Source organism: Bradyrhizobium nanningense, assembly GCF_004114535.1.
GTDB lineage: Bacteria > Pseudomonadota > Alphaproteobacteria > Rhizobiales > Xanthobacteraceae > Bradyrhizobium > Bradyrhizobium nanningense.
Genome location: NZ_LBJC01000033.1, coordinates 389,653 through 441,710, shown reverse-complemented (window position 1 = coordinate 441,710; position 52,058 = coordinate 389,653). Strand labels below are relative to the sequence as shown.

The 52,058-nt window shown below is 62.3% G+C and carries 71 protein-coding genes and 3 tRNA genes (2 of these 74 only partly in view); 28 read left to right on the top strand and 46 right to left on the bottom strand.

The window, feature by feature from the left end:
• Positions 1-3,482 carry the 5' portion of an alpha-2-macroglobulin family protein gene (locus XH84_RS31045; protein ID WP_128921848.1) on the bottom strand. 1,723 nt of this gene lie to the left of the window's left edge, so only the first 3,482 of its 5,205 coding nucleotides appear in the window; it begins with the start codon at positions 3,480-3,482; its stop codon lies off the left edge, out of view.
• 404 nt (positions 3,483-3,886) lie between these two features.
• Between XH84_RS31045 and XH84_RS31040 the strand changes: the two genes are divergently transcribed.
• The 3 genes from XH84_RS31040 to XH84_RS31030 all read left to right on the top strand — a co-directional run bounded on the left by XH84_RS31040 (position 3,887) and on the right by XH84_RS31030 (position 5,482).
• Positions 3,887-3,963 (top strand) — tRNA-Arg (locus XH84_RS31040).
• Positions 3,964-4,180: 217 nt separating this feature from the next.
• Positions 4,181-4,792, top strand: coding sequence for a DUF6680 family protein (locus tag XH84_RS31035; protein WP_128921849.1), 612 nt, complete (start codon positions 4,181-4,183; stop codon positions 4,790-4,792).
• A gap of 15 nt (positions 4,793-4,807) precedes the next feature.
• Positions 4,808-5,482: a DUF4145 domain-containing protein gene (locus XH84_RS31030; protein ID WP_128921850.1), complete on the top strand. Its 675-nt coding sequence runs from the start codon at positions 4,808-4,810 to the stop codon at positions 5,480-5,482.
• A gap of 50 nt (positions 5,483-5,532) precedes the next feature.
• Here the strand turns inward: XH84_RS31030 and XH84_RS31025 are convergent, their stop codons facing one another.
• The 6 genes from XH84_RS31025 to XH84_RS31000 all read right to left on the bottom strand — a co-directional run bounded on the left by XH84_RS31025 (position 5,533) and on the right by XH84_RS31000 (position 11,010).
• Positions 5,533-6,792, bottom strand: coding sequence for a DNA-packaging protein (locus tag XH84_RS31025; RefSeq protein WP_128921851.1), 1,260 nt, complete (start codon positions 6,790-6,792; stop codon positions 5,533-5,535).
• Positions 6,789-7,436 (bottom strand): hypothetical protein, encoded by a 648-nt coding sequence (locus XH84_RS31020; protein WP_128921852.1) that lies wholly within the window; start codon positions 7,434-7,436, stop codon positions 6,789-6,791. Before XH84_RS31020 ends, XH84_RS31025 begins: the two co-directional genes overlap by 4 nt.
• A gap of 212 nt (positions 7,437-7,648) precedes the next feature.
• On the bottom strand, positions 7,649-7,990 hold the full coding sequence (locus XH84_RS31015; protein ID WP_128921853.1) for a hypothetical protein: 342 nt from the start codon (positions 7,988-7,990) through the stop codon (positions 7,649-7,651).
• A 354-nt stretch (positions 7,991-8,344) separates the two neighbouring features.
• Positions 8,345-10,099 (bottom strand): AAA family ATPase, encoded by a 1,755-nt coding sequence (locus tag XH84_RS31010; protein WP_164936567.1) that lies wholly within the window; start codon positions 10,097-10,099, stop codon positions 8,345-8,347.
• Between the two features lie 135 nt (positions 10,100-10,234).
• Positions 10,235-10,435, bottom strand: coding sequence for a cold-shock protein (locus tag XH84_RS31005; RefSeq protein WP_128921855.1), 201 nt, complete (start codon positions 10,433-10,435; stop codon positions 10,235-10,237).
• Between the two features lie 26 nt (positions 10,436-10,461).
• Positions 10,462-11,010 (bottom strand): hypothetical protein, encoded by a 549-nt coding sequence (locus XH84_RS31000; RefSeq protein WP_128921856.1) that lies wholly within the window; start codon positions 11,008-11,010, stop codon positions 10,462-10,464.
• Positions 11,011-11,142: 132 nt separating this feature from the next.
• On the opposite strand from XH84_RS31000, the gene XH84_RS30995 reads away from it, so the two are divergent.
• The gene (locus XH84_RS30995; RefSeq protein WP_128921857.1) at positions 11,143-11,448 is read left to right on the top strand and encodes a hypothetical protein; all 306 of its coding nucleotides are present in this window, start codon (positions 11,143-11,145) and stop codon (positions 11,446-11,448) included.
• A 3-nt stretch (positions 11,449-11,451) separates the two neighbouring features.
• Here XH84_RS30995 and XH84_RS30990 read toward each other — a convergent pair whose 3' ends face one another.
• Positions 11,452-11,829 carry a hypothetical protein gene (locus XH84_RS30990; RefSeq protein WP_128921858.1) on the bottom strand — a complete coding sequence of 126 codons (378 nt, stop codon included), beginning with the start codon at positions 11,827-11,829 and terminating at the stop codon, positions 11,452-11,454.
• 56 nt (positions 11,830-11,885) lie between these two features.
• Here XH84_RS30990 and XH84_RS30985 point away from each other — a divergent pair, with 56 nt between their 5' ends.
• Entirely contained in the window at positions 11,886-12,380 is a 495-nt protein-coding gene (locus XH84_RS30985) for a hypothetical protein (protein ID WP_128921859.1), read from the top strand.
• A gap of 145 nt (positions 12,381-12,525) precedes the next feature.
• Positions 12,526-12,693, top strand: a complete 168-nt coding sequence (locus XH84_RS40135; protein ID WP_164936568.1) for a hypothetical protein — start codon at positions 12,526-12,528, stop codon at positions 12,691-12,693.
• On the opposite strand, the gene XH84_RS30980 is transcribed toward XH84_RS40135, so the two are convergent.
• The 11 genes from XH84_RS30980 to XH84_RS30935 form a co-directional block, all read right to left on the bottom strand.
• Positions 12,687-13,316, bottom strand: coding sequence for a hypothetical protein (locus XH84_RS30980; protein ID WP_128921860.1), 630 nt, complete (start codon positions 13,314-13,316; stop codon positions 12,687-12,689). The two genes, XH84_RS40135 and XH84_RS30980, sit on opposite strands and share 7 nt — an antisense overlap.
• Positions 13,313-13,438 (bottom strand): hypothetical protein, encoded by a 126-nt coding sequence (locus tag XH84_RS41495; RefSeq protein WP_283811980.1) that lies wholly within the window; start codon positions 13,436-13,438, stop codon positions 13,313-13,315. Before XH84_RS41495 ends, XH84_RS30980 begins: the two co-directional genes overlap by 4 nt.
• Before the next feature lie 183 nt (positions 13,439-13,621).
• Positions 13,622-14,746: a phage tail tape measure protein gene (locus tag XH84_RS30975; RefSeq protein ID WP_128921861.1), complete on the bottom strand. Its 1,125-nt coding sequence runs from the start codon at positions 14,744-14,746 to the stop codon at positions 13,622-13,624.
• Positions 14,695-15,450 carry a hypothetical protein gene (locus XH84_RS30970; protein ID WP_128921862.1) on the bottom strand — a complete coding sequence of 252 codons (756 nt, stop codon included), beginning with the start codon at positions 15,448-15,450 and terminating at the stop codon, positions 14,695-14,697. Before XH84_RS30970 ends, XH84_RS30975 begins: the two co-directional genes overlap by 52 nt.
• Entirely contained in the window at positions 15,447-15,674 is a 228-nt protein-coding gene (locus tag XH84_RS30965; RefSeq protein ID WP_128921863.1) for a hypothetical protein, read from the bottom strand. Before XH84_RS30965 ends, XH84_RS30970 begins: the two co-directional genes overlap by 4 nt.
• A gap of 11 nt (positions 15,675-15,685) precedes the next feature.
• Positions 15,686-16,486 carry a hypothetical protein gene (locus tag XH84_RS30960; RefSeq protein WP_128921864.1) on the bottom strand — a complete coding sequence of 267 codons (801 nt, stop codon included), beginning with the start codon at positions 16,484-16,486 and terminating at the stop codon, positions 15,686-15,688.
• A gap of 46 nt (positions 16,487-16,532) precedes the next feature.
• Positions 16,533-17,045: a hypothetical protein gene (locus tag XH84_RS30955; protein ID WP_128921865.1), complete on the bottom strand. Its 513-nt coding sequence runs from the start codon at positions 17,043-17,045 to the stop codon at positions 16,533-16,535.
• A gap of 9 nt (positions 17,046-17,054) precedes the next feature.
• The gene (locus XH84_RS30950) at positions 17,055-17,252 is read right to left on the bottom strand and encodes a hypothetical protein (RefSeq protein ID WP_128921866.1); all 198 of its coding nucleotides are present in this window, start codon (positions 17,250-17,252) and stop codon (positions 17,055-17,057) included.
• Between the two features lie 116 nt (positions 17,253-17,368).
• Positions 17,369-17,575, bottom strand: a complete 207-nt coding sequence (locus XH84_RS30945; protein WP_206734176.1) for a hypothetical protein — start codon at positions 17,573-17,575, stop codon at positions 17,369-17,371.
• A gap of 215 nt (positions 17,576-17,790) precedes the next feature.
• A complete protein-coding gene (locus XH84_RS30940) occupies positions 17,791-19,047 on the bottom strand; it encodes a tyrosine-type recombinase/integrase (protein ID WP_128921867.1) in 1,257 nt (418 codons plus the stop codon).
• Between the two features lie 6 nt (positions 19,048-19,053).
• On the bottom strand, positions 19,054-19,233 hold the full coding sequence (locus XH84_RS30935) for a hypothetical protein (protein ID WP_128921868.1): 180 nt from the start codon (positions 19,231-19,233) through the stop codon (positions 19,054-19,056).
• A gap of 79 nt (positions 19,234-19,312) precedes the next feature.
• Here XH84_RS30935 and XH84_RS30930 point away from each other — a divergent pair.
• The 3 genes from XH84_RS30930 to XH84_RS30920 all read left to right on the top strand — a co-directional run bounded on the left by XH84_RS30930 (position 19,313) and on the right by XH84_RS30920 (position 21,016).
• Positions 19,313-19,380 (top strand) — tRNA-Arg (locus XH84_RS30930).
• Positions 19,381-19,389: 9 nt separating this feature from the next.
• The gene (locus tag XH84_RS30925) at positions 19,390-20,352 is read left to right on the top strand and encodes a hypothetical protein (protein ID WP_128921869.1); all 963 of its coding nucleotides are present in this window, start codon (positions 19,390-19,392) and stop codon (positions 20,350-20,352) included.
• A 445-nt stretch (positions 20,353-20,797) separates the two neighbouring features.
• Positions 20,798-21,016, top strand: coding sequence for a hypothetical protein (locus XH84_RS30920; RefSeq protein WP_245471901.1), 219 nt, complete (start codon positions 20,798-20,800; stop codon positions 21,014-21,016).
• 210 nt (positions 21,017-21,226) lie between these two features.
• On the opposite strand, the gene XH84_RS30915 is transcribed toward XH84_RS30920, so the two are convergent.
• Complete coding sequence (locus XH84_RS30915; protein WP_128921871.1) at positions 21,227-22,501, bottom strand: PLP-dependent aminotransferase family protein; 1,275 nt, start codon at positions 22,499-22,501, stop codon at positions 21,227-21,229.
• A gap of 117 nt (positions 22,502-22,618) precedes the next feature.
• Between XH84_RS30915 and XH84_RS30910 the strand changes: the two genes are divergently transcribed.
• The gene (locus XH84_RS30910) at positions 22,619-22,846 is read left to right on the top strand and encodes a DUF2171 domain-containing protein (protein WP_128921872.1); all 228 of its coding nucleotides are present in this window, start codon (positions 22,619-22,621) and stop codon (positions 22,844-22,846) included.
• 149 nt (positions 22,847-22,995) lie between these two features.
• Here the strand turns inward: XH84_RS30910 and XH84_RS30905 are convergent, their stop codons facing one another.
• Positions 22,996-23,232, bottom strand: a complete 237-nt coding sequence (locus XH84_RS30905; protein WP_128921873.1) for a hypothetical protein — start codon at positions 23,230-23,232, stop codon at positions 22,996-22,998.
• Positions 23,233-23,925: 693 nt separating this feature from the next.
• Between XH84_RS30905 and XH84_RS40130 the strand changes: the two genes are divergently transcribed.
• Positions 23,926-24,087: a hypothetical protein gene (locus XH84_RS40130; protein ID WP_164936569.1), complete on the top strand. Its 162-nt coding sequence runs from the start codon at positions 23,926-23,928 to the stop codon at positions 24,085-24,087.
• A gap of 388 nt (positions 24,088-24,475) precedes the next feature.
• Here XH84_RS40130 and XH84_RS30895 read toward each other — a convergent pair whose 3' ends face one another.
• From XH84_RS30895 to XH84_RS30885, 3 genes are all read right to left on the bottom strand, one after another.
• The gene (locus XH84_RS30895; protein ID WP_128921875.1) at positions 24,476-25,255 is read right to left on the bottom strand and encodes a hypothetical protein; all 780 of its coding nucleotides are present in this window, start codon (positions 25,253-25,255) and stop codon (positions 24,476-24,478) included.
• A 197-nt stretch (positions 25,256-25,452) separates the two neighbouring features.
• Positions 25,453-25,659, bottom strand: a complete 207-nt coding sequence (locus XH84_RS30890) for a hypothetical protein (protein WP_128921876.1) — start codon at positions 25,657-25,659, stop codon at positions 25,453-25,455.
• Between the two features lie 81 nt (positions 25,660-25,740).
• On the bottom strand, positions 25,741-25,977 hold the full coding sequence (locus XH84_RS30885; protein WP_128921877.1) for a hypothetical protein: 237 nt from the start codon (positions 25,975-25,977) through the stop codon (positions 25,741-25,743).
• Between the two features lie 261 nt (positions 25,978-26,238).
• Here XH84_RS30885 and XH84_RS30880 point away from each other — a divergent pair, with 261 nt between their 5' ends.
• A complete protein-coding gene (locus XH84_RS30880; RefSeq protein WP_128921878.1) occupies positions 26,239-26,586 on the top strand; it encodes a DUF6481 family protein in 348 nt (115 codons plus the stop codon).
• 138 nt (positions 26,587-26,724) lie between these two features.
• Here XH84_RS30880 and XH84_RS30875 read toward each other — a convergent pair whose 3' ends face one another.
• Complete coding sequence (locus tag XH84_RS30875; protein WP_128921879.1) at positions 26,725-26,970, bottom strand: pentapeptide MXKDX repeat protein; 246 nt, start codon at positions 26,968-26,970, stop codon at positions 26,725-26,727.
• Positions 26,971-27,302: 332 nt separating this feature from the next.
• On the opposite strand from XH84_RS30875, the gene XH84_RS30870 reads away from it, so the two are divergent.
• The 3 genes from XH84_RS30870 to XH84_RS30860 are packed head-to-tail and all read left to right on the top strand — an operon-like array spanning position 27,303 to position 30,231.
• The gene (locus tag XH84_RS30870; protein ID WP_128921880.1) at positions 27,303-28,325 is read left to right on the top strand and encodes a TRAP transporter substrate-binding protein; all 1,023 of its coding nucleotides are present in this window, start codon (positions 27,303-27,305) and stop codon (positions 28,323-28,325) included.
• A complete protein-coding gene (locus tag XH84_RS30865; protein WP_128921881.1) occupies positions 28,322-28,876 on the top strand; it encodes a TRAP transporter small permease in 555 nt (184 codons plus the stop codon). Before XH84_RS30870 ends, XH84_RS30865 begins: the two co-directional genes overlap by 4 nt.
• Positions 28,873-30,231 carry a TRAP transporter large permease gene (locus XH84_RS30860; protein WP_128921882.1) on the top strand — a complete coding sequence of 453 codons (1,359 nt, stop codon included), beginning with the start codon at positions 28,873-28,875 and terminating at the stop codon, positions 30,229-30,231. The genes XH84_RS30865 and XH84_RS30860 overlap by 4 nt, the downstream gene beginning before the upstream one ends.
• A gap of 105 nt (positions 30,232-30,336) precedes the next feature.
• Here XH84_RS30860 and XH84_RS30855 read toward each other — a convergent pair whose 3' ends face one another.
• From XH84_RS30855 to XH84_RS30840, 4 genes are read right to left on the bottom strand one after another with little or no spacing between them, the layout of a single operon-like run.
• Complete coding sequence (locus XH84_RS30855) at positions 30,337-31,257, bottom strand: hydroxymethylglutaryl-CoA lyase (RefSeq protein ID WP_128921883.1); 921 nt, start codon at positions 31,255-31,257, stop codon at positions 30,337-30,339.
• A gap of 1 nt (position 31,258) precedes the next feature.
• Positions 31,259-33,262 carry an acetyl/propionyl/methylcrotonyl-CoA carboxylase subunit alpha gene (locus tag XH84_RS30850; protein WP_164936570.1) on the bottom strand — a complete coding sequence of 668 codons (2,004 nt, stop codon included), beginning with the start codon at positions 33,260-33,262 and terminating at the stop codon, positions 31,259-31,261.
• Between the two features lie 4 nt (positions 33,263-33,266).
• Complete coding sequence (locus tag XH84_RS30845) at positions 33,267-34,871, bottom strand: carboxyl transferase domain-containing protein (RefSeq protein ID WP_128948524.1); 1,605 nt, start codon at positions 34,869-34,871, stop codon at positions 33,267-33,269.
• Between the two features lie 24 nt (positions 34,872-34,895).
• Positions 34,896-36,068 (bottom strand): isovaleryl-CoA dehydrogenase, encoded by a 1,173-nt coding sequence (locus XH84_RS30840; RefSeq protein ID WP_164936571.1) that lies wholly within the window; start codon positions 36,066-36,068, stop codon positions 34,896-34,898.
• Between the two features lie 112 nt (positions 36,069-36,180).
• On the opposite strand from XH84_RS30840, the gene XH84_RS30835 reads away from it, so the two are divergent.
• Entirely contained in the window at positions 36,181-37,209 is a 1,029-nt protein-coding gene (locus XH84_RS30835) for an AraC family transcriptional regulator (RefSeq protein ID WP_128921886.1), read from the top strand.
• A 91-nt stretch (positions 37,210-37,300) separates the two neighbouring features.
• On the opposite strand, the gene XH84_RS30830 is transcribed toward XH84_RS30835, so the two are convergent.
• From XH84_RS30830 to XH84_RS30820, 3 genes are all read right to left on the bottom strand, one after another.
• Positions 37,301-37,594 (bottom strand): DUF3551 domain-containing protein, encoded by a 294-nt coding sequence (locus XH84_RS30830; protein ID WP_128921887.1) that lies wholly within the window; start codon positions 37,592-37,594, stop codon positions 37,301-37,303.
• Positions 37,595-37,858: 264 nt separating this feature from the next.
• Positions 37,859-38,350 (bottom strand): Lrp/AsnC family transcriptional regulator, encoded by a 492-nt coding sequence (locus XH84_RS30825; protein ID WP_128921888.1) that lies wholly within the window; start codon positions 38,348-38,350, stop codon positions 37,859-37,861.
• Positions 38,351-38,602: 252 nt separating this feature from the next.
• A complete protein-coding gene (locus XH84_RS30820; RefSeq protein ID WP_128921889.1) occupies positions 38,603-38,908 on the bottom strand; it encodes an ETC complex I subunit in 306 nt (101 codons plus the stop codon).
• Between the two features lie 249 nt (positions 38,909-39,157).
• Here XH84_RS30820 and XH84_RS30815 point away from each other — a divergent pair, with 249 nt between their 5' ends.
• Positions 39,158-40,333 carry an OpgC domain-containing protein gene (locus tag XH84_RS30815; protein ID WP_128921890.1) on the top strand — a complete coding sequence of 392 codons (1,176 nt, stop codon included), beginning with the start codon at positions 39,158-39,160 and terminating at the stop codon, positions 40,331-40,333.
• A 189-nt stretch (positions 40,334-40,522) separates the two neighbouring features.
• Complete coding sequence (locus XH84_RS30810) at positions 40,523-40,921, top strand: translational machinery protein (RefSeq protein WP_128921891.1); 399 nt, start codon at positions 40,523-40,525, stop codon at positions 40,919-40,921.
• An 82-nt stretch (positions 40,922-41,003) separates the two neighbouring features.
• On the opposite strand, the gene XH84_RS30805 is transcribed toward XH84_RS30810, so the two are convergent.
• Positions 41,004-41,198 (bottom strand): hypothetical protein, encoded by a 195-nt coding sequence (locus XH84_RS30805; protein WP_128921892.1) that lies wholly within the window; start codon positions 41,196-41,198, stop codon positions 41,004-41,006.
• Between the two features lie 339 nt (positions 41,199-41,537).
• On the opposite strand from XH84_RS30805, the gene XH84_RS40125 reads away from it, so the two are divergent.
• On the top strand, positions 41,538-41,696 hold the full coding sequence (locus tag XH84_RS40125; RefSeq protein WP_164936572.1) for a hypothetical protein: 159 nt from the start codon (positions 41,538-41,540) through the stop codon (positions 41,694-41,696).
• Positions 41,697-41,867: 171 nt separating this feature from the next.
• Here the strand turns inward: XH84_RS40125 and XH84_RS41040 are convergent, their stop codons facing one another.
• The 5 genes from XH84_RS41040 to XH84_RS30780 all read right to left on the bottom strand — a co-directional run bounded on the left by XH84_RS41040 (position 41,868) and on the right by XH84_RS30780 (position 44,925).
• Positions 41,868-42,242, bottom strand: a complete 375-nt coding sequence (locus XH84_RS41040) for a hypothetical protein (protein ID WP_128921893.1) — start codon at positions 42,240-42,242, stop codon at positions 41,868-41,870.
• 235 nt (positions 42,243-42,477) lie between these two features.
• Positions 42,478-42,554, bottom strand: a tRNA-Pro gene (locus XH84_RS30795).
• Between the two features lie 74 nt (positions 42,555-42,628).
• Complete coding sequence (locus XH84_RS30790; protein ID WP_128921894.1) at positions 42,629-43,114, bottom strand: DUF192 domain-containing protein; 486 nt, start codon at positions 43,112-43,114, stop codon at positions 42,629-42,631.
• Between the two features lie 189 nt (positions 43,115-43,303).
• A complete protein-coding gene (locus XH84_RS30785; protein WP_164936573.1) occupies positions 43,304-43,966 on the bottom strand; it encodes a cold-shock protein in 663 nt (220 codons plus the stop codon).
• Positions 43,967-44,163: 197 nt separating this feature from the next.
• Positions 44,164-44,925, bottom strand: a complete 762-nt coding sequence (locus XH84_RS30780; protein ID WP_164937402.1) for an SIR2 family NAD-dependent protein deacylase — start codon at positions 44,923-44,925, stop codon at positions 44,164-44,166.
• A 241-nt stretch (positions 44,926-45,166) separates the two neighbouring features.
• On the opposite strand from XH84_RS30780, the gene XH84_RS40120 reads away from it, so the two are divergent.
• The gene (locus XH84_RS40120; RefSeq protein ID WP_164936575.1) at positions 45,167-45,331 is read left to right on the top strand and encodes a hypothetical protein; all 165 of its coding nucleotides are present in this window, start codon (positions 45,167-45,169) and stop codon (positions 45,329-45,331) included.
• Positions 45,332-45,398: 67 nt separating this feature from the next.
• On the opposite strand, the gene XH84_RS30775 is transcribed toward XH84_RS40120, so the two are convergent.
• Positions 45,399-45,689 (bottom strand): hypothetical protein, encoded by a 291-nt coding sequence (locus tag XH84_RS30775; RefSeq protein ID WP_128921896.1) that lies wholly within the window; start codon positions 45,687-45,689, stop codon positions 45,399-45,401.
• A gap of 158 nt (positions 45,690-45,847) precedes the next feature.
• Between XH84_RS30775 and XH84_RS41035 the strand changes: the two genes are divergently transcribed.
• Positions 45,848-46,204 (top strand): hypothetical protein, encoded by a 357-nt coding sequence (locus XH84_RS41035; protein WP_245471900.1) that lies wholly within the window; start codon positions 45,848-45,850, stop codon positions 46,202-46,204.
• A gap of 89 nt (positions 46,205-46,293) precedes the next feature.
• A complete protein-coding gene (locus XH84_RS41490; protein WP_128921897.1) occupies positions 46,294-46,419 on the top strand; it encodes a hypothetical protein in 126 nt (41 codons plus the stop codon).
• A gap of 33 nt (positions 46,420-46,452) precedes the next feature.
• Here XH84_RS41490 and XH84_RS30760 read toward each other — a convergent pair whose 3' ends face one another.
• Positions 46,453-46,650 (bottom strand): hypothetical protein, encoded by a 198-nt coding sequence (locus XH84_RS30760; RefSeq protein WP_128921898.1) that lies wholly within the window; start codon positions 46,648-46,650, stop codon positions 46,453-46,455.
• Positions 46,651-47,305: 655 nt separating this feature from the next.
• Here XH84_RS30760 and XH84_RS30755 point away from each other — a divergent pair.
• The gene (locus XH84_RS30755; RefSeq protein WP_128921899.1) at positions 47,306-47,524 is read left to right on the top strand and encodes a hypothetical protein; all 219 of its coding nucleotides are present in this window, start codon (positions 47,306-47,308) and stop codon (positions 47,522-47,524) included.
• Between the two features lie 61 nt (positions 47,525-47,585).
• Here XH84_RS30755 and XH84_RS40115 read toward each other — a convergent pair whose 3' ends face one another.
• Positions 47,586-47,723: a hypothetical protein gene (locus tag XH84_RS40115; RefSeq protein WP_164936576.1), complete on the bottom strand. Its 138-nt coding sequence runs from the start codon at positions 47,721-47,723 to the stop codon at positions 47,586-47,588.
• A 462-nt stretch (positions 47,724-48,185) separates the two neighbouring features.
• Here XH84_RS40115 and XH84_RS40110 point away from each other — a divergent pair, with 462 nt between their 5' ends.
• Complete coding sequence (locus tag XH84_RS40110; protein WP_164936577.1) at positions 48,186-48,362, top strand: hypothetical protein; 177 nt, start codon at positions 48,186-48,188, stop codon at positions 48,360-48,362.
• A 48-nt stretch (positions 48,363-48,410) separates the two neighbouring features.
• Here XH84_RS40110 and XH84_RS30750 read toward each other — a convergent pair whose 3' ends face one another.
• Positions 48,411-48,707, bottom strand: a complete 297-nt coding sequence (locus XH84_RS30750; protein ID WP_018323108.1) for an HU family DNA-binding protein — start codon at positions 48,705-48,707, stop codon at positions 48,411-48,413.
• Positions 48,708-49,048: 341 nt separating this feature from the next.
• On the opposite strand from XH84_RS30750, the gene XH84_RS30745 reads away from it, so the two are divergent.
• Together XH84_RS30745 and XH84_RS30740 are read left to right on the top strand one after the other, a co-directional pair.
• Positions 49,049-49,531: a hypothetical protein gene (locus XH84_RS30745; protein WP_128921901.1), complete on the top strand. Its 483-nt coding sequence runs from the start codon at positions 49,049-49,051 to the stop codon at positions 49,529-49,531.
• Between the two features lie 112 nt (positions 49,532-49,643).
• Entirely contained in the window at positions 49,644-49,946 is a 303-nt protein-coding gene (locus tag XH84_RS30740) for a hypothetical protein (protein ID WP_128921902.1), read from the top strand.
• 593 nt (positions 49,947-50,539) lie between these two features.
• Here the strand turns inward: XH84_RS30740 and XH84_RS30735 are convergent.
• Both XH84_RS30735 and XH84_RS30730 read right to left on the bottom strand, forming a co-directional pair.
• Positions 50,540-50,767: a hypothetical protein gene (locus tag XH84_RS30735; RefSeq protein ID WP_128921903.1), complete on the bottom strand. Its 228-nt coding sequence runs from the start codon at positions 50,765-50,767 to the stop codon at positions 50,540-50,542.
• A complete protein-coding gene (locus XH84_RS30730) occupies positions 50,761-50,994 on the bottom strand; it encodes a hypothetical protein (RefSeq protein WP_128921904.1) in 234 nt (77 codons plus the stop codon). Before XH84_RS30730 ends, XH84_RS30735 begins: the two co-directional genes overlap by 7 nt.
• A gap of 97 nt (positions 50,995-51,091) precedes the next feature.
• Between XH84_RS30730 and XH84_RS30725 the strand changes: the two genes are divergently transcribed.
• Together XH84_RS30725 and XH84_RS40105 are read left to right on the top strand one after the other, a co-directional pair.
• A complete protein-coding gene (locus XH84_RS30725; RefSeq protein WP_128948523.1) occupies positions 51,092-51,283 on the top strand; it encodes a DUF3072 domain-containing protein in 192 nt (63 codons plus the stop codon).
• 58 nt (positions 51,284-51,341) lie between these two features.
• On the top strand, positions 51,342-51,494 hold the full coding sequence (locus tag XH84_RS40105) for a hypothetical protein (RefSeq protein WP_155253518.1): 153 nt from the start codon (positions 51,342-51,344) through the stop codon (positions 51,492-51,494).
• 393 nt (positions 51,495-51,887) lie between these two features.
• Here the strand turns inward: XH84_RS40105 and XH84_RS41485 are convergent, their stop codons facing one another.
• Complete coding sequence (locus XH84_RS41485) at positions 51,888-52,019, bottom strand: hypothetical protein (protein WP_283810218.1); 132 nt, start codon at positions 52,017-52,019, stop codon at positions 51,888-51,890.
• Positions 51,991-52,058, bottom strand: the final stretch of a protein-coding gene (locus tag XH84_RS30720; protein WP_128921905.1) for a hypothetical protein. Its footprint extends 112 nt past the window's final position; only the last 68 of its 180 coding nucleotides appear in the window; the start codon falls outside the window, past its right edge — the gene reads right to left on this strand; the stop codon is at positions 51,991-51,993. Before XH84_RS30720 ends, XH84_RS41485 begins: the two co-directional genes overlap by 29 nt.

Here is a 52,058-nt window from a genome sequence, read left to right as displayed (position 1 = left end):
TTGATGACGTAGTCGCCGGCCTGGCCCTCGACATTGTCGATCTCGAGGTTGACCGTGCCGTGGTCGCCATTGAGGAGGAAGCGCGGCAGGGTCGTGGTCAGCACAACAGGGTCGCGGATCACGACGTCGGTGTTGGTGCGGCCGAGCTTGGTCGCGGTCCACGCCACTGCCATCACGCGCGCGGTGCCGGCGAACTCGGGAATGTCGAAGCTGACTTCCGCGGTGCCGTCAGCGGCGACGGTCACGATGCCGGAATAGAGCGCGAGCGGCTTTTGCGTGGGCGGCGAGCCCTGGAGCTCGCCCGCACCCGCATCGCCGCCGGACTTGATCTGGCCGCGCGTGCCGGACATGCCGTCGATCAATTGCCCATAGAGATCGCGGATCTCGGCACTCAGGCGACGCTGGCCGAGATAGTAATCGTCCGGCGCCGGCGGCTTGTAATTGGTGAGGTTGAGGATGCCGACGTCGACCGCAGCGATGACGATCTTGGCGTCCTCGCCCGGATTGAGCCCGTCGAGCTTGACCGGGATCTTCAGCGTCGAATTCGGCCGGACCAGCGCCGGCGGCGACACCTTCACCTGCAAGGTGCGGGTCTGCTTGTCGATGCCGAACCATTTCAGCCCGATCGCACGGCCCGGCATGCGCTGGGCAGCGGCATCGAGCGGACGACGCAGCGTCGCCACCACGTAGGCGCCCGTGCCCCAGTCCTTGCCGACCGGGAGCTTCACTTGCGCGGTGCCTTCCTTGACGTCGATGGTCTGGGTCGTCAGCAGGCGGTCGCCGAGCACGTTGATGGTCAGCTTGCCGGCGCTGCGGACGTTGACCGACACCGTCATGGTGTCGCCGGAGGAATATTGCGGCTTATCGATCGAGGTCTCCAGCAGGTCCGGCGTGTCGGCGCTGCCGTCGGAATACCAGCCGACGTCGAACTGCACCGAGGTCACCGGGCCATCGGCGTCGCTCGACTTCACATCGAGCCGGTAGCGGCCCGGCTGGGGGCTGAGCGAAATCCGCGCCGGCTTGTCGGCCGCAACGGTGACGTCACCGTCGGCGACGCGCGAGGTCGACTTGACCGGCTCGTACTCCCAGTAATTGTTCTGGCGATACCATTGGTAGCGCGACTCCATCTTCAGGAGCTCGTAGCGCAGGCCGTCGCGGCGCAGCTTCTCGCCCTCGGGCGAGACGAACACGACGTCGAACTCGGCCTTGTCGCCCTCGGCGACGTTCTTGTCGCCGAACAGCGGCTTGACGCCGATCTGCGCCGCGGAGGGCGCGACCGGCAGCACGATCTTGCGCTCGACGGCACGGCCGCCGGTCTCGACCATGCGGACGAAGATCTGCGCCTCCTGCGGCCGGGTCGAGACCGGCTGCTTGTCCAGCGTCACCGGGAAGGTCGCAACGCCATTGGCGTCGGCCTCGGGCAGGTTCTCCAGCGGCGTGCGCTCGTTCGAATTGGTCTCCTCGTCGGCGACGCCGAACTGGTAGCCGGCAAAGCCCGGACGCTCGGCCGCAGGCGCGACCAGCATATCGCCTTCGAGTGCAAGCCCCGAGGCAGGCGCGCCATAGAGGAAATGGCCGTCCGCCTTAAGCTCCACTGGAGCGTTAGCCTTGATCAGCTTGTCCTTGGCCGACAAGTCGAATTCGATCCTGTCAGGGACGTAATCCTCGACCATGAAGGTGGTCTCGCCGACCGAAGAACCCTTCGGGTCAGTGAAGGCGCGCACCCGCCACGTCCCGGTCGGCACGGCCGAATTGAGCGGCACGGTCAGCGTCCGGCCGCCGGCACCCTGGTCGGCCAGCAGGGCACGGCGGAATTCGACGCCGTCGGGGCGTTCGATCACCAGCGTCAGCGGGCCGCCGGCGACGGCATTGCCCTGCCCGTCGCGCAAGAGCGCGGTGAGATAGACGGTCTCGCTGGAACGGTAGACGCCGCGCTCGGCATAGACGAAGGCATCGGCGCCTGCAGGCACCACGCGGCCGGAGACGCCGCGGTCGGACAGGTCGAAGGCGGAGGACTTCAGGCTGAGGAAGGCATAATCGGCCTTCTCGCCGGTGACCGTCAGCATCGCCGGCGACAGGCCGCCCTCGCCGCGTGCAAGGCCGGCCTCGAACAGCACATGGCCGCTGTCGTCGGTCTTGCGGGTCGCCAGGATTTCGTTGTTGCGGGCAACCAGCCGCACCTCGGCCTTACCGACCGGATCGGTCGAGGCCAGCGAGTTGACGAACACGTGGATGCCGTCATTGCCGGAATAGGCCGACACGCCGAGATCGGAAACGATGAACCATTGCGTTGCTAGCTGATAATCGTCGTCCGAGCCCGGGCCCTTGGCCGCGGCCGTCATCACGTAGACGCCGGGCTGAAGCTCGCCGAGCGCCTGGTCGACCGGGAATGCCGTGGTGACGTCCTGGTTCAGCGTCATCGCGGTCGCGAGTTCGCCGGTCCAGACCTTGACCCCGCGCTCGTCGCCGAGATCGCTGAGCTGATACTTGGACAGCGTCTTCTGGAAGTCGCTGTCAACCACCGTGTTGATCAGGTTGCGGTCACCGATCCGGAACACGTTGATGTTGACCGCGGGCGTGTTGACGCTGACCACGGGAATGCCGCGCTGCCCGGTCCTCGGCAGCACATAGGCCCGGCTGGTGAAGCGCACGAACGGCTTGCGGTCGCGCACATAGATGTTGAACTCGGCCGATTTCGGCAGGCCTTCCTTCACCGTGGACGGCAGGCCGGCGCGCAAATTGATGTTGTAGCGCTCGCCGTGCTTCAGCCCGTCGACGCAGAGCTGCTTGCCCTCGGCCGACAGCGCCGGCTTGTCCTGGCCCGCCAGCGCCAGGAACGGCGCGAAGTCGGTGCGCTTGGCCAGTTCCTCGGAGAACTGGAAGCAGGCGCGCGGGCTCGCCGAGTCCGAGTCCACGGTATAGTCGAGCAGCCTGAAGCCGTGCTCGTCGCGCATTTTCTCATATTGGCCGCGGACGTCGGCGACCTCGCGCATGTCGAGCGACAGCCGCAGCGCATCCAGCGCCGGCCGCCACAGCTTGCGTTCGGCCAGCGACTTGCCGAGCACGGCGAGCGCGTCGGCCTCCTCGCCCGGATTGCCGGCGCGCTGGTAGGCGATGTAGGCCGCGGTCGAGGCGCGCTCCAGCAGGAAAGTCTGCTCGCTCGAGCTCTTCGGCGAGATCTGGAAGATGACCTTGGCGAGCCGCAGCCAGTTGCCGGTGTCTTCCGGCGTGGTGGCCGCGATCTGGCCGAGCACCGACAGCCCGGTGCGATAATCGTTGCGCCGGAAAGCGGCGTCGGCGTCCGTCTTCAGCGTCGCGCTGGTCTTGGCGACCGGCCCCGCCTCGCTCTTGATCTGGGCCTCCAGCTTGATCGCGGAATCGGCGAGGTCGTCGCGCTTGAACGCCTTGTCGGCAGCGTGCGCCGCGCAAAGGCCGAGCGCCAGCGCGGCGCAGAATGAGACGGCGCGAACAAGACCGATCATGATGGACTCCCGGAAATCGCGGACAGCCGCCCGCAGGCAGCATCAAATGCGCGGAAAGGTGACAGACTCAAGGCGATGGAACCAAAGGTGCAAATCGTCGCATTCGCCATGGAAAGGCAAGCCCAGAGGAGACCGATCAAAATACCGCCGCGCACGCCGTCCTGATGGCGCAGCAATACCTGACCCGTCGTCCGGCGACCCTATCCCGGAAGCTGGCCAGCGTTCCCGGCGATGTGATCCATCGTCCAGTCCGCTGCCGCTCAACCCGGCACCCTGACATGCCACCGTCTCGCTTTGTCGCGACATTGAGGAAAACGGTTCGGTTCAGGCTTGGCGAAAGACGATATTTTTCATAATGGCATGGTAGATGAACAGCCAGCCCCCAAACCGGAGGGGCTCCAGACGGTCCCGTAGCTCAACTGGATAGAGTAGCGGATTTCTACTCCGCGGGTTGCAGGTTCGAGTCCTGCCGGGATCGCCAATGTTTTCAAATAGTTAGGTGGTCATTTCGCCGTCAAATCGTGTTGCGCCTGTTGCGCAAAATTCCCCAATACTTCCAACGATTCCCCACAACTGCCGGCTACTCGGCGCGACACGGGGCGCGACAAGGGCTGTGAATAGGCCGGATAGCTTTCAAGTAGCGTGCTGCGTGCGCGGAGGCTGTGCAACGATCGCTCGTTGATTCGTTGGAGAGGACCATGGCTGAGGAAGCCGCATCGATTCTTAAATTATCGGACGTCGTTATAGCCGCGTGCACGCTGCTCGGGCCGATCCTAGCTGTCCAAGCTCAGAAGTGGGTCGAGGGCTTCCGCGAAAAGCGAGACCGTCGGTTCAACATCTTTCGCACCCTCATGGCGACCCGGGCCACGAACCTGACGGCCGCACACGTCGAGGCGATCAATGCGGTGCCCATCGATTTCTATGGCGACAAACCCATCATCGACGCATGGGAAGAATACTTCGAACACCTGACGAAAAGCGCAGACACAGGGGCCCTGTGGGGCCAACGCAGAATTGATCTGTTCACTAAACTGCTGGCGGCGATCGGCCAGAGAGTTGGATACGCATTCAGCGCCGCCCAGATGAATCGCATCTATTTCCCGAATGCCCATGGGAGAATGGAGGAGGATGCAGAGGCGATTAGGACTGGCATGGCAGCGTTATTCAAGGGTGATTTCAACCTACCATTGGCGATTAAAAGCGTTCCCGTCGATCCGACGACAGCGGAGCTACAGGCCACCCTAAACAAAAAAATGAATGCAGCATATGCGGACGATGGCTCATTCCGAGTGACCATCCTTCCACAGTAGGGCACCGGGTAGGAAGTGACAACCAAAGCAAAACAGATCAGGAGCCATTGTCCGAACTGCGGCCCAGCTCGGTATGCCAATGTGCTGTTTGAACACAAAGCAACTGCCACCGACGAAGATACAGGCGTGTGGGAGACAATAACCTCCTACATGCTGGAGTGCGGCGGATGCAAAACCGTTTTCTTTCAGGAGAACTTCGTTTTCTCAGAAGACATAGGACCGGACGGTCCAGACATCCGCATTGCGTATTACCCGGCGCCTGCGAAACGAAAACGACCCGACTGGTTTACGTTGTTCGATCTCGAAGATAGCGGATTATATGATCTTCTGAACGAGACCTACAACGCGCTTAACGTGGATGCGCGCGTGCTGGCGGCTACCGGCGCGAGAACTATTTTTGATCGGGCGTCAGAATTGCTCAAGATCGATCCTGCATTGACGTTCGGGCAAAAACTGGACGAGCTTCAAGCAAAAGGCCACATTTCCAGTTCGGAGCGTGCCCATCTCGATATTTTAACCGATGCGGGCGGCGCCGCAGCTCATCGAGGATGGAAGCCGAAGCCCGGACAACTTGATACCATCATGTCGATCGTCGAGAGTTTCATACATCGCAAATTCGTTCTCGAATCCGAAGTGAAACGGCTGAAAGCTCAGTTGCCGCGACGACAAAAGCGAAAGAAGAAGACCTGAGTTAAGATACAGGCTAAATCTCTTGCGCTGAGCCGTTTCCATGCGGGTTGCTAAAGCCGCAGCTCCGTGATGATCGTGATGTTCTGCGGCCCGCTCAGCTCGGTCAGTGCCCACACAAGCGCGTCGACACGATCCGGCGAATAGCCGACCTTGGTTCGGTCAAAGTCCGACGTGAACGCACACATCTGATCTTCGAGCACATCGAATCCGCCGACGTGATGAACCTTGCGCTGCTCGTAGAGCGCAGCGATTGGCTCTGCGCGCACCACTTTGCCCCGACTGGCATGCACCGCTTTGAAGCTCACACGCGAGTCGAGCGCGCGGATTGTCGCCTCAACCATGGCGCCGCCGTTGTTCACTTCGGCCAGGATCCGGTCCGCCTTGTGCCGGCGGTACGCTGAAATTGCCACGGCAGCCCACTCGTGCGGCGCATAGCGACCCGAGCAATCCTCCAGCACGTAGATCGTGCCATCGCGCGCGACACCGGCAACAATGATGCCGGTCTCGTCGGATCCTTCGTTGTTCGAGACGGCGGGATCGATCGCCACGACGATGCGGCGCAGCTCGGGCGCAGCCGAAACGCGGTCGCGATCCAGCCAGTCCAGTTGCCACAGCGCGCCGGGATTGTCCGAAAGCAGTTCGGCGTTCAACTCTTGGCGACCGAGGCGCGTTCCTTCGTAGCGCTGCCGCACGGCGGCCAGGAATGTCGGCGCCAGGTTGGCTTCATTCTCGAAGGTCGAGCCGCGCGTCACCACGACGTCCCTGCCCTGGCGCGCCAACAGCTCTTTGATCAGCTTGATCGGCCTTGGCGTGGTCGTCACCAGCCAGCGCGGGCGCTTCCCGAGGCGCAGGCCGAATTGCAGCATGTCCCAGGTGCCCTGCACGTCGGTCCACGCGGCCAGCTCGTCCGCCCACGCAGCGTCGTGCTCGGGGCCGCGGAGCCGGTCCGCTTCCTCGCTGGAAAACGTGGTCGCTTGCGCTCCGTTCGGCCAGGTCAATCGGCGCTTGCTCGACTCGTAGATCGGCCTATTCCATGCCGGCGCGGTGTTGAGCAGCCCCGACACGCCCTCTACCAGCGTGTCGCGCGCGTCGGCGGCGGTGGCGGCGACCAAGGCGATGCGGCCGGCCTGCCGGGTCTCAACGAGTTCGTGCACCCACCCTGCCCCTGCTCGAGTCTTGCCGAAGCCGCGGCCGGCCAGGATCATCCATCCGTTCCAGTTACCAGGCGGCGGGAGCTGGCTGGGACGGGCCTTGGCGCGCCACCCGCCATCCTCCAGCGCGTCGGCGAGCGCGGCAGCAATGCTGGTCATGCGTTCGGCTCCGGCAGCGGTAGCGGTACGGGGCAAGGCGGCGGCAGCGGGACCGCATCGATGACCACGGGCGCCCTGCCCGCGGGCTGCCGATCATCGGATCCCTCCGCGTCGAGCTTTCGCCAGGCGGCGACCACCGCGGCGCGCGCGTCGGGGAATGGGGCCAGAGCGGCGAGTTGCGCAGCCTGCACCTTCGCGAACTGCGGGCTGTTCACGATCGCCACGTTGTTCTGAATGTTGATGGTGCCTTGCGCGATCGTGGCGATCTCGCCAGTCACCTTGCCGATCTTCTCCAGCACACCGACGAGTTGCCCCGCTACAATCGCCGCACCGCGCGCGTCACCCGCCTCGGTGGTCGCCGCAAGCTGCGACATCAGCATCGTGCGCACCGCGCGGAAGTGATCCAGCACCGATGCGCCCTCGTCCGCTGCCTTAGCGGCCAGATCGGCGAGCTGCGCCGGGCCGACGAGATAGGACGCCTTCATTTCGGCGCTGACGTGATTGTGCCAGTGCCGGCCGATCGCGTCCTTGGACAAGTCGAACTTGGTGGCGAGGCTTTCGAGCGAGGCGCCGCCCGCGCGCAACAGCTCGATTCGCCATCTCTCGTCATGGCCGCAAACCGTGCATTTTGGTCCGGATTTCATTCGCATTTTTCCAATGTGAATTGCGCCCTTGACCCGCATCACCGGCCAAGGGCGCAACATAGGCGCATCATGTTCTAGAAAAAGACGCTTATTCAGTATGTTAGAATGCGAGTAGAAGATATATAATCCGTTAATCGCTGATCTGAGCGGCTGGATCGAGCGCGACAGGACCGGAAAACCGGTGCGAATTGAATATTGTCCACGCCCCTCGCTCACTTTGGCTTGAAGTAGGCGAGCACACCGAAGATGCTGCCGATCATCCCAAGTCCAAGTGTGACCCGATTTGCCCAATATTCCCAATCGGCCTTTTGCTCAGCTCGGATATCGGATCGCACCTTGGTTGCTGCCTCAGGTGTCAAATAAGCTTTCGTCGAATAACGCGGATTGATCCAAGCACTCTCATCCGTTGGTAGGGGCACATGGTATCTATAAGCCTGCTCGACCAGCCACTCTGAGCGAAATTGATCGATTTCATTTTCGTGCATCATCAGCGCTCGTTCCTGCGCGCGTATTAGATCTGGCGCCTCCGATCCGCCTTCTGTCGCCGTGGACATGTCAGCGCTCCTGATGCGCCGTCGCTCGGCGAGAAATCTTCGCAACCTCCATCGATATATCCATTCGTCAAACATTCCGCTCTCCAGTTTTCCACGCTCCGTAGAGAGTTACGCACACACGCACAACCATAGGATATGAGTGTGTGTGCGTACGATCGGAAGGGACGTAAACGTCCCCCTTTCCGATTATCGTCTTCGCACAGCCGACGAAGGTGTAAAACCCTGGAAATTGCAACGCTTTTTCCAACTTTCGCACACACGCACAACGCAAAACGCACATGTGCGAAAACTGTGCGTCCCGAGGGAAAGTAGGCCGGAAAAACTCACAGCCCTGTGTGTGGCGTTCTGTCCACTTCAAAATGAAGTTGACCCGCGCGGCAGCGGGATCGCCGGCATTGGCATCGCGGCTCGCTTCGCGTCGATCGCGTTTAGCTCGCGGTCCCCCGTCTGAGTGGTCCGCCATGCACCGAGCCGCTCGATCACAAGCTTTTCTTTCAGCAGCCGTTTTAGGACACGCGCCACCTTGGTTTGGTTCGGCGCAGCGTTAGCGCCGTATGTCCAGTCGAGCACCTTAGCCAGGTCAGTGGGTGACGAGCCTTGCCGGTCGCTCACGGCGCGTAGCACCCGCTCGTTATCGTGATCGGCGCCCTTTTCCACGACGTTGGCCCTATCGCCGCCGACCGGCCGGGCAATGACGGTCGGGATCGGTCGGCCCTTCGTGTCTTTGAGCTTTGGATGATCGCGCACCGTTTCCAGTTCGAAGTGCATCGCCGGAAACTCAGGGCCTCGGAATTTGCCCTGCGCGCTGAGAGCGAGCAACGAGTCGCGCCGCTGAACAGCGATATTGCCGTCGACCTCGGCCAGGAACGCACCCCCGCCACGCGGAATCAGGTCGTCGTCGCCGGCCCGCTTCGTCGGATGACAGAGCACAATGACGGTCGGGCCGCCCGGTAGTTGCGTGAGGGACCGGAGCTGCCGCGCGTAGGCTCCCGCCTGCGTGTTGGAATTCTCGTCCTCGGATGAATTGTAGGCCGCCGCGGTATCCACGATCACCAGGGCCAAGCTCAGCCCTTTCTGGACCACTTCCGCGGTTATGCGCTCGGCGGTTTGATTGAGATCCATGGCGCCGACGAGGAAATGCACGGCGGTAGTGTCGGGACTGATCCCCATGTCGCGCGTCAGTCCGAGCCAGCGCGCCTGCACGTCTGTCGGGTTCTCACCCGCGAAATAGAGCGTGGTCCCTTGCTCAACCGCCGCGCCGTTGAGCGGCCGACCGGCGGTCACGTGTCCCATGATCCGCATCGCGATAGCGGTTTTGCCCGATCCAGTCGCCGCCGTGAGGCTGTAAAAATACCGGCGCTGTAGGATGCCATCGATCAGAAAGTCAGGTGGCTCGTACGCGGCAACGAACTCGCCGGAGGACTTGAGCAGGTCGGGTTGCTGAGCCGCGGGCGCCTTGAACGGAACGACGGGCATTGCTTTCATCTTCTCCAATTCCTCGTAGAAACGCCGCTCCGACCAACGTTCGATTTTCTTCGCGTCCGACCACGGCCGACCGTCCGCTAGCCATTTGGCATACCCGGCGTCGTCGAGGTCAAAGAACCGATCTAGGCGCTTCAGGCGCCGGGCTTCGCGAGCATCCTCTGCGGCTTTATCTACCGCTCGTTTGGCGCCGACCTTCGCGGCAAGGTCGTTTAGAGTTGCTTCCGTCCGTTCCCAGGCGGCGCCGCAAGGCTCATAGCCGCGTTCTTCCTTCTCATCTGCCATGACGTCGATGATCAGATGATCCGTCCAGTGCTTTTCGCGGTCGTAAAGCTGCCACTGGTCAATCAGAGCGGCCTCATATTGCTCCATGGTCACGGCTTGGCGAGGATCGCCCGGACCGAGCAGGTTTCGCGCGAGAAGCGGCGGCTCGTACGCGAGCATCATGTCGCGCCAGAGCGCGAAACCCTCCCTTGGCCACAGGCGATGCATGTCCCAGCCAAGACAAAGAGGCGGCGACATTTCAGGTTCGGTGCTGCCGGCCCACCATTCACAAAGATCGTTCAGTGCCTCAATCGCGACCGGCGTCGAGAGGCGTTCGGCTTCATCGAGTTCAAGCAGACTCATCGTGGACTCCATTTGTTTGGAGCCCCACGCACATTTACATTGCGGCCGACATCGAAGTGTGGTAGCGGTGAACTCGCGACAGTTTACGACTACCCTTCGACGCCTCAGCAATGCCGTTGCTGGGGCGTTTACTTTTTAGACCGTCCGGACGTTCGCAGCTTGCGGTTTTCCGGTTCGCGAGCTGATCTCGATCTCGAACCCGACGTGCATGCCAACTTCAAGCGCCTTGGTGCCGAACGGCAGCGCGGAGACGTGGCAAAACACATCGTGCCCATCGGTCGCGATGAAGCCGAAGCCACGTTCTGCATTCCATTTTTTCACTTGTCCGATCTTCATTTCCGTTTTCTCCTTTCTGATGAGAGTTAGGCCGGCGCCTTCAGACCAAGCAGTTTCGCAATCTCCAGCAGCACGCGACCGTGAAATACGGTCAGACGCTCGACGTCGCGCCGCTTCCGTTCGCCCCGCTGGTAAAGTGCGTTGACAAATTGAGCCACTTCATCTGGCGGCCGATCGAAAATCGATAGCGAAACGAACACACCGTCGGCATCAAAGTTTGCCGTCACGAGATCGTCGCCACGTTCCAGGCGCTCTTTGATCCGCGGCACCAGCATGTCGCCAATGAAAAGCGCGAGCCCGTGACCCGCGGTCTTCGCCGATAGATGCGTGAGATCGTCCGCATAGTTCTTCGGATTGATCAGATATTCGTGCATCGGCAGTTCGAGAACCCGTTTGACCTCCCTGGCGAAGTCGCCACCGCGCTCATGATCGATCGCGAGCGAGATCAGCCACACCGCCGCGTCGCGTGCAGTCATCTCGGCCGCGCCGCGTCCGTGCCCTTTGATGTTGAGGAGCCCGGCCGCTCTCAGATGTCGGCCGTACAAATCGACCGTCGAAAACGGCTCATTGAGCAATTCCGACAGTGCCTTCGCGAGATCACCAGATGTAGCCATGTTACGCGGCCCGTACTTTATCGGTAGTTTTTCCTATTGAAATAATCTATACACCTGCTATTCTTAAAAAATCAACAACGCAGGGGACCACCAATGAAGAGCACCCGGTTCGAGACTTCCACATTTGCCAATGGCGCCGCGTTCGCCCGCCACGCTCCGGAGGAACGCCGCTATCGAGAAGCCGTACAGGCTTTCTCCAGCGACGCCAGCCCGGCTGCCATTAGCAGCGCGATCGCGGCGGCTCGGCGGTACGGTTTCCGCCTGACCAAGGCCGACGTTCGCGAGGCCGCGGTGGCGGGCCTGCGCGACAGGCTCTTGGCGTTGCCGGGATACACTGAGGCGGACGTGCGGTGGCATGCTGCGCGGCGCGGCCGGCGCGAGCGTCACCTCTACGCCTGACACTCATTTGCGGGGCGGCCGGGCTTGTCTCTCGGCCGCCTTTCGTGCTTCGTATTTGCGTTCCCATTCATCCTCGATGCGTTGTTCCTCGCGACGCCGTAGCGCTTCGCGCGCTTGCTCAAGGGCCGCATGGGACAATTCTGCCGCCGAAAGACCTAGCTGATCAGGAGCGACCCGCGCCGCTCCTATGCACGTTCCCTCGACCATCGCCCACACATCCGCCATGGTCGACAAGAACGCTTTACCCGGTCGGTACACTCGCAACTGACCTTTGCGCGCCCGACGCTTCAGCGTGTCGCCCGTCACACCGCTGCCCTCGGGAAAAGCAATCCGCGCCAGTTCGTCCAGAGGCCGCAGCGTTTGGTCGCTCCAATCGGTCATGCCGAATCGGTAGCACGCGCGGCACCACAGTTATGTTGACAATTTCCAATAGGTGCTTGTTTTCACAGAAATTTCTGGTTGCGCTTGCCGTCTGGCTGCGGTTTGATGTCCCGGGGAATTTTGAGATGCGTATTTTTGTTTTGTGTTTCCTTGCCGTTTCGATGCGCCCCGCGATCGCATGGGAGGTTGGTCAATTCAAAGACCGCATGACCGATCGCATCGAGACTTACGCCACAGTGCAGGATGGCGCGGCAACGCTCTACGTCGGTTGTCTGAATGGCGCAGTGAAGCCGGTCTTAAAGTTCGATCGGCCTATCGGGTGGGGAAAGATCGGGCTCAGCTACAGGTTCGACAACGGCCCGGTAGTGCCGCGTTTCGCCACTTTGAGTCAGGACGGCCAGGATCTATGGATTTGGGTCCTAGACAGCGCTGAAGCGATGGCACATCTGCGCACGGGGAAGAGACTGCGAATCTCGCTGGATGGTGCCGCAATGTTCGACTTCAATCTGTCACAGGGCGGTAAGGATCTGCCAGCAATCAAATGCGGTTAGCGGCATAACCAGCCAACACTATTCCTTCCCTCCCCCCGCCCGGTAGCTCCGCGCGCGCGGTTCCAGAATTAACCCGGACCACGCCTATCAAGCTTAACCACGGAATGATCGCGCGAGCGCCGGTTGTAGCCGCTAGGCTGCAAACATGGCGAAACGCAACCGTCAAAAAAGGACGCCGACCCGGACGCCCTTCGATCCGGAGATCTCGGCTCGATGGGCAGAGATCCTGCGGCTGCGCGAGCAAATCAAAAAGGCGCTCGCGAAGCGCAAAAAGAAGATCGGGCGGAGGTTCGCTGAGTTCGACTTTCATTGACGATCGATCCGATCCGACCAACGTTTCAGAACCTTGATCCGGATTCCGTCAGCACCGACCTGCGTGTGTTGCGCGAAGCCGCCGACAAGCCCGCCGACGGTGGTCCCCCCAAATGTGCCTTCGTTCGTTCGGTGAAACTTTGCGGCATACTGCTTCTCAAGCAACTGCAGTCCGTCGCGGGGAAACTGCATCTGCGAGGACTCGTCGATGCTAGGCCGGATATAGCGTTCGACTTTACGTCCTTTGAAAAGGCCATGGTCGAAATAGCATTCCGTCACGAAGATCGACGGGCCGTCAGTATCGGACCAACCAGCCAGCACGACGTCGCACCGACCTGTCGTGCTGAGACCGATCGTCTTCGCCCGTGCGCAACAAATTCTTAGCAAATCCGGCATCGCCTGGACGAGCGCGTGAAAATCGGCGAACGGGGTTTCGATGAGGAGCGCCGAGAGCAGAACCGGCACGGTCGACATGCCCGTGACTCCAAACACGGCGTTGTACTCGGGTAAGATCGAAACCTTAGTGCCGATGCCGCGGAGCTTGCCGGACGTTGGATCATGCCAGGCACCATCAGAGTAGATGTGGACTGCGTCCGAAGAATTGAGGGCGGCGATTGCAGTCATTGGTCGTCTCCGTCGTCGTCCGACCGTTCGTCAACTTCGACGATTTCAACTTTGTCGATGAAGGTACTCGTGATGCCGACGGTCGCGAGAGCCGCGGCCGCGATGGCCGTGAAGATTGGCATTATACTTTCCCCTTGTTGTTGCTATCCATCATTCCTCCGACTTGCGATCAGGCCAGCGCCAAGCGCAAAATTCTGTATTGGCTTCGTCCAGATCGTCGAAATCGGGATCGATCACATCGCTGGCGACCTTCGACGGCGCGGGCAGATGGTCTTGATGGACGTTCCGTTGCTTCTGTCTCGGCGTCATAGCTCGCGCCTTTTCTTCGCGCTCTGCACGATCCGCACGGTGTCCGAATAACGGGCGGCGCGATCGCGGGCCAATTCCTCGCGGAGCTGCGTCACCGTCTCAGCGGATGCGCCTTCGCCGATGCTGATTTGCCGGTTGTCCTGCATGACTACGGACGGGCCGTTGCCATTGGCGGCGCGACCCATCTGTCCGACAAGGCCGCCGTCGGCGTAACCGCGCAGGCTGTCGAGATTGGCCACGCCGACGCGTCGCACGGTCACAGCGTCCATCACATATTCGCCCTTATGGACGATGCCGGCCGGCTGGTATTTGCCACCCGGGCCGGTGTAGCCGCCACTGGCGAACATGGGGAACGACAAGCCGCCCGTGCCGGCGCCGAGATCGCCAGCCGCCGACATAACGGGAACGCTGCCACTCCCGCCACCCAACCCGAACAGCGAGCCGATACCGCTCGACGAACCGCCGAACGCCGAGGCGAACAGATTGTCGGCCGCCATCTGCATCAGTTTGTCGGCGATCTTGCCGAGGGCGTTCAGACCGGCCGATTTGAACGCATCCCAAGCCGATGCGCCGCTGCGGAGTTGCTGCCCGAACTCGACAAAGAACCCGCGATTGACGCTCATTCCCTCAACTATGAGCGAATCGAGTTGCTTCCGTGCGCTGGTCGCATCGTTCATGGCTTGCTGGAACTGCGGCAGGGCGGAGCCCGCGACCTTGGCTTGGTCGTTCAGGTCTTCAACGGCTTTCGCGGCCATGTTCGACGCGCGCTTGAACTGCTCAAGATTGCTCGGGTCGAGCAATCCTCGGTCTACCCAGCTTTGGAGCGTATCCGCCGCTGCCTTGCTGGCGTCGCGGAAACTGAACACGCCAATTGCGGCCTGCTCCTGAACGCGGGCCATTTCCGCCTGTGCACGCGTTGCGTTCAGGATCGCGTCGCGCTGCTTGCCGGAAACAGAGACGCCTTGCAGCGCCGCCGCGGCGAGTTCGAGTTCTTTTGCTCTGACTTGGTCCTCGACGGTCGCCAGGTTGCCGAGAAGCGCGATGCGTTGAGAGATCGCGCCGTAGCTACCTAGCCGGCCCCGAGACGGCGGCCCGGCGAAAATCCATGGGCGACGTTCCACTTTGGCCAGTCGATAGGAGCCGGATTGATGAGCTGCCCGATTTGATCTTCCGACCATCGCTGCAAGAGGCATTGCGTGATTCCTTCGCGGGTGATTGTGGTGTGTTGCGCATATCCACCGATCCAGTGAATACGGTCGTCAAAGAGTGCGTGCCGCTGCATCTCGATGACCTTGCGCAGCTTGTTTTGCAGAACTGCCGGCTCGTCGTCCTCGGATAGACCTTCAAACCAAGCGTCGAGAATGATGTCGCCAGGGATAACCGGGCCGACGATGACATTCGGCAATCGTTGGAGAACGAACGGCTCCGGGAGATATTCGCCCTTGGTGCCCTCGGGAACGCCGATCGGCGTCTGATCGGTCGTTTCGATTACGTATGCTTCGGGGCCTCCGCGCGACTCGGAGAAACCAACCAAAAGCAATTCGATATGATTGGTAAGCTGCCAGCGGTTGACGATGGAAGGCAGAACGATTTCGATGCACTCGACAACATCGTCAAATGTTGCAAACGCGTTGGTCAGTTCGTAGCCGAGAATAGGCGTGGCGACTGACATCCCGCGAATTGCGATACCGCCGGGCCATCCAGGCGCCGGATAGAATTTCGGCACGAAGCCGGCCAACACGCCGTTGCGGTCATAGCTCGCCGCGTCAGTAACCACGTGGATCGTCTGATGCTTGGGACTGATCACAATATCGGTTGCGGTCATGACTTGATCGCCTTCAAGGCCATACTGAGCTTTCGTCCCATCTCGCCCGCAACGTCGAATATCGTTTCGAGAGGCGGCGGCGATGGACCTTCGACAGCAAGCACCCGATCGAACGCCTCGTCGCGGATCTTGGTCAGCCCGACTTCATCTGCGCCGCTGCGGACGCCGTTCAGCAGCGCAGATTCGAAGTCGAGGACGATTTGCGTCAGTTCGATGTTGCTCATATTCGAACTCGTCAGAGCGACTTGAGCTGCTTGATAATAGCCTGGTGCTCGCTCTCTTCCGCTTGGCGAAGGGCTTCGCGCGCGGCGGCAACAGACGCCATAGCCGACTGGCGCTCTTGTTCGACTCTGTGACTTTCAATCTCTGCGTTGAGCGGCGCCAAGCTGTCTCGCTCGAAATTGTCCCAGAAGGGAGTCGGCACCCCTGTTTTGGGGTCGATGAATCCCGCCTCGTGCTGAAGTGACCGCTTCACGATGGTTAGTGCATCTTCGGCCGCTCGAACTGCATCGGCATCCGTTTCGTAGGTCTCCATCCGCTGTGGATCAGCGTCACGGATAAATTTGCTAGTCCACTCGTTGACGATGGATTCGGGGAGCTTGGCCAGCGTCGGCACACGAAGCGCCGCCATTCTTTCGGCTGGAGTCAGGGTATGAAGCTTCGTGGGATCGGTGCTCGCAACGCGTTGAGCGATCGCGATCGTTTCCATCGCGCTCAGTACGTCGGAGCGGTCGAACGCAGGCAGGGCGGGTTTGCTGGCTTTCAAAGCCGAAGCCAGCTTCTCGACATTAAGACGAAGATGTCCCAACTCTTGAACTTTGGCGCTGTAGGCAGATTTCAATTCGGCGTCGAACCACCGATCGTTGCGCTGCTCGGATTCGGCGCGCTTCTTGATCGGCCCGCGAACGCTGCCGAGCGAGTCATGAATTGCCAAGGCGTGCTTGATGAGCGCCGCCGACTGTTTGGATGCAGCGGTGTTCTTCGCGGCGACTCGGGTGAACTGTTCTTCAAGCAGAGCGGAGACCGAACGGGCCATTGTTTTGATTCCTTGGATTTGGTGTTGATATGTGCGGTAGGCTTGGTTAGGCGAACCCGCCACTCAGAATGAATTCGGCAGAAACGTCGTCGGCATTTTTAGCGACAAGCACCGAACCTCCGGAAAATTGGGTGCTGAGTGCGGACGTGGTCGAACGCTTGGTCGCGCCGGATCCCGCGGACACCGTCACCGTGCCGGCACCCCACGTGAGAAACCCGCAGGTGAAGCATTCCGGCAAATTCCGGGGCACCGTGATCGTTACGTTGGACGCGTCATCACAGCGAAGCACCTTGCCATTGTCATCGGCGTTCAATGTGCGATTGCCGGTGAACGGGACGACATCGGTGTAAAAAATCGTGTACGTGACGACGCCAGAAATGGCGCGGATGACAGACGAAAGCGCGTCGCCGCCGGCAAAGTAATAAGGTTGATCTTCCGACGTGAGTCGGCGTTTGATCTCGCCATGCTCGAAGACGGCTTCGCCGTCGGTCGTGACCTTGATCCGTCGACCATCCGGAATAAGAACCGACACCGAATTGCCCTGCGTCACTTTGGACATGGTCGGACCTCACTTCACGTCATTCGCGCCGGGCGGAACGACGAACGTCGTGCCGTTCACGGTGCTGGTCGCGGGAATGGCGGGCTGTTCGACGCTCACCACGCCGTTCACGACCGAGCGCGACCGCGCGCGCGGCGTCTCGACATGGCGACCGAAAGAACCATCGGATTGGGAAAGCGGCACGGGTGGAATGCGAACGGTGGACATTGTTGGAGTTTCCTTGTGAGGTTTGAATTGTGGGGCTGCGGGGCTGGGAGAGTTCAAGGCATCGCCCGCCCCGCGCCACTTCCGCCGATGGCCCACCGGCGGTCGAGCTGGAGAATTCAGGCGGCGACGCTTGCGCGCGGCGCTTCGGTGAAACTAGCGAGGAAGGTAGGAACGTGCAGGCCCCAGCGGCCGGCGACATTGCGAGCGCCAGGCACACGGCCGCTTTGAAGCGCGTGGAAAGCGCCCTTCTCGCTGCGGCCAATCACTTTGCCGATTGCGGCAGCGCCCCAAATCAATTCGGATTCTGGATTTTCGATCTTCACGACCGCGAGTCTCCGCTGAGGCTCGCTGCTTCGGACAATAAAAAAGGCCGAGGCGCGAGCACATGTTGTGCTGGTTCGCTCTCGACCATCCCGGTCGTTCGGGTTTCACCAAAGCGCTAGGACATCCCGTCCGTCGTTGCCATCCCGGCAAACGCTTGATTACTTCCGCTAGAAACTACGTCAAAATACTAAAACATGACGCCGGTTAAAAAATCCTAACCAAATTTGCCTTCCGCCGCGGCCAATTCCTCGGCGTGATCGGCTCGCGGGATCAGATGCGCATATGTGTCGATTGTGATCTGAATGGACGCGTGCCCGATGCGCTCCGATAACTCTTTAAGGTTCAAGCCGAGGCCCACCGGTGGTCGAGCGAGGCACCAACTGGCGAAGTAGTGCCGCAGGCTGTGGGCGCCCGTGTACTTGGCCTTTAAGATCGGCTTCCCCTCCTCGTCTCGCTGGGGCTTTCCGCTTCCATCCAGCACGGGCACCGTGATGCCAGCCGCTTCCCAGGCCGGGATAAGCCCGCGTTCGATGATGTTCGAGTGAGTCTCGACTTTTCCCGAGCCGTTCGGAAAAGCTAGGTGCAGTTGCCCTTCATTCTTCGGACATTGCAGTTTCCATGCTTTGAGCGCGGCAAGCGTCTTAGGCGGGATTGGAACTACCCGTTGGCTATCGGCCGACTTTGGATTGCCAATGGCGTTATACCGATCAGCGCGCTGGCGAACATGCAGTTCGCTTTTTTTGATATCGACGTCCTGCCAGCGCAGCCCGCGTAGTTCGCTGGCGCGCAGGCCGCACCGGACGGCCGTAAGAAAGAATGCGCGCCAACGCTCGCTGTCCGTATGCTGCAACAGTGCATCGACCTCCCGCGGTTCAGGAATATCTCGCCCGATAACCAGCTTGCGCTTCTGTCGACGCTCGACTTTGCGCTTTCTACTACGGTTTGCGGTCATCGAACGCACGACGTTGTGCCCCACCTTCCCGCGTTCCAGTGCGTCGCTGAGCAAACTAGAAAGCGAAGTCGTGACTTTCTTGACCATCACCGCCGACCGCGCCTCCCCGACCTTCTGACCGGGCGCCGGCACGCCATTGCGAAGCTTGTCTTGCCAATCTCGGACAATCGCGACGGTCAGCGCCGGGAGCTTCAAGGCGCCAAGATAGGGATTGATGTGGAACTTCAGATGCTGGCGGTATTGATCGACCGAAGAACGTTCGAGATCGCCGCAACCGTCGATCCACAGGTCGCCGGCTTCCTCAACAGTGATGCTGCGACTCGTAGGAGTGTGAACTCCTTTCTTCACGTCGATGCGAACTTGAGCCTGGAAGTCCTCGGCATCCTTTTTGCGATCGAAGGTCTTTATGTGCCGGCGCCGCTTGCCTCGCTTGTCCTTCTCGGCGGTTGAATACTGGACGACATAAGCCGAGCGCTCTTCGCCGCTCTCCGTTGTCCACGTCCGCTTTCTGATCGACATCGCCGCTCACTCGCCTTCATCAGGCAGAATGCCGTCTCTCAACTCCTCATTCTCAAGCTCTTCGATCGCTTCTAGAGCGGCGATGCGTTTCATCAGCCAGTCCGCCGCTGCCGCTCGTTTCTCTTCAGGGAACGTCTCTATTGCGGTCCAAAACAGATCTTGGATTTCGTCGTCGTTACTCGACATGTTGCGCCCCCTGACCGGTCAGAATAGAGCATCGTACCGTAGGCGCGACAAATGCGCAACATGAATCAAAAAAACTTAAGTGAATCAATGAGTGATAGCGGATTTCTACTCCGCGGGTTGCAGGTTCGAGTCCTGCCGGGATCGCCAGCCTCATTGTTGTCCAGCCCGATTCGCCAGCCCAGATCACGGGCCGCCCGCCAGGAAAAGACTGCGATTGTTCCTGTTCGAAAACTCGGCTACTGGTTGCAGCATCGATCTATTGGAACTGCATCGATGATGGCCCGGGGGCTCACATTTATCTATGTCGAATACGGCGACATGGAACGGCTCCAACTTGAGCTGCGATATAGTCTCTCGACTTTGCTCTATTGGGGTCGACCGTTCCCTTTGGATGTCGTTGTCTACACCGACAAGCCGGCGCGCTACGCCGATTTGCCGATCCGGCTGGTGGACATCTCGGGCGAGATTTCGGAGTTTTCCCGCGGCGGGCTTTACCATCACCGCATTAAGCCATGCGTCCTCCTGAAGGAGATGACGACGAGCTCGAACTACTGCGTTATGGCCGACACTGACACCTTCTTCCGCGAGGGCTTCTTCGAGCGGCTGTTGCCGGCGCTAAGCTCCGGCGCGGTTGCCGTCGATCGCCGCCACGGTCGCAATCCTATGCCCCAACTCGCCGGGTTCACGACCGATCTGCCGAACGTCGGCCCCTATCGCTACGATCCAAATCTTGCCGTTGAATACAACAGCGGGCTCACCGCGGTTGATCCAGAGCGGCATCTTCCCGTGGTGCAGGACGCTATCGCCTGGATCGACGCCGTGCTCTTTCATGGCGCGCGGCAGCTCACCATCGAGCAGATCGCACTGTCGGAGTGCCTGCGCGTCCACGCGATTCCCATCGCCACGATGCACCCCGCCTTCGGCCACTACTACCGGATCGCCCACAAGCGCTACATGCAGTGGCAGCTGCAACGCTGGAAGGAGAAAAATGGCCGGCGCTTTCAGCCGCAGCCAGGCACGATTCCGTACACCCGACTGCACGTAAGAGGCTTCAGAATCTTCGCCAAAGTGAGTGCGGTGCTCGGGCGCAAAGTCGAAACGCAGACCCGCTGGCGATGACCACTCCGAGTGTCACGGTCGGCGCCAGAAAATGAGCGCGACGATCGTGGCTAGCGGAACCAGCATAGCGCTGATCCTGCCGACCCATTTCGCCATTCGCTCGATCCGGAATTGCAGCATCAGCCTGGCGGCTGATGCGGCGGCAGGGTCAGTTCTACGCATGGCAGCCTAATAGACGAGCGTCAGCGCGAAAGGAAGGCCGATTGGCTAGCGTTCGAGAACGGGCGTAAAATAAGCCGGCTAACCGCGACCGTTAATCGATTGATTCTTCGTGTTGTTGCCATTCCTGCCGGGATCGCCAGTCTCATTTGCCGATCAACCGTTCTTCACGAACGCGTGGGTAACCATACGCCGGCCTTTGCGCGGCGTGGATCAGCCCTATCTATCCGCCGGGCGAGATACGCCCGACAGGTTTTTTTGAATGCAGCAATCCGAGTGGACGAGAATGGCGATCGCATCTGCGGTGGCAATCGTCGCGATGTCGTATTTGGCAATTGACGCAGGTGTGGTGAACACCAATGTGGTCACAAAGCCCATCGAGATGGCTCAGGCCTCCGTCGTCGGCGCCGCGATGGGGCAGCATCAGCTTGCCTTCGCCGTTCAGGAGTGGGCGCGTCGCGGCCACGAGAAGCCGCAGCTGGAGCATTGCCTGGCGATCGACTGATTGAGGCGCCCTCCTGGGCTATCGGCGAAACATTCATTCTTCACCGCCCGCCGACTGATGCAGGGCCCCTCTGTATGAGCCGGACCGTTTCTGGGCACGATAGTCTCCGCATCGTCATGGCCGGGCCTGTCCCGGCCATCCACGCCGTGGCCGCAGCAAAAAGAACGTGGATGCCCGGGACAAGCCCGGGCATGACGACGTCAAATGCAATCAGCCTGCCGACTGATGGTCCCGCCACCACCGCGCAACCGCCGCGGTGAGATCGTCCCACAAATCCGTCGGCAAGTCGGGGACCGCTACCCGAACGCTGTACTGGTCCGTGGTCGCGTCGTGAAACCACTCGGTCGCGGCGAAGTCGAAACCGAAGCTGCCGGCGTGGCGGATCGGGAAGCCTTCTCCACGGAGTTCGTTGCTCATGTCCTCGGCCGCCTGCCGCGCGCTCGCTTCGTCGAGGGGGCGCCTGCCCCGGAGGGTGACGTAGAGACCGTGGGCGAAATGGAGTTCGGCTGAAAGCTCCGGGAGCTTCGCAGCAAAATGGCAAGCCATGTTTCGGCCGTTGCGCAAGATCGCTGCAACACGCCGCTTCGTGAGGCCCCAATAGGCCGCGCTGCCCACAAAGGGCGGGAAGTGCGCCGGCAACGCCGCGCCGCCGAGAAGTCGCACCGCGTTGCGCGTTTCGGCCGAAAGACGCCTCCAACGATGCTCCGCCCGTGGCTCGTGCTCATTGTCATCCACGAAAACCGCCGAGCCGAGCCGGCCATATTCCGCTCCGAGCGAATCGAGCTTGTTGTGACTTCGCACCAGCACCAGCGGAATTGCGTATCGCCGGGCCCACCTCAGGATGCGCCGGATCCGGCCCGACCTGCCCGCAAAGCAGGTCGTGTCGCAGATCAGAAGATCAAGGACGGAGCCGTCACAGCGTAGCACCGCCTCGAAAGCGCCGGCGACGGAGCAGGAATCTAACAGAAGAATCCGCGGCGAATCCGCCGGAGCAAGCGCATCGCCCAGCGGCAGGCTCAAAACCTCGAGCCGCAAATGAGGAATAAAGCCCCGGATCAGCTCCAGTGTCTCGCCGTACGAGCCCGGAAGCACCAGGATATCAGCCTCCTCGACGATTTGCGCGGAGGCGAGCAGCACGGCGGAGATCGCGGCCATGCCCGAGGCAGTGTAGATCGCCGTGCTCGCGCAGCCGCTGTCGAGCTCATAGAATGAAGGACCGCGCACCGTCAGATCGGCCCGCTGGTAATCGTAACTGAATTCGAAAGGCCCGCTCGCGGGATCGGCCGTCTGCGACCAGGCCGTCTCCGTCGCCTTCCACTCGTGCAGCTCGTACTCCGCCCTCAGCGCCGCCGTGAGCTGGAATTTGAACCTGACGACCTCGTCGACCGATCGCGGACGCGCCAAATCGAGCCGACGTCTCAGGCAGTCGTTCAACAGCCCGAGTTCCTCATGCTTCCGTTCGAGATAGGCCTGAATGGTCTCCATGCGCGTCTTGATAGATCCGATCGCCTTTCAACGTGCGGAAAGCCTCCCGGGTCCAACGCGCGCCTGCTGCAACGAACGTCGATGTTCGCAGTTGAGACCTAAGCCAAGGAGGATCACATGGCTGACATCAGAGAGCACATGAAAATCATCGGCAAGGACGGCGCACATGTCGGCACCGTCGACCGCGTCGAGGGCAACCGGATCAAGCTGACCAAGAAGGACAGCCCGGAAGGTCACAAGGACCATCATCACTACATCGACACGAAATATGTCGGTGCCGTCGAAGGCGATGTCGTCAAGCTTTCAGTGAATGCCGACGCAGTCCCGAAGACGGAAGCCGCCTAAAGACGCCTGGTATCTTCTAAGGCACTTGGCTCTAAGGCACTTGGCCCCTTCGGGGGCCTTTTGTCTGTTCACGATCCGACTCCGCTTCGTTCCCAAAGCACGAATCGCAACCGGAAAAATCAGCGCGGCGCATTTCTTAATGTCGCGTTTCATCCAACCAACTTGTTCACGCATTCAGCCTCGCGAGTACCCGGCCGCAAACGGTATGCGTCGATCGCGGCATTCGACAGCAGCAGCCTGCGCCGCTCTCCTCGCAGCATCATGCGGTCGATCCTGTTTAGGATGAAGCGGGCTGACTCCCGGTGCTCTCCCGTGAGCAGGCCGGATCGGTCGAGGTATGTCCAGGCAATCTCAAAAGACTGTGCGCGCAGCTCGGGGTCGGTCATAACTGGCCAACGTCCGCAAGGAACGGATGTTCCTGTTCGAGCGCGAGCCAAGCGGGCCGCCCCGGGCAACGCCAGGCGCATCGAACCACGGCCGAATGGTAAAATGTGAAGGCCGCGCGGAACGAGATCACGACCAGCTCGTTGACGCCATGAAATCAAGTGGTGCCGATTTGCCAGCCCCGATCGGCTTTGAAGGGCCCCGTGCTTGTCCCCCGAGCACGGGGCTTTCTCATGCGGGATCGAGCGGCTGATCGACCTCGGCCTGTCCCGCCAATTTCCCCATGGAATGTCCTCAGTCCGCCCGCTCGTCGCGCCGCTCGCGCGCGAGCTCGTGCCAGGCCAAAGCGAGCTGAATCAGGCGTTGCCGGTCGGCGCCTTCCGACGCCGCGGCGCGCTTCATTGCGGCCTCCGCCTCACGCTGTGGGTCGTACTTGGTACACATGCGGCCGACCGTAGCTCGCCATCTGGACAAGCGCATGGCAATTTCATCCGTATGATTGCGGGGTGACGTCGTTTGCCGGACGGGGCGAGCGCCCCGGCGACCTCGCCGCATTGCTTGCGCTGATTGCGAAGCCATCAGGTTGAGCTTCATTCAGACGATCTGTGAACGGCGTCACAGTCTTGGGCCGGTATCTCGGTTAACAATGACCGACGCTCCAGGAGCGCGCGAAGGCAGCGATGGTGTTTTCCGTCATGACACAAGAAGCAGCAGCCTCAGCCAACGCCCCGACGCAACGACAAAGGGGCGACCTGCTCGGCATCGCCTATCTCGGGACCATCGCCATCGTGATGCTGGCCTGGATCGCCGGCCTGGTATGGGGCGCGATGGCGTTCTTCAACTGGCTCGTGGCTTGATCTACGGCGACATGCCTTCTTCCCAGGCAGGTCTTCTTCCCAGGTAAGGCTCTGACCCGACCAAGGCTCGTCGACGGGATGGTGAGCTAGAAAAGGCAGTGCATCATCTGCCCCAGCTTGATTCCGCCGCAAACGATCATAGCCCAAAGCGCCAAGCTGATCTGGATTGCATCCAGCATGCCCCACGTCCCCGCGAATCGATCTCCGCCCCATTTTTTTCTTTTGAGAATCGCGTGAAGCGGCCGCGGGAGCCAGTGCTATTTTGAGGAAGTTGTTGTGCGCCGCCGAACACCTCGTCGACAAGTGTTCAAAATACTGGTTGGTCGCGCCCAAATGAAAGAGGCGGGCCTTCGCCCGCCCCTCTCAGATCAGAACACGCCCCCGTGCCTCAACGACACGCCCGTGGATCGGCCGCCACGTACTGACCATCCGGGTAGCGGTAGTAGCAATTGCCCTCCGCCCAGTAATAGCCGGGCTGCGAAGCGGCGGCGGCGCCCGTGATAGCGCCGGTTGCGCCGCCGAGAACCGCGCCGGCGGCGGCCCCTGTCGCATTGCCTGAGATCAGTCCGCCCAGCACACCGCCGACGATGGCGCCGCCAAGCGCGCTCGCGCCGGGATCAGCCGGTGGCGGCGGCGGAGGTGGCGGCTCATAGGCGACCGGAGGCGGCGGCGGAGCATAGGCCACCGGCACGTCGTCATAGTACTCTTCCGAGATGTAGGCGGGCGGGCCAGCCATTCGCTGCGGATAATAATACCAGACGCCGCCAACGTCCCACCACCAGCCCGAGCGGCCGTTGTGAACCTCGTGGCGCCAGCGCCCGCCATCCCAAGCGCGGTTGCCGCGATAGGCATGTCCGTCCCAATCGCGCGTCGGTGCGGGGCCCCTGGCGTAATTACGCACGGACGGCGGGCCGCCCGCGTTATGCGGACCGGGACCGGAATGAGGCCGACTATCCGGCTGCGGCGCGGGCCGGGCCGCCTGCTGCGGTGGCGGCGGGCTCTTGCGCATGTTCGGGTTGTTCGCAGCCGGCGCGCCGGCGGCAGGGCCGGCCGGAGCCTGGCCGACCTCCCTCGACGGCCTGGCGTCCTGGGCCTGCGCCGAAAGCGCAAGCAAAGACATGGCCGAAACCAAGGGAAAAATGATCTTGATGCGGCTGGACGCACTCATGCGTGCTTGCCCCCTGCTCTTTCGATTGCTCTCGCAATTGCCGTGGTGCCTGGCGCGATAGACGATTCGGACCGCGCCGGGCTTGATGCCGGCTGACATAGCTGACCTGCTTTGGTCGGCGAAGTCTCGTTACAAATGATTAAGATCAGGGCAATTTTTCGGCCCCAACGGGCTGCGAAGAGCCACGCTGGAGGCTTCTAGCGGGCCGGCTCGATCACGTTGCAGTTGCTTCGCCCGGACATCAGGCAATCCTGCATCTTGCTGGCTGCGGTGAGGTCCCGGGCGAGCCACCAACCGATGCCGAGGATCACCATCGCAATGATCAGGCCGGCGATCGCCCCGCGGCGGTTGTCGCCAGATGGAGGTCTGGATTTCGGCTTCTCGCCCCGTTCGGGCTTGGACATGGCGACCTGATCGTGCGGGCACGCCAGCTTATCACCTCTGCGACGTGCCGTCACATGCCGATCAGCCGCCTCGGGTCAAGTTCAGCCTCGGGTCGCCCGAATCGCATCCTTGCGGGAGGTTTCGACCGCCGGGGTCGCCTGCTCGATCCGCGGTGCGCAGGTCGTGAGCACGAACGCGATCTGGGTGCATTCCCAGCCGGTACCCAGAACGGCGCTCTCGATGGGCTGCGGACGCGCGAGCAGCAGCATGGCACCGGCCACGGCGACCAGGACGAGGGCAATCGAGAGCGTCTTCAGGGTTAATCTTGAGATCGGCATGCCCGTGCTCCGTATCGGGGCGGACGCTAGGCGCCGCCCTCGTGATCCCTTATGAGGGACATCACAATTCGGCAGTTTTTCCGGGCTACGAGAGATCGTCGGGGATGGCGATTTTCGTTGACCTGATCGGCTGCGATTATGGGTGGCTTCGCGACGCGCAGCGATGTACACGCTTCTGTGTCGCGCGGCGCCTGCTATGCCCAGCCGACGTACCAACAGGCAGTGATGTAGGATCGAAAGCGAGGAAGACAAGGCTCGTCGATGAGTGGATTCAGGGAACCCGGCTTCACAGACCGGCAAAAGGCGGCGCAGGAAGCCCGCAAGAATCTTTTGAACAAATTCAAATCCCAACCGGGGCCCGATGATCCCGCGGTGGCGGCGAAGCGTGCCGAGCGTGAAGCATTGGCGGCCAAGCGCGCCGAGGCGAAGGCTGCGCGCGAGGCCGAAAAGGCCGAGCAGAAGCGTCTGGAGGAAGAGGCCAAGGCCGCCGAAGCTGCGCGGGTCGCGCGCGAGGCCCAGGAAGCTGCCGAGAGAGCCGCTGCGCTCGAAGCCGAGCAGAAGGCCAAGCGCGACGCGCGTTACGCAGCCCGCAAGGCCAAGCGCAAGTAATTTGACGCGTGACCTTCGCAGGTCACGTTCAATTCAAATTGAAGCAGGACATGATTTGGGGCGGTCCAGCTGACCGCCCCAGACATTCGAGCGCGCGTTTGCTGTTTGCCAAACGCCTCGATCGCGAAGGGGCGAAGATCAGTTCTTCTTCATCATCCCGTCGTCTTTCTTCATCCCGTCCTTCGTCATGTGATCCTTCTTCATGCCGTCGTCCTTGGACATGGTGTCTTTCTTCATCATGCCGTCCTTGGACATCGTGTCCTTTTTCATCATGCCGTCATCCTTGCCCATCTTGTCCTGGGCAAAAGCGGCCGGCGACAGCGCGAGGCCAAGCGAGAGAGCGGCAGCCGAGACGCCGAGCACGATGCGGGTGCGAATGGTCATGGATCATCTTCCCTTCGAGGTGGTGTTTGTCAGCGACGGACGCCGCTATTCAGTCTCGACGGATGAACGATCTGCGTTGTTACGCCGCCGCCGATAAATTTTGGCGTGCCGCCTGCGATCCGCCGTTCGAAGGAGCCCGGAGCCTGCCGCGGCGACCGGATGTGTGCAGCGCAGCACAGCCGACACTTGCCGCGGCATTCGGTCTCGAACTATCAGATGAGAGAATATCGGGTGAAAGACCGGCTAGGATGGGCCTACGCACCGGTCACACATGACCCGCCCAATCACGCCAAACAAGAATCGTTCAAAGAAACGTTCAAAGGGATCACACCATGCTCACGCGCCGCCATCTGATAGCGACAGCCGTCGCCGCACCCGCCATCCTCCGTCTTGGCACCGGCACCGCGCAGGCCGCGACCACGCTGAAGATCTCGCACCAGTTCCCAGGGGGCACCATCGACAAGGGCGACTTCCGAGACCGGCTCTGCCGCATGTTCGCTGCCGAAGTTGCCAAGCGCAGCAATGGCGACATGGCTGCCGAGATCTATCCGAACTCCTCGCTGATCAAGACCAACGCGCAGTTCTCGGCGATGCGCAAGGGCGCGCTCGACATCTCGCTCTATCCGATGCCCTACGCCGGAGGCGAGCTGCCGGAGACCAATATCGGCCTGATGCCCGGCCTCGTGACCACCTACGACCAGGGCTTGCGCTGGAAGAAGGAGCCGGTCGGCAAGGCGCTGACCGACTTCCTCGCCGACAAGGGCATCATCCTGCTCACCTGGGTGTGGCAGGCCGGCGGCGTCGCCAGCCGCTCCAAGCCGATCGTCGCACCGGAAGACGCCAAGGGCATGAAGGTGCGCGGCGGCTCGCGCGAGATGGACATGGTGCTGCAGACCGCCGGCGCCTCGGTGCTGTCGGTACCCTCGAACGAAATCTACGCGGCGATGCAGACCGGCGCCTGCGATGCCGGCATCACCTCCTCGACGAGCCTGATCTCGTTCCGGCTGGAAGAGGTCGCCAAATCCCTGACCTCGGGCGCCGGCGCCTCCTACTGGTTCATGCTCGAGCCGCTGATGATGTCGAAGGCCATCTTCGACAAGCTGCCGAAGAACCACCAGGACATCCTGCTCACGGTGGGCACCGAGCTCGAAGCCTTCGGCCGCAAGGGTGCGCAGGATGACGACGTCGAGGTCACCAAGGTCTACGAGAAGGCGGGCGCCAAGGTCTCGGCGCTCGATGCCGCGACCGTCGGCAAGTGGCGCGACATCGCCCGCGACACCGCCTGGAAGGACTACAGCGCCAAGACTGCGACCGCGGCTAACCTGCTCAAGCTCGCCATCGACGTCGCGGCATGAGCCACGGTCCGCTTCCGGATCGGGACGACACGGCCAACGCTGTCGCAAGGACAGGCCTTGCGGCAACGGTCGATCGCGGTCTTGCCATCCTCAACACCGTCATCGTGGTGTTCGCAGCGGTGGCGCTGGTCGCTGCTTGCGTGATCCTGAGCTACAGCGTGCTCAGCCGTGCGCTGTTCAAGGCCGCCAATTACTGGCAGGACGAAGCCGCGGTGTTCCTGCTGGTCGGCGCGACCTTCATGACGGCTGCGTACGTGCAGCAGAACCGCGGCCATATCGGCATTGAGGCCTTCGTCGGCTTATTGTCGCCGCTGGCGAACAAGATCCGGCTCTGGCTGGTCGACGCCGCCACGTTCCTGTTCTGCGCCTTCTTCACCTGGAAGTCCTGGACGCTGGCCCATGAAGCCTATGTCGACGGCCAGGTCTCGAACTCGATGTGGTCGCCGCCGCTCGCCATTCCATATTCGCTGATGGCGCTCGGGATGAGCCTGCTCTGCATCCAGATCCTCGTGCAGCTTGCGCTGCCCTTCACCGGAGCCAAGCGTTCATGAGCGTATTCGGTATCGGCCTCGCCTACGGGGTTGCGACGCTGCTCGTGATGTTTTCGGGGATGCCGATTGCGTTCGCGCTCGGCGCGGTCGCAGTCGTGTTCATGGGCATCTACATGCCCTCAGCCTCTCTCGATACGGTGACGCAGAACGTCTATGAGGAGATGGCCTCGATCACGCTCTTGTCGATCCCGCTCTTCATCCTGAAGGGCGCCGCGATCGGCAAGTCGCGCGCCGGCCAGGATCTCTATTCGGCCCTGCATGCCTGGCTGCACCGCGTGCCCGGCGGCCTCGGCGTTGCCAACGTGTTCGCCTGCGCGTTGTTCGCGGCGATGGCGGGCTCCTCGCCCGCCACCTGCTCGGCGATCGGCTCGGCCGGCATCCCCGAGATGCGCAAGCGCGGCTATTCCGGCGGCTTCGCGGCCGGCATCATCGCTGCCGGCGGCACGCTCGGCATCCTGCTGCCGCCCTCGATCACCATGATCCTGTTCGCGGTCGCAGCCGAAAAGTCGCTCGGGCGGCTGTTTCTCGCCGGCATCGGCCCCGGCCTGCTACTGGTCTCGCTGTTCGGCACCTACGCCGTGATCCGCTTCCGCCGGGAATATGCGGCCGCCGAAGCGATCTACAAGAAAGGCGGTCCGGAGGCTCCGATCCTCGCCCGCGACGAATACACGCTGGCCGAACGTTTCAGTGTCCTGCCACGCGTGATCCCCTTCGTGCTGCTGCTCACCGGCGTCATGATCGCGCTCTATGGCGGCTACGCCACGCCGTCGGAAACCGCAGGCCTCGGCGGCCTGCTTGCGCTGGCGCTGATCGCGGCGATCTACAGCGTGTGGCGGCCGAGCGATCTCGCACCCATCATGAGATCGACCATCCGGGAATCGACCATGCTGATGATGATCATCGGCATGTCGCTGCTCTATTCCTACGTGATGAGCTATCTGCACATCTCGCAGTCGGTCGCCGAATCCATTGTCGCGATGCACCTGCCGCGCTGGGAGCTGCTGTTCGCGATCCTGGTCATGGTCGTCGTGCTCGGCTTCTTCCTGCCGCCGGTCTCGATCATCCTGATGACGGCGCCGATCATCCTGCCGCCGCTGCGTGCCGCGAACTTCGACATCATCTGGTTCGGCGTGGTCATGACCATCGTGATGGAGATGGGGCTGATCCACCCGCCGGTCGGGCTCAACATCTTCGTCATCCGCAACGTCGCGCCGGACATTCCGCTTCGCGAGGTGATCTGGGGCACCCTGCCCTTCGTGCTGCTGATGATGTTCGCAGTGCTGCTGCTGTGCCTCGTACCGGAGATCTCAACCGGCCTGCCGGATCTGGTGATGGGGCCGGACGGGAGCAGGTGACGGCGTCACGGGTGCCGTAGGGTGGGTTGGACCTGCGGTCGCGCAAAGCGCGGTCCGGAGGGCGCAACCCACCTCTTCTGCTTCCGAGAGACAAACAGCGGTGGGTTACGAAGCTGAAGTCGCCGCTCGCTTCCTCTTCGCGTTCAGCGCCGACGCCACGCGGCTCACCGGTGCCTTGCCCAGCACGCCGCCCATCGCGTTGGTGGCCGCGAGCAGTTTCTCCATGTCGACGCCGGTCCTGATGCCCATGCCTTCGAGCATGTAGACGACATCCTCGGTCGCGACGTTTCCGGTCGCGCCCGGTGCATAGGGACAGCCGCCGAGCCCGCCGGCCGCGGCATCGATGACGTGCACGCCTTCCTCCAACCCGGCATAGAGATTGGCAAGCGCCTGGCCGTAAGTATCGTGGAAATGCATCGCGAGCTTGGCGGGGGGAATGTTGGCGGCGACCGCGCGCAGCATTGCCTTGGCCTTGGTTGGCGTGCCGACCCCGATGGTGTCGCCGAGCGAGATCTCGTAGCAGCCGAGATCCCATAACGTGCTCGCGAGATCGGCCACGGCCTTCGGCTTGATCTCGCCCTCGAACGGACAGCCGAGCACGCAGGAGATATAGCCGCGCACCGGTATGCCGTCAGCCTTGGCGCGCGCCAACACCGGCTTGAAGCGCTCGATGGACTCCGCGACCGTGCAGTTGATGTTGGCGCGCGAAAAACCCTCGGAGGCCGCCGCGAACACGGACACGACTTTCGCGCCGGCGGCACGCGCGGCGTCGTAGCCCTTCTCGTTCGGCACCAGCACGTGGAATTCGGCGTCCTTCACATGCGCAACGCCGCGCAGCACGGCGTCCGAGCTTGCCATCTGCGGGATCGCCTTGGGCGAGACGAAGGCGCCGACCTCGACCGTATCGAGGCCAGCCGCGACCAGCGCCTCGATAAAGGCGATACGGGCCTCGACGCTGACAGGAACCTTCTCATTCTGGAGCCCGTCGCGCGGCCCCATCTCGATGATGCGAACCTGATCGCTCATATCACTCTCCGGACGGCTCGACCACCGCGAGCTCGACGCCTTCCTGCACGATGTCGCCGACCTTGCACTTGATGGACTTCAGCACGCCGGCATAGGGCGCCCGCAGCGTCTGCTCCATCTTCATGACTTCGAGCGTGAGGATCGGCGCGCCCTTCTCGAGCGTGGCGCCCTCCTCGGCCAGCACCGCGACGACCGTTCCCGGCAAGGGTGCCGCGATCTTGTCCTCACCGGTCTGCTCCTCGCTCTCGCCACCGAACGGATCGACCCAATGCAGGTCGAAGCGACCGTTGCGGGTGCGCAAATACAGCTCGTGACCGTCGATCACGGCCGCGACCGACGATTTGACGCCGTCGAGCGTCAGATCGAAGCCGCCGTCACGTGGCGCAATCGCGAACGCCAGCTCGCGATCGCCGATCAGCAATGTCGACGGCCCGCTGCCATAGTTCAGGATGATCTTCTGTTCCGGTCCGTGACCAACGCGGAAGGCAAAGCTGCGCTGACGACGGCCGACCGGCTGCCAGCCGAACGTCTGCCACGGCGAATTCGCCTGGGCCCGTGCAGCCTGCTGCTCGTCGTTGATGACAGCGGCCACCGCGGCGCACAGCTCGAGCTCGCCCGGCGCCGGGGCGGCCTGTGTCAGAACAGTCAGCTCGCGCTCGATAAAGCCGGTGTCGATCGCATTGGTCCGTACCTTCGGATGCGTCATCAGTGCCGAGAGGAACGGAATGTTCGTGACGATGCCGCGAACGTCGGTCTCCTCCAACCCGCGGTTCAGTCGTTCGATCGCGACATCCCGTGTCGGCGCCCATGCGATCATTTTGGCGAGCATGGCGTCATAATACGGCGAGACGCTATCGCCCTCGCGATAGCCGGCATCGATACGCAAGCCGCCGGCCTCCTCCGGCAGGCGCCAGGTCGAGATCCTGCCGACCGACGGCATGAAGTTCTTGGTCGGGTTTTCCGCGTAGACGCGCGCCTCGACCGCGTGGCCGTTGAGCCGGATCTCGTTCTGCTTCAAGGGCAGCGCCTCGCCGAAAGCGACGCGCAGCTGCCATTCGACGAGGTCGATGCCGGTGATCAGCTCGGTCACGGGATGCTCGACCTGGAGGCGGGTGTTCATCTCGATGAAGAACACGTCCTTGCCGTCGGAGACGAACTCGATCGTGCCGGCGCCGACATAGTTCACCGCACCCGCCGCTTTCCGCGCGGCGGCACAGACCGTCTCACGCTGAGCGGGATTGAGCGTCGGCGACGGCGCCTCCTCGATCACCTTCTGATGCCGGCGCTGCAAGGTGCATTCGCGCTCGAACAGCGACAACAGATTGCCGTGGCTGTCGCCGATCACCTGCACTTCGATATGCCGGGGATTGTCGACATACTTTTCGATCAGCATGCGATCGTCACCGAACGCGGCCTTGGCCTCGCGCTTGGCGCTGACGATCGCAGGCGCAAGCTCGCCAGCCGAACGCACGATGCGCATACCGCGACCGCCGCCGCCGGCGGACGCCTTCACCAGAATGGGGAAGCCGATCTTGTCCGCGGCCTTTGCAAGCGTCGCCTCGTCCTGGGCCTCGCCGTGATAGCCCGGCACCAGCGGCACGCCGGCCTTTTCCATCAGCTCCTTGGAGCCCGATTTCGAGCCCATCGCATTCATCATCCCCGCGGTCGGGCCGACGAAGACAAGGTCCGCATCGAAGCAAGCCCGCGCGAATTCGGCATTTTCCGACAGGAAGCCGTAGCCGGGGTGCACGGCCTCGGCGCCGGTCTTGCGCGCCGCCTCGATCAGCCGCTCGACGTTGAGATAGCTGTCGCGGGCACGCGCGGGCCCGAGCAGCACGGCTTCATCGGCGAGCGCGACATGCATTGCGTCGCGGTCCGCTTCGGAATAGACCGCGACGGTGCGCAGGCCCATGGCGCGCGCGGTGCGGATGACGCGGCAGGCGATCTCGCCGCGATTGGCGATCAGGAGCGTGCGAAATCGCCGGTAAAGCTTTGTACGGTCCATCGCATCACATCCTGAACAGGCCGAATTTCGTCGGCTCGATCGTCGCATTCGACGAAGCCGAAAGGCCCAGGCCGAGCACGAGGCGGGTGTCGGCGGGGTCGATCACGCCGTCGTCCCAAAGGCGCGCCGTCGCGTAATAGGGGTGCCCCTGGCTCTCATATTGCGCGCGGATGGGCTCGCGGAATTTATCTTCCTCTTCCCTGGACCAGCTGTCGCCCTTGGCCTCGATATTGTCGCGGCGGACCTGGCTCAGCACCATCGAGGCCTGCTCGCCGCCCATCACCGAGATGCGCGCATTCGGCCACATCCACAGGAAGCGCGGTGAGTAGGCGCGGCCGCACATGCCGTAATTGCCGGCGCCGTAGGAGCCGCCGATCACGACGGTGAATTTCGGCACCGAGGCGGTCGCAACCGCCGTCACCAGCTTGGCGCCGTCGCGCGCGATGCCGCCGGCCTCGTATTTCTTGCCGACCATGAAGCCGGTGATGTTCTGCAAAAACACCAGCGGAATGCCGCGCTGGCAGCACAGCTCGATGAAATGCGCCCCCTTCAGCGAGCTTTCACTGAAGAGGATGCCGTTGTTGGCGATGATGCCGATCGGATAGCCCCAGATATGGGCGAAGCCGCAGACCAGCGTCGTGCCGTAGAGCTTCTTGAATTCGTCGAACTCCGAGCCGTCCACGACACGTGCGATGATGTCGCGCACGTCGAACGGCTTGCGGCCGTCGACCGGCACTACGCCGTAAATCTCCTCCGCCGCGAACAGCGGATCGCGCGGCTTGTGCATGTTGAGGTTCGGACGCACCGACGGTTTCAGCGTGCCGACGATGCGGCGGGCGATGCCGATCGCATGGGCGTCGTTCTGGGCGTAGTGATCGGTCACGCCCGACTGGCGCGAATGCACGTCGGCGCCGCCAAGCTCTTCCGCGCTGACCACTTCACCGGTCGCGGCCTTCACCAGTGGCGGACCGCCGAGGAAGATGGTGCCTTGATTACGCACGATGATGCTCTCGTCGGACATCGCCGGCACATAGGCGCCGCCGGCGGTGCAGGAGCCCATCACGATCGCGATCTGCGGGATGCCCTGCGAGGACATCTGCGCCTGGTTGTAGAAGATGCGGCCGAAATGCCGCTCGTCCGGAAAGATCTCGTCCTGCAGCGGCAGGAAGGCGCCGCCGGAATCGACCATGTAGACGCAGGGAAGATTGTTCTGCCGCGCGATGTCCTGCGCGCGCAGATGCTTCTTCACGGTCATGGGATAATATGTGCCGCCCTTGATGGTGGCGTCGTTGGCGACGATGACGCATTCGCGGCCCGAGATGCGCCCGACCCCCGTCACGACGCTCGCCGAATGCACGTCGCCGCCATAGAGCCCGTAGGCCGCCAGCGGCGACAGCTCCAGGAACGAGGTGCCGGGATCGACCAGCAAATCGACGCGCTGGCGCGCCAGCATCTTGCCGCGCGCGGTGTGGCGGTTGCGCGAGACCTCGCCGCCGCCGCCGGCAACCTGGCTCAGCTTCTCGCGCAAGTCGGCGACGAGGGCGCGCATGGCCTCGGCATTGCGCGCGAAATCTGACGAAGACGGATCGATGCTGGAATGGAGCGGCATGGTGATTCCGATTGTGTAGAGGTCTTAAGCCGTCTCGGCCATCAGCTCACGGCCGATCAGCATGCGGCGGACTTCGGACGTCCCCGCGCCGATCTCGTAGAGTTTTGCGTCGCGCCACAGACGCCCGACGGGGAATTCACTGGTGTAGCCGACCCCGCCCAGCGCCTGGATCGCCTCGCCGGCCATCCAGGTCGCCTTCTCGGCGGAATAGAGGATCGCGGCCGCGGCATCCTTGCGTAAGCTGCGCGCGTGATCGGCGCGGTCGCAGGCGCGTCCCACCGCATAGACATAGGCGCGCGTGGCCTGCCAGGTCGCATACATGTCGGCGAGCTTGCCCTGCATCAACTGGAAATCGCCGATCGGCTGCCCGAACTGCTTGCGCTCGTGCATGTAGGGCACGACCGCGTCCATGCACGCCGCCATGATGCCGAGCGGGCCGCCCGACAGCACCGCGCGCTCATAGTCGAGGCCGGACATCAGCACCTTGACGCCCTCGCCCACCTTGCCCATCACGTTCTCCTCCGGCACCTCGCAATCGTCGAAGAACAGCGGATAGGTGTTGGAGCCGCGCATGCCGAGCTTGTCGAGATGCTGGCCGTGGGTGAAGCCTTTAAATCCCTTCTCGACGAGGAAGGCCGTCATGCCGCGCGGGCCGGCCTCCGGATCGGTCTTGGCGTAGACCACCAGCACGTCGGCGTCGCCGCCATTGGTGATCCACATCTTCGAGCCGTTGAGCACATAGCGGTCGCCGCGCTTGTCGGCGCGCAGCTTCATCGAGACCACGTCGGAGCCGGCGCCGGGCTCGGACATCGCGAGCGCGCCGATATATTCGCCGGAGATCAGCTTCGGCAGATAGCGCTGGCGCTGCGCGTCGTTGCCGTTGCGGCGGATCTGGTTGACGCAGAGGTTGGAATGGGCGCCGTAGGACAGGCCCACGGCAGCCGAGCCGCGCGAAATCTCTTCCATCGCGACGATGTGGGCGAGATAGCCCATGCTGGAGCCACCATATTGCTCCGGCGCGGTCATGCCGAGCAGACCGAGGTCGCCAAAGCGCTTCCACAGGTCGGCCGGGAACAAATTGGCCTTCTCGATCTCTGCGGCGCGCGGGGCGATCTCCGCCTCCACGAAGGCGCGCAGCGTGTCGCGCAGCAGGCTGATGTCTTCGCCCAGATCGAAATCGATGCTCGGGATGTTCAAGGCGATTCCTCCGTATTTTGGGGACCAAACCTAGCGGGGTCAGAGCCCTTCTGCAGTCGAAAAGGTTGCATTTTCCGCCAAACTTGGCGAGGATTTTCCGGAAGGAATTCTGATGCCTTTTCAAGCCGCAACCGCGATCCCGCGCCGCGCCGTCACGCCCGCCGCCTTTGTCCGTGGCGTAGTTGCTGCCTATGCGCGCTACGGACTGGACCCGGCTGAAGCGTTGCAGCGGGCTCAGGTACCGCCAGACCTTGTCAATTCTCCGGACGGGCGGATCACGGCCGCCCAGTTCGAGGCCCTGGCGGGCCATGCCATGCGCGAGCTCGACGACGAGGCGCTCGGCTGGTTCTCGCGCCGCCTGCCCTTCGGCACCTACGGCATGCTGTGCCGCGCCTCGATCACGGCGCCGACGCTGGAGGTCGCACTCAAGCGCTGGTGCCGGCATCACCGCCTGATCACCGAGGACGTTCTGCTCGATCTCGAGATCGGCGAGGAGACCGCGATGGTCTCGATCAGGGAGCTGCGCGACCTCGGGTCACTACGCGAATTCTGCCTGGTCACGCTGCTGCGCTACGTGCTCGGCTTTTCCTGCTGGGCGGTCGACTCCAAGATCGCGCTGCGCGCGGCGGAATTCCCGCACGCCGAGCCGGGCCATGTCTCGGTCTATCCGACCATCTTTTGCCGAAACATCCGTTTCGATGCCGACCGCGCCCGCATCGTCTTCGACAAGCATTATCTCTCGCTGCCGTTGACGCGCAGCGCTGTCGATCTCGACAACATGCTCAAGGGCGCGCTCAGGCTGACCGTGCTGCCCTATCGGCGCGACCGTTTGCTGGTCGAGCGTGTCCGCCGCGTGCTCCGCAATGCGCGCGGACGCAGTCTCGGGGCCGAGGACGTCGCACGCGAGCTCGCGCTCTCCACCCGCACCATGCATCGCCGCCTGCGCGAGGAAGCAACCTCGCTGCGCGATCTCAAGGAAGAGGCAAAGTTTGAACTCGCCAAGCAGGAGCTGATGCGCGGCCGCACGCCGATCAAGCGGATCGCCGAGATCGCGGGCTTCCGCAACGAGAAGAGTTTTTCCCGCGCCTTCCGCACCTGGACCGGCGCAAGCCCACGCGAGTTTCGCGGCCGGTATCGCTAAGAGGTCATAGCGTCCTGCCCCTCAGACGTTTACGGCCTCCGGGATCATCCCGAAGGCCGTAAAGGTCGAAACCACCAGTCTCAACGCCCGATCAGTTCGAGTTGGTCTGGGCGCCGGACCGAAGCTTGGGATGCTTCGTCTGCTTCGGTTGGAAGGCGAGCGCGTCGTTGGTCTTCGCGCCGCCGCTCTGCGCACACACTCCACCGATACCGCCGGCAGCGGCGCGGCAGGTCTCCATCGTCGGATAGCCGCAGCCGTGAGCGGCCTGGGCGCCGTTCGTGATGCAATAATCTTCCGCTTTCGCAGTCGGCGCCGTCAGCACAAGAAACGCAGACGCAAACAGCGTCGCGGCGGAAACTGCGAACGTTTTCGAAACCGAGGTCATGTTGTCTTTTCCTGCTTAAGGAGTCCCACATAGAGCTCCCGACGAGCGATGCGCGCTGAGGCTCATCCCCCGCATGTAGGCCAACGAATGGAACCATCAATCACGGTTCAGCGCATTGCAGGGTTGTGATAATCACATTTCTAAGTTAGGTGATTTAATCAGCAATATAGTGCCGACCCGACGTGCCTTCGCAGCTCGGCCGCGACCGCCGTTTCCAACCTCTTCGCAATTGATCCAAATGCAGGCCGCCGGCGGCGTGACCTGCTAACCCACGGAGGCTTCCGCGACGTCCTGTAGCGGCAGCGGCACGTCCTTGGCAACGCCCAGCACCGGGAAGCTGCGGACGTTCTTCACGTCGGGCATGGCCGCAAAATGCAGCAGCTGCTGGCGCATGCTCTCCACGCTCGGCGCCACGCATTTCAGGAGATAATCGGTGTCGCCCGAAATCCGCCAGCATTGCTGGATGCGCGGGATCGCGGCGATCGAGCTCTCGAACGCCTCCAGCACGGGCTGCGCCTGGCTGCCGAGCTGGATCGAGACGAACGAGACCACCTCATAGCCGAGCCGCCGCTCGTCGATGACGGCCCGCACCGCTCGGATCACACCGCGGCTGAACAGCGATTTCAGCCGCCGCAAGCAGTTCGGCGCGGACACGCCGACGCGCAGCGCCAGCTCGTTGTTGCGCACCCGTCCGTCCTGCTGCAGCTCGGATAGTATTTTCAGATCGACGCCGTCGAGCTGCTCACGCCCCACCATACCCTGCCCTCGTCATGAGCCTGTCACGGCCGCCAGCGAAGCACGCGGGGGAATTGGTGCCAACCTCCTTGGGCTGCTCTGGGCTCGAAAAGCGTGGCGGAAATCGCGCCTGCGGCACATCCTTCGAGACGCCCGCCTTCGGCAGGCCCTCAGGATGAGGTCGCGTTTCGCGGCGGGATATCAAACCCTCATGGTGAGGAGCCCGCCAAAGCGGGCGTCTCGAACGACGTTACTTCAGATGAGAATGGCCCCTCAATGCGTCCACGGCTCGCCGCGCCGGAACGAGAAATTGTCGGCGTAAGCGACCGGGCGGCGGATCGAATCCTGGGGCCCGATGACCTGGTAGGCGATGCCCTTGCGCTCGCAATAGGCGATGGCCTCTTCCTTGCTGTGGAAGCGCAGCGTGATCTGCTGTTTCATGTCACCCGAAGAGGTCCAACCCATCAGCGGCTCGACCGAGCGCGGCTGCTCCGGCTCGTAGTCGAGCTGCCATTCCTTGGTCTTGGACCGGCCGGATTGCATCGCGTTCTTGGCGGGCTTGAAAATGCGTGCGGTCATGGGTGATCCGGGCCTCGTTTTCGTCTTTCGTTCGATTTCGATGCGTCAGGGTGGCAGTTGGTGCAAACCTCAGGGATAGTATAGAGACACCGGTTGGGAACTGTTTGGTGATTCCGGCCCCCGTGGTCTCTGCGACGGTATAGTCATTATGCTGCACCGTGACAATTGCGTACCCGCCTTCCGCGCCGGGATCCCGCCCGGCGGCACTGCCTCCCCGACCTCAGCGCCCCCTTCGAGAGCTCCCCTCGCATGGCCTTCCTGAACATCAACGCCACGCTCCCCGACAAAGGCCGCGACCTCAGGCTCGACCTGTTTCGCGGCGTCGCGAACTGGGCGATCTTCCTCGACCACATCCCCGACAACGTGGTGAACTGGATCACGACGCGCAATTACGGCTTTTCCGACGCCGCTGACCTGTTCGTCTTCATCTCCGGCTACACGGCCTCCTTCGTCTATGCGCGCATGATGCTGGAGCGCGGCTTCCTCGTCGGCGCCACGCGGCTGACCAAGCGGGTCTGGCAGCTCTACGTCGCCCACATCATCCTGTTCGTGATCTACATCGCCTCGATCAGCTATCTGGCGCTACGCTTCGGCGATTCCGAGATGATCAACGAGTTCAACGTCGCCGGCCTCGTCGACAACGCCACCGAGACGCTGCGCCAGGGCCTGTTCCTGCGCTTCAAGCCGCTCAATCTCGACGTGCTGCCGCTCTACATCGTGCTGATGGGCCTGTTTCCGCCGGTGCTGTGGTTCATGCTGCGCAAGCCCGATTTGACGATGGTGCTTTCCATCATCCTGTGGCTGACCGCGCGCCACTTCGGCTGGAATCTGAACGCCTATCCGGCCGGCCAATGGTACTTCAACCCCTATTGCTGGCAGGTGCTGTTCGTGTTCGGCGCCTGGTGTGCGATGGGCGGCGCGCGGCGCTCGATGACGCTGATCAACGCGCCGATCACGCTCTATCTCTGTCTCGGCTATCTCTTGTTCGCGCTGATCATGACCATGGCGGGCCGCTTCCCCGCGTTGGGCGGCATGTTCCCGGAATGGCTGTTCTCGGCCTTCAACCCGAACGACAAGACCAACCTCGCGCCCTACCGCTTCATCCATTTCGTCGTCATCGTGATCCTGGTGATCCGCTTCGTGCCGAAGGAATGGCCGGGGCTCGAATGGAAGGTGTTCGATCCCCTGATCGTCTGCGGCCAGCAGTCGCTCGCGGTGTTCTGCGTCGGCGTGTTCCTGTCCTTCGTCGGCCATTTCGAGCTGTCGATGAGCTCGGGCTCGCTGCTCGCGCAGATTTTCGTCAGCATCGCCGGCATCGCGATCATGACGACGGTGGCCTATTACATCTCGTGGTCGAAGAAGCAGGACAAGCCGCTGAAGCCGCCGCCGCCCAAGCCGGCGACAACCGTGGCGAAGGGGGCCTGAGCCGGGAACGCCTTGCCATTTGGGGCGCGCCGTTCGCGCACGCACTGCCGCGCTGGCGGCTTAGGCCGCGATCGATTGAAGATCGATTGACCTGGGTCAACGGGAGCGGCGCCGGCCGGCATAATGTCGTGCCGACACGCGCCGCCGCATCGATGTCGGCGGCCCCCTCTCGGACAAGGCTAAGAGCACATGCCCTCTCATTTTCACGCCGTGGTATGGATCGACCATTCGCAGGCCAGGATCTTCCATCTCGGCCTGAGCGGCTCCGACGAAATCACGTTGCATCCGCAACTGGCGACACGTCACCTTCATCACAAGGCCAACGCGATCGGCAGCGGCCACGCCGCCCCTGACAAGACGTTCTATGCTGAAGTGAGCAAAGCCCTCGCCGATGCCGGTGAGATCCTCATCATCGGCCCGGCGAGCGCGAAGACGGAGCTTGCCGGCTACATTCGCGCGAACGCACCCGATATCGCCAAGCGGATTGCCGCGGTAGAAGCGGCAGATCATCCCTCGGACGCCGAAATCGTCGCCTTTGCAAAACGTCACTTCAAACTGCCGCTGCCGCGCGTGCAGGCACGGGGATAGGCTGCAGGCGAGCGGCAATCGGACCGAACGCCTCAGCCCTAACCCCAGGCGCGATGAGGGGTCATTCCAGGCTCATCGCGCCTCAGGCCGCTTCCTCGCCGTCGAACTCGGTGAACTTCTTGTAGATCCATTCGCGGCCGTCATGGCGGCGCCAGACCTTGCCGTACACGAGCTGCCCGTTGATCGAGCGGCGGGGCACAATCACGGTCCAGAGGTGCCAGACCTCGCTCCAGCTCGACTGCGGACCGGCGGTTCGGAGATTGCGGTCGAAAGACATAGCATAGAACTCGTTGGCGCAGAACTCAACTGATGCGCGCGCCGCGACGAGCCCGTGATCTCCGTAGCACGGGTGGAAGACAGCTCATCGCGAGCCGGGTTCGATCTGATAGCATCCAGCAAAATGCGCGCAACAACCGCTCGCCTTTAACCTAACCGATCAACCTTACTTCTTGGGATGAAGCTGCGCGATCGGTTGAATGCCGGAACCGGCTCTTCTAGAATGCACGCGATTTGAGAACGGGCGCGGGCCTTACGCGCCAAGTGAATTTTTGAGCTGACGTCGAGCCTTGAAACGGGTTCGAAGTTTGAAGATCATTGACGGGCTGGGGCGACCACGATGAATTTACAATATGCATATTTGCGCGTCGTGCTGCGCTCGGTGCGGTCTGCGCAGGTCGCGAAGACTGCTGCCCCGGAGCCGCCGAAGGCCGCCAACGACAACCAGATGATCTGGCCCTTCGTGCCGTTTCCCGCCGGCTGGTACGCCTCGGGCTGACCGGCCAGAGTTGACAAGAATGCCATCTGAAAAGCGCAACGCCGCGCAAGCGGAATATCATCGCTTGGCGGCGTCCGTTTAGACATTGGGCGCTGAAATCCCCAACACGCATATGTCTATGGCGACAGCAGGAAGGTTCGACGACGCTTTGGTCATTCTGACCGGCGTCCCTCAGACTCCGGCGCTTGACGCCGCCTGGCCATTGGCTTGAAGCCCGCCTTGCGCGGTGTAGGTCTGTCCCGCCTGATTGCCCTGGCTGCCTTGCGCGCTTGCCGAGGTCTGCACCTCGGTGCTGCCGTCGGAATAGGTAATCGTCGTCGTGGTGACGCCGTCGAGGGTGATCGAGACCTCGCTGACGATGGTCTTAGCCGAGCCGCCGCCGCCCGATCCCGCGCTGGCGCCCGCCGCTTGCGAGGACGATGACTCCGACGTCGCTGACGTCGAGGATGCCGCCGACGTCGGGGATGCCGTAGAAGCCTGCGTTGTGGCAGTCGACGGGGACGCCGTCACTGTCGCACTGGCCGATGCTATCGCACTGATCGACATGAAGACCTCGCCTGAAGGGAATATCGGACGCCGGTTGCGCGCCCTCTCCTTCAACGCGGCGAGCGGGCAAAGCAGGCGCTCGATCTGCGTCCCTCGGTCGCCCTCGCCTGACGCAGGGCTGCACGGCGGGCACATTTTGCAGGGATGGATCCGGCGCCCGGACCATCCTTGGTCGCAGCGGAACGCTGGCGGAGGTCAAAATCGCGAGGAAAATGAAGGGATTCGACCTCGGGACTGGTCGGGGCAGCTGGATTCGAACCAACGACCTGCAGTACCCAAAACTGCCGCGCTACCAGGCTGCGCTATACCCCGAATGTCCGGCGAGCCCCGTCGATACACGCTTCCAGGCGCGCCAGCAAGGCTGGCGAGGCTCTTCGCCGGCCCGCCTATTTGCTGCCGAACAGCGGGTGACCGACGCGGTCGCCAGGGCGGATGCCGTATTTCTGCGCCGTTCCCGCCACCACCTCCAGCACGGCCCGGGCGGGCCCCCGGGACGAGATGATCTTGGTCGACAACGGCTCGGTATTCTCGGCGATGCGCAGGATGCGCCCGTTGGCGCCGATGAAGATCATGTCGAGCGAGACATAGGTGTTCTTCATCCACATCGACACTTCCTGCTCGGGACTGAAGTCGAACAGCATGCCTTTGCCGTCCGCCAGCTCCTTGCGGTACATCAGGCCGGTCTGCTTCTCCTCCTCAGTCGTCGCCATCTCGACGGAGAACACCTGCACGCCGTTCCTGGTGACAATCTCCAGCGGCTGGAAGGTGGCGGCGCCGGCGGGCGCGCTGGCGACCGAACAGCCGGCGACGACGAGGATGGCGGCAAGCCAGCCCTTCAGAGCGGACCAGACAGCCTTTCGATCAAAATTCATGGGAGACACTCGAGGCGTGGGACTGGAGCCAGTGCTTACGCGGCGGTCGCCGGAAAAGCCAGAGGCGCGCCGGCCGGCCAGCGCGCCTCTGCTCACGATTGCGGGACTTGAAAGCTGGCAGCGCTTCGAAGCTAACAGCAGATGGCAGTTCGCGGGACTCTGAAGCCAGCGCTCGAGTCTGATCGCGCTCTAGTGCGACTGCAATCCCGGCGATCCGGTCTCGGGATGAATCTCGGCCGCCATCATGCCCTTGGAGCCGGGCCCGAAGCGGACCAGGACATACTGGCCGGGCCTGAGCTCGGTCATGCCGAAGCGGCGCAGCGTCTCCATGTGCACGAAGATATCGGGCGTACCCTCGCCGCAGGTCAGGAAACCGAAGCCGCGCAGCCGATTGAACCATTTGACCTGGGCCCGTTCCAGCCCGCTGGTCGGGGTGACCGTGACATGGGTACGCGGCGGCAGCATCTGCGCCGGATGGATCGCGGTCGACTCGTCCATCGAGACAACGCGGAACGCCTGGTAACCCTTGGCGCGCTGAATGCACTCGACGACGATGCGGGCGCCCTCATAGGCGGTCTGGAAGCCGTCGCGCCTAAGCACGGTAACGTGCAGGAGCACATCCGGCCAGCCATTGTCGGGGACGATGAAGCCGTAGCCTTTGGAGGCATCGAACCATTTGATGACGCCGTGGACTTCGACGAGGTTGGCGCTGGCTTCACCCAACCCGCTGAAGGGATTGAGACCGCTCTCGCGACCGGCACCGCCGTGTTCACCCGGCGTGATCCGCCCCGGCGATGCTCCCTGCCCGGGAACCCCGAGCTTCTTGGACTCAAATCCGTCCGACGACCCCATAACCCCGGACCCCACACTGTCATGCGACCCGCCTCAGCAGCGGCGTCGAATCACGCGTCTTTCGAGAACCTTCTCAACTGGACGCGACGCGAATCTTTCGACTCAAAAGATAACACTCCCGGTTGCGAGGCATAGACAAAAAAGAGATTCGCCGGAACCTATGAACAGCTTGCACAGCCGCGAATCAAATTGATGCCTCAATTGCGGACAAAGGGCCCGAGCGTTTCGCCGATGTCGTGATGGATGACGAGGTCGGCGATGTCGTCTTGCTCGGTCGGCTCGCGATTGATGATCACCAAACGTGCACCGGCATTCTTCGCCATCATCGGAAAGCCCGCCGCCGGCCAGACCACGAGCGAGGAACCGATCGCGATGAAGAGGTCGCAGGCTTGCGACAGCGCGGTCGCGCGCTGCATTTCATCATCCGGCATCATCTGCCCGAAGGAGATCGTGGCGGTCTTCACCGGCTCGTCGCAGGCGGTGCAGTTGGGCGCGGCGCCCTCCTCGTCGAAGCGACGCTTCACCCAGTCGAGCTGATAGGCCTGCCCGCACCCAATGCAGCGCGCATAAGTTGTATTTCCGTGAAGTTCAATCACGTGCTCGGCGGCGAAGCCGGAGGCCTGGTGCAGGTTGTCGATGTTCTGGGTAATGACGGCGGGAACTTTGCCGGCGCGGTAGAGCGAGGCCAGCGCGCGATGGCCGGGGCCGGGCTTCGCCGCCGCAAACACCTCCTCCATCGCAAAACGGCGACGCCAGGATTCGTCCCGCGCCTGTCGGCTTGCGACGAATTCGTCGAATGGGATCGGACGGTTGCGCGTCCAAATTCCGCCTGGCGAGCGGAAGTCGGGAATACCGCATTCGGTCGAGATGCCGGCGCCGGTGAACGGCACGATGACCCTTGCCTCGGCGATCATGTCGCCGAGGTGTTCAACGCCGCTCTGAAGATCCGATGCAATCAATCACGGCCTCCCGATTCGTTTTGCCCTGGCAGCAACATGTCCAAGCGGCAAGATTGTTGACGCTCTTATCAAGCGCTAACACGATGCGCTCGGCAATTTCTTCCGGCCTTCGCATATCACAATCCTGCAATGCCTCCTCCCCATTGACGCCCCATTCGGGAGCATCAATGGATGTGTGAATGCGACTCAAGATGATGCGGCGGCAGTGCTTGAGTTCAGTAATAAACCCGAGGGGATGGCCATGACCGAAGACGAAGAACGCAAAGCCCGTGAGCGCGATGAGATCGCCGCCCGTGTCGCCGCCTTCCGTGCCACGCAGGAAAAATTCAAGCGCGAGCGTGAACAGTATTTCGTGTCGACGCTGGAGAATGCCCGCAAGGTCGAACGGCCCTCGTTGTGGCCGTAAGACGCGTCTGATCAATGCGCATGAAAAAAGCCCGGAGCATCGCTCCGGGCTTTTCGCTTATTGGTCGCTACCAATGGCGCCAGTAGTGATGGTGCCGGTAGTACGGTCCGCCACCGTAATAGGCGTAGGGGCCAGGCTCGTAATAATAGTCTGGGCCGTCATAATAGCCGTAGCGGGGGCCGTAATAGCCGTACGGATGGGACGCTGCGACCGCGCCCGCGGTGATCGCGCCGGCGGCGAGGCCGAATGCGAGGCCCGGGCCGATGCCGCGCCCGCGTGCCTCGGCAGGCGCAGGAGCCGCAACCGCGGTCAGGCCGACGGCTGCGACGGTGGCCAGAACTGCCAGTGTCTTCTTCATGCTCTCCTCCTTCGCGGTCTTGTCGAGATAACGACGTGCGCCTGCGATAGTTGCGCGCACCGCGGGGAACCGGCTGCTGCAAAAAAAGCCGACGGCACCGGAACGAAATCGCCGGGCGCGCATTGCCTCTTCAAGTGCGGGAGCCTCCGCCATCCGGGTTGAGGCAACAGCACGAAGACCCCGTCGGCATCTCCGCGATGCTGGCGGGGTTTTTCAGTTTCACGGGAACAAATGGCAGCACACGACAATGGCTGCCAGCGGGGCGGATGATCGAGGAGGAAGATTTGCCGTTATCCGCTTTGCTGGCCCGTATTCGTAGATTGGTTCCCAGATCCGACGATCGGCATTACGACGAGATCGTGCGTAACTTCGGTGTCGGCACACTGCACCCGCCGCCGACGCCTATGAGCGACCACGAATTGGCGCGGGCCATCGCCGAGTTCCTGAAAGAGCAGCCGTCGAGCGAATCCGTTGCAACCCTCGGCCGCCGCCTCGACCCCTCCTCTCCGGTGTGAGCTTGCTCTGAGTTTTCCCGGCGGGAGCATGGAACCAGGATTGCGCGCGGACGTTGAGTCCTTCCTCACGCAGAGCGGAAGAGGCCGACATGCCCGCGTGGCTCGAAGTCTTGCTCAACCTATCTGGCTATGCCGGCTTCGTGGCGCTCGCCTCGCGCGGCACCGCGTGTCCGCGGGCGCCGGCCGACAATCGCAGCTACAGCGACAAGCGCTAATTGGCGTGGGCCACTCTGGTTGGCGTGCACACTCTAATTGGCATGCGCCGCCTGGCCCGCCGTGCGCACCAGCCGGTCCGCCTTGACCGCAACGCGCGTGTCCTCGAGCTGCGGCCGCAGCGAAAAGCTGACCACCACGAAAGCGAGACAGAACAGCGTGCCGACGATGGCGACGCGCCGGTAGGTGTGCCGATCGCCTTGGTAAAAGGAAGGCTGTGAAAAAGGTGTCATGACAAAAGTGCTTCTTGGCAAAGTCGTTTCTTGCTTGTCTTGGCCAGACACCTACCTCAAGCAGCGGCAAGCGCAACGCGATTGGGCTTTTAACCTAACCGAATAGGGTTATCGGCTTCGGCGCAAATGATCGTTAGGAATTTGCGGGATGCGCCTCCGATCGCAGAGAGCCGCCTTCCATATTGCGAAGCCGGCGTTGCGACCGCGCGCGGGCTTGCCGACCGGCTTTGTTCCAGCTTCGACACCCTTTGTTCTCGAAGAACGAATCGGAATCGAAGAAATCGGGGCGAGCAGGTCTTAACAAAACGTGCGGATCGCGTGCACGACGATCCGATCAGGGTGCATCGGCGCACGGCGCATCAGAAAGATGCCGACGTCGGCGGCGGCACTTGCGGCGCCGAGCGCGGGTGCCGGTCATGGCAGAACAACTTTGCGATCTCGACGAGAAACCAGCCCGCATTCATGTCGCCCTCCCTCGCTTCACTCGTTGCGGAGGAGACGCGGATGGACTGCGCGAGGCTTCACATTGTCTCGTTCCGATACGCGTGGCCGCATCGCTGCGACAGGCGCAACTTGTTCTGCATCCGACTCCATTTCGTTCTCAAAGAACGAATCGGAGTCGGAAACATCAGCGCGAAGCGATTCCTAACGATCGATGAAAGCGCACGGCGCGACGTCTTCTGCGGCGGGACTCGTCGTCGGCACGATCTTCGACGGCAAGATCTTCGGCGGCAAGATCTTCGGCGGCAAGAATTTCGAGACAACCGCAAACACGATGACGATCTCGCGGCATGGCTCGCATCGGAAGCTGTTGGCGGAAATCGCCGTCATCGGCTTGGCACATCGCGGGCATGTCATGCAGGCCGAACGCTGACGGCACATGTTCGTTCCTGCACCGCCGTTCCCGCCTGTTCGCTTCTGCCCGCCGGCGCAGATCAAGCCGCTCGCTTCGCTTTGCCCTTCCCCGAGAAGCATTCCAGGATCTGAATGCGGAGTTCTTCTGCCGCCGGGCCCTCGAGCCTCCTGAGCTCGTTCCAGAGCCTGATCACTTCTCGCTGTTTTTCGACGGTCATGATTCACCTCCCAGTGGTCTACCTAAGGCGCCTCACTAGAACAAAAAGAGAACAAAAAGTCCAGCCCCTCGCGCGATTTTCCCCGGCATGTCGCGTTGAACCTTTTCGGCGCAGCGCGGACCCATGGAAGCTGGGGATTTCAGCGCCCAGTCATACGGCAGCGCCGCCTGACGAATATATTCCGTCACCGCGGCGCTGTTGCTTTCTGGATTGTCAACTTTAAGTTAGAGCTATGGCTGACGGCCAGGCGCTGAAATCCCACGTCGTCAGCCAGAAGAGCCCCGTGCGAAAGCGCGGGGTTTTCTTCTGAAGTCGTGACCGATGGCCGCGCAGCAGGCCGCAGCAACGGGAACGAATTTTCCGTCTTTCGCATTGACCGGCCTAACGAAGCGGTGCTGCCCGTCGCGCGAGACAGCGTAGCTGCTGAGAGTCCGCACCGCGCCCTTCGCTCTCGAGGCGCCGATGATCTGCGAGTTCTGTGAGACCGACATCCCGATCGGACTTGCGGTCTGTCCGGCTTGCGGGAAGCCGCAGAGCGCAACCGGACAGGCCCACCGGCGCTCTCTGTGGTTTGTCCTGATCCTCGTGGTGATGTTCGGCGTCGCGGTCGCCGAGCACCACCTTTTCTTCAGCCCTTGATCGCTGCGCCGTCTCGCGAAGGAGCGCCGCAACGATGTCGCCAGCGCCTTAGACGGCGTCCTTGGCCACCTTCAGCGGCGAGGCCTTGACCGACTTGCTCGCCGGCTTGGCCGCAAACTGCATCGGCTCCTTGGTGAAAGGATTGACGCCCATGCGGGCTTCGGTCGCAGGCTTGTTCACCACCGACATCTTGACGAAGCCGGGAATGACGAACTCGCCGGACTCGTTGAGCTCCTTGTAGCCGACCGTCGCCATGTACTCGATCACGGACTTCACGTCGTTCTTCGAAAGCTGCGTGCCCTCGGCAATTGCATCAATCAATTGAGTCTTCGTCATCTTCGCCATGTCTGAATTCCTTTTGTGCGCGCGAGCGTGGACGCGGCCTGAAGCGCGGGGGCGCGCTGCTGATTTCATGCCAGAGGTCATGAAGTGACGGGGCTTAGAACCCATCGAGGCCGAAAACGCAAGCAGGGGTTCTGCGGGGTTCCCTACTTCCTGTCAACGATGCCGCAGGACGCGTCACCTTCTTTTTGAACCATTTTGCGGCTGGCGCGTCATATCATTGAAGTCCCTAAGCTTCACCCACCAGAGAGCCCCGCTTCCCCCAGGCGGGGTTTTCGCTTTTGCGTGCCTGGCAGAACGTCCCCGGTTGTTATAATGGCCCGAGGGTTTCCCGTGGGGTGCTCATGAAGTTCGCTATCGTCATCGCAGGTTTGATCGTTGTCGTTGTCGCAGCCCTCGTCGCGATCCAGCCGAGCTTCCTGAAGCCTGCGTCCCTCGCCCTCGTGAAGAAGTCCGACATCTTCGGCTTCTCGCCCGGGATGACATTCGACGAGACCAGCAAGCTCGTCAGTCAACGCCATTATCTCTGCCGCCAGGGCCGCAACTCGCACACCCTCGAATGCGAGATCAACGGGGCCAAGGTCACGGTTGACAGCGACGAGGCCGACGCCAGCCACCCGATCTGGCGCGTCAATGCGACGTTGAACAATCCCGGGGCGCCGGACGCCGCCGTCAAATCGATCTCCGAGCAGTTCAACGCGCAAGCGATCAAGGACCGCGAGGGATGGACATGGATCGTCGGGCGCGGGCTCAAGTTGAGCTATGACGGCCTCGCCTTGAACCTGGTGGACGAGGCCGCGGAGGCCCGGCTTCGCAAGGAGCGCTAGGGCCTGAAGTCACCTCGTCGTGAAACTTGTGGCTCGGCTCACCTTGTTGACACTTCAGTAACCCAACGCGGCCAAGCTTCATTCAGTATCGTTGCGTTGGAGTATCCTCACCGTGCTGGATTTTAACGAGCTGCGTGAACTCGCGGCCGATGTTCGTGTCTTTGTCGAGCTCGCCGAAGACAAGGCCGAGGCGCTCAGAGCCGTCATCGCGGCCTATGACGTGGTGCTGGCGATCTTCCCCACCGACGAGGGCATGGGCCTCCATGTCATCAAGGGCAGCGAGATCCTGGACAGGATTGCAAAATCAGGAAGCCATGCGATCTACAGCCACACGGCGATCGCGGTCCCCGACCTGCAACATGCCCAAGCGCTCAAGCTGCTGACGGCCCCGGCCGAACAACGGATTGCAGCCTAGTTGTAGGCGGCGGAGATGTCGGGCTCGGCTGCGTTAGACGAGGGCGACCGGATATGGGAGCGATCTCGCCTGTAGCCATCCTTCGAGACGCCCGCCGTTGGCGGGCCCTCAGGATGAGGACCTGGTGCGCGGCACCAGTTTCAACGAGTATCAATGCTACTTAGCCTCATCCTGAGGAGACCGCGAAGCGGTCGTCTCGAAGGACGAGGCGCGCGCTCAGGTCGCGCAAAGTGCCATATGCGATAGCGCCCCGCGCTAGACGGTGACGAGGCCGGCCGCCCGTTTCCCTCGCGAATGCGTGGATGACATTCAATTCAGCAAGGACGTGAGCAGCCTTCGCTATACATGCGATTGCGCTCAGCCGTTGCGGTACCTGCGCAAGATCGTGCGACGATACTCTTCCGCGGAGAGGCCCTTGGCGTCCGCTTCGGCAGTCCGTTTTGCAATCGCCGGCTTCAGCCGAATGCCTTCAACGGCGCTGAACTTCGCAAAGCCGGCGCGGCCAACCGCGAAGCCGCCCCTTGGCGGTCTTTCCAGTCTGTCGCTTTTGCTTTGGCATGCATCGAATTTATCACGCTCTTCGCCACAACTCTCTATGGAATGTCTCCCGTCTTCCGGCTGCCACCAATCGAGACCGGCTTGTTCAGGAAATACTCGCGGTTGCCGGTCGCGGCTTCCGCGTACTGGTCGATCGCCACGATGATGGCCTGGACGTGGGCATAGCACCACCCTTCCCGCGTCGCCCGTCGGCGAACGTCCTCGAGCGCGGTCAGGAAAGGCGACAGGTCTCTCTCGTCGTCGAACCATCGCCTGCTCACCATGTTCTCCCGCCGAGCACCCTGCCCTTGGCCTCGCGTGGCTCTGCCGCCTTCAGCGCGTCCCGCTCGGCGCAAAGAGCATCGACCTTCGCCTCCATCCGCGACAGCAGCGCTTCGGCCGAGGCCGTCCCGATGCCGGCCCGCTGCAGCCGAAGGATCTCCTTCCTCTGCCTGCCCATCTGGATACGCATCCGTTCGATCTCCCGCCTGACGTAGTCCAGGTCCGGCATTGTTCCGCCTCGCGAATTCTAGATAAGGCGCATGAGAACAAAAACGGAACGCAGAGTCGAGTCCGACGTTGTACGGACACGGAAAAGGAGACGTGCGATGGCCGACAACACGCAGAAGGCCCCGAAGGACTGGACCTCCGGAGACGACCCGATGACCGGAGCCCAGCAATCCTATCTCAAGACCCTCGCCGAGCAGGCGCACGAGAGCCCGCCCGAGGACGACCTGACCAAGGCCGAGGCCTCCGAGCTGATCGACAAGATGCGGCAAAAGGCCGGGCTGGAGGACTGACCCGTTCAATTGCGGGAGCCCACGGCCGTGTGTATGCAAACGAAATTGGGAATCAAAAATGCCTTATTTCGTTTGTGCCCGCGATGGAGCGGGCCAGATCATCCTGAAGCGGGACACCAGGGAAGCGGCTGAGAAGAAGGCCGCCGAGCTCCGTGACATGGGCTATTTCGAAGTCGAGATCATCGCGAAGGGTGTTGAGAAGGCTGCCTGAGGAACTGGGGCGCTGTCGGCCGAGTTGGCCAGGTATGACCAAGGACTCCCTCAAGCAGCAGGCCAACCGCGCCGAAGCTCTCGCCGCGCAAACTGCGGATGGCGAAATCAGAGAAGCACTGTTGAAGGCTGCGGAGGAATAACGAGCCCAGCTTGAGAATGGTGACGGCGAAGCCGAAGCAGAGTGAGACCCGGCCTCGGCGTTTCCTCACATCCGTATTCGGCTGCGCCGGCTCTCCTCAGCCCTTGACGCCTTCGTCGACCCGGTCTGAGCGGTTGTAGGCGCACGGCGCCCCCGCCCCGCACTGACACCCCAGCTGCTCACTCCAGGCGCGATCGGGATGGTTTTCACAGACGAAGCCGACGCCGAAGCAGATCGGGCATTCAGGTTTGGTCAAAACAGGTCGCCGACAAACTTGATGATGCTGACGATCAGGCCGGAGAGACATGCCGCGGTACCGAGGTCGGCCAGGTAAAGCAACGCGTGACGTTCGTCCTCACTGAGTTCGGCCAGCGCCTTTCGCATCTTCCCTCTCCATGGCCTCGATGAGCTCTTCGTCATCGA

Bases quoted from the DNA above. Each gene is read 5' to 3' on its own strand.
- XH84_RS30885 (WP_128921877.1), bottom strand. From the start codon at position 25,977: ATGCCGATCTCAAGATTAACCCTGAAGACGCTCTCGATTGCCCTCGTC.
- XH84_RS30920 (WP_245471901.1), top strand. From the start codon at position 20,798: ATGGCGATCGCATCTGCGGTGGCAATCGTCGCGATGTCGTATTTGGCA.
- XH84_RS30880 (WP_128921878.1), top strand. From the start codon at position 26,239: ATGAGTGGATTCAGGGAACCCGGCTTCACAGACCGGCAAAAGGCGGCG.
- XH84_RS30730 (WP_128921904.1), bottom strand. From the start codon at position 50,994: ATGCCGGACCTGGACTACGTCAGGCGGGAGATCGAACGGATGCGTATC.
- XH84_RS30915 (WP_128921871.1), bottom strand. From the start codon at position 22,501: ATGGAGACCATTCAGGCCTATCTCGAACGGAAGCATGAGGAACTCGGG.
- XH84_RS30735 (WP_128921903.1), bottom strand. From the start codon at position 50,767: ATGGTGAGCAGGCGATGGTTCGACGACGAGAGAGACCTGTCGCCTTTC.
- XH84_RS30965 (WP_128921863.1), bottom strand. From the start codon at position 15,674: ATGAGCAACATCGAACTGACGCAAATCGTCCTCGACTTCGAATCTGCG.
- XH84_RS30815 (WP_128921890.1), top strand. From the start codon at position 39,158: ATGGCCTTCCTGAACATCAACGCCACGCTCCCCGACAAAGGCCGCGAC.
- XH84_RS41040 (WP_128921893.1), bottom strand. From the start codon at position 42,242: ATGTCGATCAGTGCGATAGCATCGGCCAGTGCGACAGTGACGGCGTCC.
- XH84_RS30995 (WP_128921857.1), top strand. From the start codon at position 11,143: ATGAAGAGCACCCGGTTCGAGACTTCCACATTTGCCAATGGCGCCGCG.
- XH84_RS30860 (WP_128921882.1), top strand. From the start codon at position 28,873: ATGAGCGTATTCGGTATCGGCCTCGCCTACGGGGTTGCGACGCTGCTC.
- XH84_RS40110 (WP_164936577.1), top strand. From the start codon at position 48,186: ATGATCTGCGAGTTCTGTGAGACCGACATCCCGATCGGACTTGCGGTC.
- XH84_RS40135 (WP_164936568.1), top strand. From the start codon at position 12,526: ATGGCGAAACGCAACCGTCAAAAAAGGACGCCGACCCGGACGCCCTTC.
- XH84_RS30940 (WP_128921867.1), bottom strand. From the start codon at position 19,047: ATGTCGATCAGAAAGCGGACGTGGACAACGGAGAGCGGCGAAGAGCGC.
- XH84_RS30725 (WP_128948523.1), top strand. From the start codon at position 51,092: ATGGCCGACAACACGCAGAAGGCCCCGAAGGACTGGACCTCCGGAGAC.
- XH84_RS31020 (WP_128921852.1), bottom strand. From the start codon at position 7,436: ATGAAATCCGGACCAAAATGCACGGTTTGCGGCCATGACGAGAGATGG.
- XH84_RS41485 (WP_283810218.1), bottom strand. From the start codon at position 52,019: ATGCGAAAGGCGCTGGCCGAACTCAGTGAGGACGAACGTCACGCGTTG.
- XH84_RS31035 (WP_128921849.1), top strand. From the start codon at position 4,181: ATGGCTGAGGAAGCCGCATCGATTCTTAAATTATCGGACGTCGTTATA.
- XH84_RS30745 (WP_128921901.1), top strand. From the start codon at position 49,049: ATGAAGTTCGCTATCGTCATCGCAGGTTTGATCGTTGTCGTTGTCGCA.
- XH84_RS30865 (WP_128921881.1), top strand. From the start codon at position 28,322: ATGAGCCACGGTCCGCTTCCGGATCGGGACGACACGGCCAACGCTGTC.
- XH84_RS30950 (WP_128921866.1), bottom strand. From the start codon at position 17,252: ATGTCCACCGTTCGCATTCCACCCGTGCCGCTTTCCCAATCCGATGGT.
- XH84_RS40115 (WP_164936576.1), bottom strand. From the start codon at position 47,723: ATGACCGTCGAAAAACAGCGAGAAGTGATCAGGCTCTGGAACGAGCTC.
- XH84_RS40125 (WP_164936572.1), top strand. From the start codon at position 41,538: ATGAATTTACAATATGCATATTTGCGCGTCGTGCTGCGCTCGGTGCGG.
- XH84_RS30820 (WP_128921889.1), bottom strand. From the start codon at position 38,908: ATGACCGCACGCATTTTCAAGCCCGCCAAGAACGCGATGCAATCCGGC.
- XH84_RS30775 (WP_128921896.1), bottom strand. From the start codon at position 45,689: ATGAAGAAGACACTGGCAGTTCTGGCCACCGTCGCAGCCGTCGGCCTG.
- XH84_RS30760 (WP_128921898.1), bottom strand. From the start codon at position 46,650: ATGACACCTTTTTCACAGCCTTCCTTTTACCAAGGCGATCGGCACACC.
- XH84_RS41490 (WP_128921897.1), top strand. From the start codon at position 46,294: ATGCCCGCGTGGCTCGAAGTCTTGCTCAACCTATCTGGCTATGCCGGC.
- XH84_RS30935 (WP_128921868.1), bottom strand. From the start codon at position 19,233: ATGTCGAGTAACGACGACGAAATCCAAGATCTGTTTTGGACCGCAATA.
- XH84_RS40130 (WP_164936569.1), top strand. From the start codon at position 23,926: ATGACACAAGAAGCAGCAGCCTCAGCCAACGCCCCGACGCAACGACAA.
- XH84_RS30875 (WP_128921879.1), bottom strand. From the start codon at position 26,970: ATGACCATTCGCACCCGCATCGTGCTCGGCGTCTCGGCTGCCGCTCTC.
- XH84_RS30895 (WP_128921875.1), bottom strand. From the start codon at position 25,255: ATGAGTGCGTCCAGCCGCATCAAGATCATTTTTCCCTTGGTTTCGGCC.
- XH84_RS30845 (WP_128948524.1), bottom strand. From the start codon at position 34,871: ATGCCGCTCCATTCCAGCATCGATCCGTCTTCGTCAGATTTCGCGCGC.
- XH84_RS30825 (WP_128921888.1), bottom strand. From the start codon at position 38,350: ATGGTGGGGCGTGAGCAGCTCGACGGCGTCGATCTGAAAATACTATCC.
- XH84_RS30970 (WP_128921862.1), bottom strand. From the start codon at position 15,450: ATGACCGCAACCGATATTGTGATCAGTCCCAAGCATCAGACGATCCAC.
- XH84_RS30750 (WP_018323108.1), bottom strand. From the start codon at position 48,707: ATGGCGAAGATGACGAAGACTCAATTGATTGATGCAATTGCCGAGGGC.
- XH84_RS41495 (WP_283811980.1), bottom strand. From the start codon at position 13,438: ATGCCAATCTTCACGGCCATCGCGGCCGCGGCTCTCGCGACCGTCGGC.
- XH84_RS30830 (WP_128921887.1), bottom strand. From the start codon at position 37,594: ATGACCTCGGTTTCGAAAACGTTCGCAGTTTCCGCCGCGACGCTGTTT.
- XH84_RS30755 (WP_128921899.1), top strand. From the start codon at position 47,306: ATGAAAGCGCACGGCGCGACGTCTTCTGCGGCGGGACTCGTCGTCGGC.
- XH84_RS30955 (WP_128921865.1), bottom strand. From the start codon at position 17,045: ATGTCCAAAGTGACGCAGGGCAATTCGGTGTCGGTTCTTATTCCGGAT.
- XH84_RS30905 (WP_128921873.1), bottom strand. From the start codon at position 23,232: ATGACCGACCCCGAGCTGCGCGCACAGTCTTTTGAGATTGCCTGGACA.
- XH84_RS30855 (WP_128921883.1), bottom strand. From the start codon at position 31,257: ATGAGCGATCAGGTTCGCATCATCGAGATGGGGCCGCGCGACGGGCTC.
- XH84_RS30870 (WP_128921880.1), top strand. From the start codon at position 27,303: ATGCTCACGCGCCGCCATCTGATAGCGACAGCCGTCGCCGCACCCGCC.
- XH84_RS30835 (WP_128921886.1), top strand. From the start codon at position 36,181: ATGCCTTTTCAAGCCGCAACCGCGATCCCGCGCCGCGCCGTCACGCCC.
- XH84_RS40120 (WP_164936575.1), top strand. From the start codon at position 45,167: ATGACCGAAGACGAAGAACGCAAAGCCCGTGAGCGCGATGAGATCGCC.
- XH84_RS30810 (WP_128921891.1), top strand. From the start codon at position 40,523: ATGCCCTCTCATTTTCACGCCGTGGTATGGATCGACCATTCGCAGGCC.
- XH84_RS30805 (WP_128921892.1), bottom strand. From the start codon at position 41,198: ATGTCTTTCGACCGCAATCTCCGAACCGCCGGTCCGCAGTCGAGCTGG.
- XH84_RS30960 (WP_128921864.1), bottom strand. From the start codon at position 16,486: ATGGCCCGTTCGGTCTCCGCTCTGCTTGAAGAACAGTTCACCCGAGTC.
- XH84_RS31025 (WP_128921851.1), bottom strand. From the start codon at position 6,792: ATGACCAGCATTGCTGCCGCGCTCGCCGACGCGCTGGAGGATGGCGGG.
- XH84_RS40105 (WP_155253518.1), top strand. From the start codon at position 51,342: ATGCCTTATTTCGTTTGTGCCCGCGATGGAGCGGGCCAGATCATCCTG.
- XH84_RS30850 (WP_164936570.1), bottom strand. From the start codon at position 33,262: ATGGACCGTACAAAGCTTTACCGGCGATTTCGCACGCTCCTGATCGCC.
- XH84_RS30890 (WP_128921876.1), bottom strand. From the start codon at position 25,659: ATGTCCAAGCCCGAACGGGGCGAGAAGCCGAAATCCAGACCTCCATCT.
- XH84_RS30785 (WP_164936573.1), bottom strand. From the start codon at position 43,966: ATGGGGTCGTCGGACGGATTTGAGTCCAAGAAGCTCGGGGTTCCCGGG.
- XH84_RS31005 (WP_128921855.1), bottom strand. From the start codon at position 10,435: ATGAAGATCGGACAAGTGAAAAAATGGAATGCAGAACGTGGCTTCGGC.
- XH84_RS31010 (WP_164936567.1), bottom strand. From the start codon at position 10,099: ATGAGTCTGCTTGAACTCGATGAAGCCGAACGCCTCTCGACGCCGGTC.
- XH84_RS30980 (WP_128921860.1), bottom strand. From the start codon at position 13,316: ATGACTGCAATCGCCGCCCTCAATTCTTCGGACGCAGTCCACATCTAC.
- XH84_RS31015 (WP_128921853.1), bottom strand. From the start codon at position 7,990: ATGTCCACGGCGACAGAAGGCGGATCGGAGGCGCCAGATCTAATACGC.
- XH84_RS30990 (WP_128921858.1), bottom strand. From the start codon at position 11,829: ATGACCGATTGGAGCGACCAAACGCTGCGGCCTCTGGACGAACTGGCG.
- XH84_RS30790 (WP_128921894.1), bottom strand. From the start codon at position 43,114: ATGAATTTTGATCGAAAGGCTGTCTGGTCCGCTCTGAAGGGCTGGCTT.
- XH84_RS30910 (WP_128921872.1), top strand. From the start codon at position 22,619: ATGGCTGACATCAGAGAGCACATGAAAATCATCGGCAAGGACGGCGCA.